The organism is Kocuria cellulosilytica, from assembly GCF_040981245.1.
GTDB lineage: Bacteria > Actinomycetota > Actinomycetes > Actinomycetales > Micrococcaceae > Kocuria > Kocuria cellulosilytica.
On sequence record NZ_JAVFWZ010000007.1, the window covers coordinates 1 to 56,970 of the forward strand.

50 protein-coding genes and 1 tRNA gene are annotated in these 56,970 nt (G+C 74.1%); 35 read left to right on the top strand and 16 right to left on the bottom strand.

Going from position 1 to position 56,970, the window contains the following annotated elements; translation table 11 throughout:
- The first annotated feature begins 153 nt into the window (after nt 1–153).
- Nucleotides 154–636: a GyrI-like domain-containing protein gene (locus RCG67_RS11330; protein WP_368826328.1), complete on the top strand. Its 483-nt coding sequence runs from the start codon at nt 154–156 to the stop codon at nt 634–636.
- A 90-nt stretch (nt 637–726) separates the two neighbouring features.
- Here RCG67_RS11330 and RCG67_RS11335 read toward each other — a convergent pair whose 3' ends face one another.
- Complete coding sequence (locus RCG67_RS11335; protein WP_368826329.1) at nt 727–1,965, bottom strand: dicarboxylate/amino acid:cation symporter; 1,239 nt, start codon at nt 1,963–1,965, stop codon at nt 727–729.
- 169 nt (nt 1,966–2,134) lie between these two features.
- Nucleotides 2,135–3,091, bottom strand: coding sequence for a hypothetical protein (locus tag RCG67_RS11340; protein WP_368826330.1), 957 nt, complete (start codon nt 3,089–3,091; stop codon nt 2,135–2,137).
- Between RCG67_RS11340 and RCG67_RS11345 the strand changes: the two genes are divergently transcribed.
- The 10 genes from RCG67_RS11345 (at nt 3,044) to RCG67_RS11390 (ending at nt 13,929) form a co-directional block, all read left to right on the top strand.
- On the top strand, nt 3,044–3,967 hold the full coding sequence (locus tag RCG67_RS11345) for a hypothetical protein (RefSeq protein ID WP_368826332.1): 924 nt from the start codon (nt 3,044–3,046) through the stop codon (nt 3,965–3,967). The genes RCG67_RS11340 and RCG67_RS11345 overlap by 48 nt on opposite strands.
- Nucleotides 3,960–4,964: an HAD-IIA family hydrolase gene (locus RCG67_RS11350; protein ID WP_368826334.1), complete on the top strand. Its 1,005-nt coding sequence runs from the start codon at nt 3,960–3,962 to the stop codon at nt 4,962–4,964. Before RCG67_RS11345 ends, RCG67_RS11350 begins: the two co-directional genes overlap by 8 nt.
- On the top strand, nt 4,961–5,230 hold the full coding sequence (locus tag RCG67_RS11355; protein ID WP_368826336.1) for a hypothetical protein: 270 nt from the start codon (nt 4,961–4,963) through the stop codon (nt 5,228–5,230). Before RCG67_RS11350 ends, RCG67_RS11355 begins: the two co-directional genes overlap by 4 nt.
- Nucleotides 5,227–5,973 (top strand): TlyA family RNA methyltransferase, encoded by a 747-nt coding sequence (locus tag RCG67_RS11360; RefSeq protein WP_368826338.1) that lies wholly within the window; start codon nt 5,227–5,229, stop codon nt 5,971–5,973. The genes RCG67_RS11355 and RCG67_RS11360 overlap by 4 nt, the downstream gene beginning before the upstream one ends.
- Before the next feature lie 129 nt (nt 5,974–6,102).
- Nucleotides 6,103–7,176, top strand: coding sequence for an NAD kinase (locus RCG67_RS11365; RefSeq protein ID WP_368826340.1), 1,074 nt, complete (start codon nt 6,103–6,105; stop codon nt 7,174–7,176).
- Nucleotides 7,177–8,907, top strand: a complete 1,731-nt coding sequence (recN, locus tag RCG67_RS11370; RefSeq protein ID WP_368826342.1) for a DNA repair protein RecN — start codon at nt 7,177–7,179, stop codon at nt 8,905–8,907.
- A 36-nt stretch (nt 8,908–8,943) separates the two neighbouring features.
- Nucleotides 8,944–10,668 (top strand): CTP synthase, encoded by a 1,725-nt coding sequence (pyrG, locus tag RCG67_RS11375; RefSeq protein WP_368826344.1) that lies wholly within the window; start codon nt 8,944–8,946, stop codon nt 10,666–10,668.
- 137 nt (nt 10,669–10,805) lie between these two features.
- Nucleotides 10,806–11,459, top strand: coding sequence for an NUDIX domain-containing protein (locus tag RCG67_RS11380; protein ID WP_368826346.1), 654 nt, complete (start codon nt 10,806–10,808; stop codon nt 11,457–11,459).
- The gene (locus tag RCG67_RS11385) at nt 11,456–12,505 is read left to right on the top strand and encodes a site-specific tyrosine recombinase XerD (protein WP_368826348.1); all 1,050 of its coding nucleotides are present in this window, start codon (nt 11,456–11,458) and stop codon (nt 12,503–12,505) included. Before RCG67_RS11380 ends, RCG67_RS11385 begins: the two co-directional genes overlap by 4 nt.
- A gap of 206 nt (nt 12,506–12,711) precedes the next feature.
- Nucleotides 12,712–13,929 (top strand): D-alanyl-D-alanine carboxypeptidase family protein, encoded by a 1,218-nt coding sequence (locus RCG67_RS11390; protein WP_368826350.1) that lies wholly within the window; start codon nt 12,712–12,714, stop codon nt 13,927–13,929.
- Nucleotides 13,930–14,025: 96 nt separating this feature from the next.
- Here RCG67_RS11390 and RCG67_RS11395 read toward each other — a convergent pair whose 3' ends face one another.
- From RCG67_RS11395 to RCG67_RS11410, 4 genes are read right to left on the bottom strand one after another with little or no spacing between them, the layout of a single operon-like run.
- A complete protein-coding gene (locus RCG67_RS11395; RefSeq protein ID WP_368826352.1) occupies nt 14,026–15,168 on the bottom strand; it encodes a bifunctional 2-methylcitrate synthase/citrate synthase in 1,143 nt (380 codons plus the stop codon).
- Nucleotides 15,169–15,196: 28 nt separating this feature from the next.
- On the bottom strand, nt 15,197–16,105 hold the full coding sequence (gene prpB, locus RCG67_RS11400; RefSeq protein WP_368826354.1) for a methylisocitrate lyase: 909 nt from the start codon (nt 16,103–16,105) through the stop codon (nt 15,197–15,199).
- A gap of 3 nt (nt 16,106–16,108) precedes the next feature.
- Nucleotides 16,109–17,629, bottom strand: coding sequence for an MmgE/PrpD family protein (locus tag RCG67_RS11405; protein ID WP_368826355.1), 1,521 nt, complete (start codon nt 17,627–17,629; stop codon nt 16,109–16,111).
- A gap of 53 nt (nt 17,630–17,682) precedes the next feature.
- Nucleotides 17,683–18,360 (bottom strand): GntR family transcriptional regulator, encoded by a 678-nt coding sequence (locus tag RCG67_RS11410; protein ID WP_368826357.1) that lies wholly within the window; start codon nt 18,358–18,360, stop codon nt 17,683–17,685.
- Nucleotides 18,361–18,580: 220 nt separating this feature from the next.
- Between RCG67_RS11410 and RCG67_RS11415 the strand changes: the two genes are divergently transcribed.
- Complete coding sequence (locus RCG67_RS11415; protein WP_368826359.1) at nt 18,581–20,536, top strand: AMP-binding protein; 1,956 nt, start codon at nt 18,581–18,583, stop codon at nt 20,534–20,536.
- Nucleotides 20,537–20,566: 30 nt separating this feature from the next.
- Here the strand turns inward: RCG67_RS11415 and RCG67_RS11420 are convergent, their stop codons facing one another.
- Nucleotides 20,567–21,280 carry a response regulator gene (locus RCG67_RS11420; protein ID WP_368826361.1) on the bottom strand — a complete coding sequence of 238 codons (714 nt, stop codon included), beginning with the start codon at nt 21,278–21,280 and terminating at the stop codon, nt 20,567–20,569.
- Complete coding sequence (locus RCG67_RS11425; RefSeq protein ID WP_368826362.1) at nt 21,277–22,908, bottom strand: sensor histidine kinase; 1,632 nt, start codon at nt 22,906–22,908, stop codon at nt 21,277–21,279. Before RCG67_RS11425 ends, RCG67_RS11420 begins: the two co-directional genes overlap by 4 nt.
- A 162-nt stretch (nt 22,909–23,070) precedes the next feature.
- Here RCG67_RS11425 and RCG67_RS11430 point away from each other — a divergent pair, with 162 nt between their 5' ends.
- The 9 genes from RCG67_RS11430 (at nt 23,071) to RCG67_RS11470 (ending at nt 31,951) form a co-directional block, all read left to right on the top strand.
- Nucleotides 23,071–24,504: a cation:dicarboxylate symporter family transporter gene (locus tag RCG67_RS11430; protein WP_368826363.1), complete on the top strand. Its 1,434-nt coding sequence runs from the start codon at nt 23,071–23,073 to the stop codon at nt 24,502–24,504.
- A gap of 226 nt (nt 24,505–24,730) precedes the next feature.
- Entirely contained in the window at nt 24,731–25,624 is an 894-nt protein-coding gene (locus RCG67_RS11435; protein WP_058873745.1) for a ParA family protein, read from the top strand.
- Entirely contained in the window at nt 25,624–26,538 is a 915-nt protein-coding gene (locus tag RCG67_RS11440; RefSeq protein ID WP_368826364.1) for a segregation and condensation protein A, read from the top strand. Before RCG67_RS11435 ends, RCG67_RS11440 begins: the two co-directional genes overlap by 1 nt.
- Nucleotides 26,535–27,149, top strand: a complete 615-nt coding sequence (gene scpB, locus RCG67_RS11445) for an SMC-Scp complex subunit ScpB (protein WP_368826365.1) — start codon at nt 26,535–26,537, stop codon at nt 27,147–27,149. The genes RCG67_RS11440 and scpB overlap by 4 nt, the downstream gene beginning before the upstream one ends.
- 9 nt (nt 27,150–27,158) lie before the next feature.
- Nucleotides 27,159–28,304 carry a pseudouridine synthase gene (locus tag RCG67_RS11450; protein ID WP_368826366.1) on the top strand — a complete coding sequence of 382 codons (1,146 nt, stop codon included), beginning with the start codon at nt 27,159–27,161 and terminating at the stop codon, nt 28,302–28,304.
- A gap of 9 nt (nt 28,305–28,313) precedes the next feature.
- Complete coding sequence (locus tag RCG67_RS11455; RefSeq protein WP_368826367.1) at nt 28,314–29,438, top strand: prephenate dehydrogenase; 1,125 nt, start codon at nt 28,314–28,316, stop codon at nt 29,436–29,438.
- Complete coding sequence (cmk, locus tag RCG67_RS11460; protein WP_368826368.1) at nt 29,435–30,166, top strand: (d)CMP kinase; 732 nt, start codon at nt 29,435–29,437, stop codon at nt 30,164–30,166. Before RCG67_RS11455 ends, cmk begins: the two co-directional genes overlap by 4 nt.
- A gap of 72 nt (nt 30,167–30,238) precedes the next feature.
- Nucleotides 30,239–31,798 (top strand): ribosome biogenesis GTPase Der, encoded by a 1,560-nt coding sequence (der, locus tag RCG67_RS11465; RefSeq protein ID WP_368826369.1) that lies wholly within the window; start codon nt 30,239–30,241, stop codon nt 31,796–31,798.
- Between the two features lie 79 nt (nt 31,799–31,877).
- Nucleotides 31,878–31,951: transfer RNA gene (locus tag RCG67_RS11470), tRNA-Pro, on the top strand.
- An 84-nt stretch (nt 31,952–32,035) separates the two neighbouring features.
- On the opposite strand, the gene RCG67_RS11475 is transcribed toward RCG67_RS11470, so the two are convergent.
- Nucleotides 32,036–32,956 (bottom strand): PfkB family carbohydrate kinase, encoded by a 921-nt coding sequence (locus RCG67_RS11475; RefSeq protein ID WP_368826371.1) that lies wholly within the window; start codon nt 32,954–32,956, stop codon nt 32,036–32,038.
- A gap of 212 nt (nt 32,957–33,168) precedes the next feature.
- On the opposite strand from RCG67_RS11475, the gene RCG67_RS11480 reads away from it, so the two are divergent.
- The 6 genes from RCG67_RS11480 (at nt 33,169) to RCG67_RS11505 (ending at nt 37,350) form a co-directional block, all read left to right on the top strand.
- Entirely contained in the window at nt 33,169–34,167 is a 999-nt protein-coding gene (locus RCG67_RS11480; protein WP_368826372.1) for an adenosine deaminase, read from the top strand.
- Between the two features lie 94 nt (nt 34,168–34,261).
- Nucleotides 34,262–34,648, top strand: coding sequence for a glycine cleavage system protein GcvH (gene gcvH / locus RCG67_RS11485; protein WP_058873738.1), 387 nt, complete (start codon nt 34,262–34,264; stop codon nt 34,646–34,648).
- A gap of 180 nt (nt 34,649–34,828) precedes the next feature.
- Nucleotides 34,829–35,284, top strand: a complete 456-nt coding sequence (locus tag RCG67_RS11490) for an FHA domain-containing protein (protein WP_368826373.1) — start codon at nt 34,829–34,831, stop codon at nt 35,282–35,284.
- Nucleotides 35,285–35,293: 9 nt separating this feature from the next.
- Nucleotides 35,294–36,040, top strand: coding sequence for a transcriptional regulator FtsR (gene ftsR, locus RCG67_RS11495; RefSeq protein WP_368826374.1), 747 nt, complete (start codon nt 35,294–35,296; stop codon nt 36,038–36,040).
- Nucleotide 36,041: 1 nt separating this feature from the next.
- Entirely contained in the window at nt 36,042–36,566 is a 525-nt protein-coding gene (locus RCG67_RS11500; RefSeq protein WP_368826375.1) for a bifunctional nuclease family protein, read from the top strand.
- A gap of 181 nt (nt 36,567–36,747) precedes the next feature.
- Nucleotides 36,748–37,350, top strand: a complete 603-nt coding sequence (locus RCG67_RS11505) for a MerR family transcriptional regulator (protein ID WP_368826376.1) — start codon at nt 36,748–36,750, stop codon at nt 37,348–37,350.
- Between the two features lie 10 nt (nt 37,351–37,360).
- On the opposite strand, the gene RCG67_RS11510 is transcribed toward RCG67_RS11505, so the two are convergent.
- Nucleotides 37,361–38,149, bottom strand: a complete 789-nt coding sequence (locus tag RCG67_RS11510) for a ParA family protein (RefSeq protein ID WP_368826377.1) — start codon at nt 38,147–38,149, stop codon at nt 37,361–37,363.
- Nucleotides 38,150–38,496: 347 nt separating this feature from the next.
- On the opposite strand from RCG67_RS11510, the gene RCG67_RS11515 reads away from it, so the two are divergent.
- Nucleotides 38,497–41,949 (top strand): pyruvate carboxylase, encoded by a 3,453-nt coding sequence (locus tag RCG67_RS11515; protein WP_368826378.1) that lies wholly within the window; start codon nt 38,497–38,499, stop codon nt 41,947–41,949.
- A gap of 86 nt (nt 41,950–42,035) precedes the next feature.
- Entirely contained in the window at nt 42,036–43,493 is a 1,458-nt protein-coding gene (locus tag RCG67_RS11520; protein ID WP_368826379.1) for a mycothione reductase, read from the top strand.
- 24 nt (nt 43,494–43,517) lie between these two features.
- Here RCG67_RS11520 and RCG67_RS11525 read toward each other — a convergent pair whose 3' ends face one another.
- The 3 genes from RCG67_RS11525 to RCG67_RS11535 all read right to left on the bottom strand — a co-directional run bounded on the left by RCG67_RS11525 (nt 43,518) and on the right by RCG67_RS11535 (nt 46,784).
- On the bottom strand, nt 43,518–45,416 hold the full coding sequence (locus tag RCG67_RS11525; RefSeq protein WP_368826380.1) for an AMP-dependent synthetase/ligase: 1,899 nt from the start codon (nt 45,414–45,416) through the stop codon (nt 43,518–43,520).
- Between the two features lie 70 nt (nt 45,417–45,486).
- Nucleotides 45,487–45,933 carry a hypothetical protein gene (locus tag RCG67_RS11530; protein WP_368826381.1) on the bottom strand — a complete coding sequence of 149 codons (447 nt, stop codon included), beginning with the start codon at nt 45,931–45,933 and terminating at the stop codon, nt 45,487–45,489.
- Nucleotides 45,930–46,784 carry an alpha/beta hydrolase gene (locus RCG67_RS11535; RefSeq protein ID WP_368826382.1) on the bottom strand — a complete coding sequence of 285 codons (855 nt, stop codon included), beginning with the start codon at nt 46,782–46,784 and terminating at the stop codon, nt 45,930–45,932. Before RCG67_RS11535 ends, RCG67_RS11530 begins: the two co-directional genes overlap by 4 nt.
- Before the next feature lie 149 nt (nt 46,785–46,933).
- On the opposite strand from RCG67_RS11535, the gene RCG67_RS11540 reads away from it, so the two are divergent.
- A complete protein-coding gene (locus RCG67_RS11540; protein ID WP_368826384.1) occupies nt 46,934–47,785 on the top strand; it encodes a lysophospholipid acyltransferase family protein in 852 nt (283 codons plus the stop codon).
- 40 nt (nt 47,786–47,825) lie between these two features.
- Nucleotides 47,826–49,220 carry a class II 3-deoxy-7-phosphoheptulonate synthase gene (locus tag RCG67_RS11545; protein WP_438612665.1) on the top strand — a complete coding sequence of 465 codons (1,395 nt, stop codon included), beginning with the start codon at nt 47,826–47,828 and terminating at the stop codon, nt 49,218–49,220.
- Between the two features lie 44 nt (nt 49,221–49,264).
- Here RCG67_RS11545 and RCG67_RS11550 read toward each other — a convergent pair whose 3' ends face one another.
- Together RCG67_RS11550 and RCG67_RS11555 are read right to left on the bottom strand one after the other, a co-directional pair.
- The gene (locus RCG67_RS11550) at nt 49,265–51,115 is read right to left on the bottom strand and encodes a protein kinase domain-containing protein (RefSeq protein ID WP_368826385.1); all 1,851 of its coding nucleotides are present in this window, start codon (nt 51,113–51,115) and stop codon (nt 49,265–49,267) included.
- Between the two features lie 45 nt (nt 51,116–51,160).
- Nucleotides 51,161–52,339 carry a LysM peptidoglycan-binding domain-containing protein gene (locus RCG67_RS11555; protein ID WP_368826387.1) on the bottom strand — a complete coding sequence of 393 codons (1,179 nt, stop codon included), beginning with the start codon at nt 52,337–52,339 and terminating at the stop codon, nt 51,161–51,163.
- Between the two features lie 119 nt (nt 52,340–52,458).
- Here RCG67_RS11555 and RCG67_RS11560 point away from each other — a divergent pair, with 119 nt between their 5' ends.
- Nucleotides 52,459–52,845, top strand: a complete 387-nt coding sequence (locus RCG67_RS11560; protein WP_082697018.1) for an Rv2175c family DNA-binding protein — start codon at nt 52,459–52,461, stop codon at nt 52,843–52,845.
- 51 nt (nt 52,846–52,896) lie between these two features.
- Here the strand turns inward: RCG67_RS11560 and RCG67_RS11565 are convergent, their stop codons facing one another.
- Complete coding sequence (locus RCG67_RS11565; protein WP_368826388.1) at nt 52,897–54,048, bottom strand: polyprenyl synthetase family protein; 1,152 nt, start codon at nt 54,046–54,048, stop codon at nt 52,897–52,899.
- A gap of 185 nt (nt 54,049–54,233) precedes the next feature.
- On the opposite strand from RCG67_RS11565, the gene dinB reads away from it, so the two are divergent.
- The 3 genes from dinB to mraZ all read left to right on the top strand — a co-directional run bounded on the left by dinB (nt 54,234) and on the right by mraZ (nt 56,877).
- Nucleotides 54,234–55,514 (top strand): DNA polymerase IV, encoded by a 1,281-nt coding sequence (dinB, locus tag RCG67_RS11570; RefSeq protein ID WP_368826389.1) that lies wholly within the window; start codon nt 54,234–54,236, stop codon nt 55,512–55,514.
- Nucleotides 55,515–55,569: 55 nt separating this feature from the next.
- On the top strand, nt 55,570–55,947 hold the full coding sequence (locus RCG67_RS11575) for an SCO2097 family morphological protein (RefSeq protein ID WP_368826391.1): 378 nt from the start codon (nt 55,570–55,572) through the stop codon (nt 55,945–55,947).
- A gap of 498 nt (nt 55,948–56,445) precedes the next feature.
- Nucleotides 56,446–56,877: a division/cell wall cluster transcriptional repressor MraZ gene (gene mraZ / locus RCG67_RS11580; RefSeq protein ID WP_368826392.1), complete on the top strand. Its 432-nt coding sequence runs from the start codon at nt 56,446–56,448 to the stop codon at nt 56,875–56,877.
- Nucleotides 56,878–56,970 lie beyond the last annotated feature (93 nt).

Below are 56,970 nucleotides of genomic sequence, written 5' to 3' on the forward strand. Positions count from 1 at the left end.
GGGAGAGTAGGACACCGCCGGACCACACCACCAGGGTCGAGCCCCCGCACACCGTGCGGGGGCTCCCCGCATTTAACGACCTCGATCGGCATCGAGACCCGGGATCGTCCTGTCATACGCGCACGAGTCCGGAAGCGGGCGCATAATGCGGGCATGGACACGACGGACCAGGACGCAGATTCCCCGCGGGTGACCGAACAGCAGGAGCAGTCCACGGCCGTGGTGACGGGGACGGTCGCCATGAGCGAACTGCGGGCATTCTTCGACCGGGCGTTCGACGACCTGCGGCGTGCCATCGCCGACGGGGCCTTCGTGCCGTCCGGGCCTCCGATGGCCGTGTACCACGGGGTCCCGGCGGCAACGGTCCATCTCGACGTGGGCTTCCCCGTGACGCGGCCGGTCACAGCCCGGGGGTCGGTCGTACCGGGCCGGTTGCGCGCGTCCCGTACGGCGTCGTCCGTGCACCGCGGCAACTACGACGACCTCGGACGGTCCTGGCAGCACCTGGCGGAGTGGGCGGAACGGGAAGGGCTCGGGCTGGGCGACATCATGTGGGAGGTCTACGTGACGGAGCCCCGGCCGGGGGACGACCCCGCGGCCATGCGCACCGAGCTCCACTGGGCACTGCGTGAGTGATCTCCGGAGGGCCGTACGGACCCGCCACGAGGAAGGCCCCGACCGTCCGGTCGGGGCCTTCCTCGTGGCGCAGGACGGGCAGCTGCCGGCTCAGCGGCGCAGCGAAGTGTCCGCGGGCTCCCGCTCCGGCGAGGCCACCCTGTCGGCCTCGCTCACGGCCCGCTCGCCGATGAGCTTGTTCATGACCACGGCGATGGCGCCGTCCCCGGTCACGTTCGTGGCGGTGCCGAAGGAGTCGATGGCGATGTAGGTGGCGATCATGAGGGCCACGGCGGTCTCGTCGAAGCCGAGCATGCCCTGGAGCAGACCGACGGCGGCCATGATCGCACCGCCGGGGACGCCGGGGGCCGCGACCATCGTGATGCCCAGCATGAGGATGAAGCCCACGTAGGTCAGGTCGTCGATCGGTGTTCCCGTGATGGTCATGATGGCCGCCGAGAAGAGCACGATCTTCAGGGTGGACCCTGCGAGGTGGATCGTCGCGCTCAGCGGGACCACGAATCCGGCCACGGGCGGGCGGACACCGTTGACCTCCGCGCACCGGAGGGTGACGGGGATGGTCGCGGCGGAGGAGGACGTGCCCAGCGCAGTGGCGTAGGCCGGGAGCATGTTCTTCAGCAGCACGGCGGGGTTGCGGCCCACGTAGACTCCCGCGGCCACGTACTGGGCCACGAGCAGCAGCACGGACAGGGCCAGGGCGACGAGCACGACCTTCGAGAAGGTGGAGACGACCACCAGGATCTGCCCGTTCATGGTGAGTCCCATGAACATCCCGAAGATGTAGAGGGGCAGGAGCGGGATGATGACCAGTTCCACGATGCGCATGATGATCCCCCGCAGGTCGTCCATGCTCCGGTGGAGGGTGTTTCCGGGGATGAGGGTGATGCCCACGCCCAGGCAGAAGGCGAGCAGGAGTGCTGTCATGACGCCGAACACGGGTTCCATCTCGAGGGTGACGAAGCCGGTGAGGGCGCTCTCCTCCGGACTGGCCAGCGCGTCGAGCTCGCGCTCCCCGCCCAGCAGCCACGGGTAGCCGGCGCGTGCCACGAGGAAGGCCAGGAGGCCGGCGAGGACGGTGGAGGCGTACGCGATGGCGGCGGTCACGCCCAACCACTTGCCGGCTCCTCGGCCGAGGTCGCCGATGGCCGGTGTGACGAGCCCGACGATCAGCAAGGGGATGAGGAAACCGAGGAACGCGCTGAAGAGTCCGTTGAACGTCAGGAAGAGGCGGGCGACCGGTTCGGGGAAGAACAGACCGCAGGCGATGCCGAGGACGATCCCGACCAGCACGCGCACCAGGAGGTGGGACGTGAGGGGTTTTTTGGTCATGGGTCCATCATCCGCCGAGGGCGCAGCCGGGAACGAATCGGGGCGGAGTGGCCCCGGGCCTGCTTATACAATGGGGACGATCAGCATGGCGGACCGTTTCCGGACACCGCCGACATCCACGAGAGCCGACCGGCACTGCGTCGGCACAGAGGAGCGGTACGTGTCCGAGTCATTCCAGCACGGGTCCCGGGACGAGCGTCGGAACGGAAGATCCGGCGACCGTCGGCCCGGCGGAGGAGCGGGACGCGAGGGTGACCGTTCCGGATCGCCGTCCCGGGGGCGGCCCGACGACGGACGACGCGGCCCGTCCCGCGACGCGCGCGACGGCGACCGGAGCGGCTACGGCGCGCGCGGTGCCACCGGCAGGCCCAGGGACGACCGGCAGGATGATCGCCGTGGGGGCTACGCCCCGCGTGCTGACCGTCGTGATGAGCGGCAGGGTGAGCGGGGTCCGCGTCGTGAGGGCGAGGGCTACCGCGGCCGTCGTGACGACCGTCAGGACGACCGCCGTGGGGGCTACGCTCCGCGTGGTGACCGGCGCGAGGGCGACCGGCGCGGAGGCTATGGTGGCCCGGGCCGTCGTGACGACCGTCGTGACGACCGTCAGGACGATCGCCGCGGTGGCTACGCTCCGCGTGGTGACCGGCGTGAGGGCGAGCGTCGTGATGAGCGGCAGGGTGAGCGGGGTCCGCGTCGTGAGGGCGAGGGCTACCGCGGCCGTCGTGACGACCGTCAGGACGGCCGCCGTGGAGGCTACGCCCCTCGTGGTGACCGGCGTGAGGGCGACCGCCGTGAGGGCGACCGGCGCGGAGGCTACGGTGGACCGGGTCGTCGTGACGACCGTCAGGACGACCGCCGTGGGGGCTACGCCCCGCGCGGTGACCACCGCGCCGGCTTCCCGGACCGCACCGAGGGCTACCGTGGCCGGCGTGATGACCGGGACGACGTCTCGACCCACCGTCACCGTGCGCCCGAGGTCGACGACGACGTCACGGGCCGCGAGCTCGACAAGCCCACCCGAGCCCAGCTGGGGGCGCTCGAACCGCGCAACGCCGAGGCCGTCGCCAAGCACCTGGTCATGGCCGGGCGCTACCTGCTCGACGCGCCCGAGCTCGCCCTCGAGCACGCGCAGGCCGCCGGACGGCGCGGAGGCCGCATCGCCGCGGTGCGGGAGGCCACGGGGATCGCGGCCTACGAGGCCGGCGACTTCGCGCTGGCGCTCAAGGAGCTGCGCACGTTCCGCCGGATGACCGGCGCCGAGATCCACCTTCCCCTGATGGTGGACTGCGAGCGGGCCCTCGGGCGCCTGGACAAGGCCGTCGAGCTGGCGACGTCGGAGGCCGTGCAGTCCCTCGAGCCCGGCGAGAAGGTGGAACTGGCGATCGTCCTGGCCGGCATGCGGCGGGACCAGGGGGACGCCCAGGGGGCGGTGGAAGCACTGACCATTCCGCAGCTCGACAAGAACCGGGGCTTCGCCTACAGCCCCCGGCTGTTCCGTGCCTACGCCGAGGCCCTGCGGGGCGTCGGGAGGGACCGGGAGGCCCTGACGTGGGACCGGCAGGCCGTGGTGGCCGAGGCCGCTCTCGGAACCGGGCAGTTCGCCGAGCCGGAGATCATCGACTTCGACGACGAGGACGAGACCGAGCAGGTGCCGGCCGCCGGTGTCGTCCTGGCCGATGCCGAGGAGCCGGTCGAGGAGCCCGCCCAGGACCAGGCCCCGACCCGTGCGGCCGCGGGCGCTCCCGGCGTCGGCACCGGGAACGGCGTCGGCGACGATCTCGACGACGGGGACGACCAGTCGGACGACGTGCTCGACGACGGTTCCGACCAGGAGCCGGACGACGAGGAGGACGAGACGGACCGTGAGGAGGACCTGGACCCCGACGACGACTTCGAGGGCGGCTCCGAGGCCGATCTCGACCCGGACGACGACGCGGAGCTCGCGGACCTCGACGACGCGGACGGCAACGGCGGCGCGGACGGCGGCCCGGAGCATGGCTGAGCGGCTGCTCGACCGGTTCGACGCCGTCCTGAGCGACCTGGACGGCGTCGTCTACGCCGGTCCCCACGCCATCCCCGGAGCTCCGCAGATCCTGCGGAGGATCGCGGCGGACGGCGTGCCCGTGGTGTTCGTGACCAACAACGCCTCGCGCTCCGTGGCGACGGTCGCCGAGCACCTGACCGATCTCGGGGTGCCCACGACGTCGGACGGCGTCGTGAGCGCGGCGCAGGCCGGCGCCGAGCTCCTGGCGCAGCGGGTCCCGGCCGGCACCGCCGTGCTCATCACGGGGTCGCAGGCCCTGGCCGACGTGGTGGCGGACGCCGGGCTGGTCCCGGTCCGGGCCCAGTCCGACGCGCCCCGTGCCGTGATCCAGGGCTTCGACCCCGGCCTGGGCTGGGCGGAGCTGGCCGAGGCCGCGTACACGCTGGCGGACCCCGACGTGCTGTGGGTCGCGACCAACACCGACCGCACCATTCCGCAGGCCCGCGGCCTGGCCCCCGGCAACGGCACCCTGGTGGCCGCGGTGGCGGCCACCACGGCGCGGCCGCCGGTCGTCGCCGGCAAGCCGGAGGCGCCCATCTTCCGCACCGCCGCGGAGCGGGCGGGCAGCACCCGGCCCGTGGTGCTGGGGGACCGGCTGGACACCGACATCCGGGGCGGCAACGCCGCCGGCTTCTCGACGATCGCGGTCCTCACCGGCGTGGACACCGTGCACACGATCCTCGCCGCCTGCACCGCGGAGCGCCCCGACCACGTCGTCGGCACCCTGGACGAGCTTTTCGAGCCGTACCCCGAGGTCGAGGTCGTGTCCTCGGAGCGGGAGCACACCGCGCGCTGCGGAGCGGCGGAGGCCGTGACCGACGGCGCGCGGCTGCGGATCCGGGGCGCCCAGGACGATCTCGACGCCTGGCGGGCCGGGTGCGCCGCCTGGTGGGCGGCACACCCCGACTCCGACGTCCCGGTGGTCCCCGAGCCCGAGTGGGAGCCCTCGGCATGACCGGACGGCCGGTGCCCTCGCACGGGGCCGGGGAGAACGGGACCGGGGAGGACGGCGCAGCTCTGCGTCCGACCGGTCACCACGGGGTGGACGCCGTGCTCGAGCGTGCCGTGGAGCTGGAGACGCTGCCGGTGGCGGAGCATCCCGGGCGCTACGAGGAGCTGCACGCGGCACTCGTCGCCGAGCTCGAGGCGGAGCCGGGCACTGTTCCCGCGGGTCTCGTGCCCCGTCCGGGGACCGGACAGGAGGAGGCGGGACCGCGGTGAGCTCCCGGCTGGACCAGGAGCTGACCGCGCGCGCGCTGGCCCGCTCTCGCACGGTCGCCGCCCGGTGGATCGGCGAGGGCCGGGTGCTCGTGAACGGCCGGCCGGCGACCAAGCCCTCCGTCCGGGTGGGCCCCGAGGACCGGCTGGAGGTCCGTCCCGCGCAGGCCCCGGACTACGTCAGCCGGGCCGGGCACAAGCTGGCCGGGGCGCTCGCCGCGTTCCCGGACATCGGCGTGGCGGGCAAGCGGTGTCTCGACGCCGGCGCCTCGACGGGCGGCTTCACCGACGTGCTGCTGCGCCGGGGCGCCCGGGAGGTGGTCGCCGTGGACGTCGGCCACGACCAGCTCGATCCCGCGCTGCGGGCCGACCCCCGGGTGCGCGTGCTCGAGGGCATGAACGTGCGCTGGATGCGGCCGGAGGACATCGGCGGCGCGGCGGAGCTCACGGTCTGCGACCTGTCCTTCATCTCGCTGACCCTGGTCCTGGCGCCGCTGGCGGCCGCCACCGTGCCCGGCGGGGACCTCGTGCTGATGGTCAAGCCGCAGTTCGAGGTCGGTGCCGACCGGCTCGCGCGCACCGGGGTGGTCACCAGCGAGGAGGAACGGGCCCGGGCCGTCGAGGCGGTGGCCGCCGCGGCCCGGACCCACCGGCTCTCGGTCCTGGGTCGTGAGCGCAGCCCGCTGCCGGGCCAGGACGGCAACCACGAGTTCTTCCTGTGGTGCCGCCGGGATCCGCCGTCCTGAGTGTCCCCGCCCTCGCGTAGTGTGGTGAGCGGTGCCCGGTCCGCGGGCACGGCGCGCGCCACGGACCGTCCGGTCCCGGCCACGACGACGCCCGCGTGCACCGAGCAGTCGAGAACGGGAGGACCCGGTGTGAGCAGAAAGATCCTGGTCATGGCCCACATGGGCCGGGAAGAGGCCAAGGACGCCGCCCGCGACTCCTGTCTGCAGCTCCACGAGGCCGGCCTGGTGCCGGTGATCTCCCGGGACGATCTCGAGGCGCTCCAGGAGGACGCCGTGCCCCTCGCGCCCGTGGAGGTCATCGAGGAGGACGTCTCCCTGCGGGAGATCGAGCTCGTCATGGTGCTCGGCGGGGACGGTTCGATCCTGCGCGCCGCCGAGCTGGTGCGCAGCGTGGACACCCCGCTGCTGGGCGTGAACCTGGGGCACGTGGGCTTCCTCGCCGAGAGCGAGCGCTCCGACCTCCGCGAGTCCGTGGAGGCCATCGTGGACGGGCGGTACACGGTGGAGCAGCGCATGACGATCGACGTGACCGTGTGGCAGGACGAGAAGAAGGTCCTGCACACCTGGGCGCTGAACGAGGCCTCGGTGGAGAAGGGCGACCGCGAGAAGATGGTCGAGGTGGTCATCGAGGTGGACCGCAGACCGCTGAGCACCTTCGGGTGCGACGGCGTGGTCCTCGCCACCCCGACCGGCTCCACCGCCTACGCGTTCTCCGCGGGCGGGCCCGTGGTGTGGCCCGAGGTCGAGGCCCTCCTCATGGTGCCGCTGAGCGCCCACGCCCTGTTCTCCCGGCCGCTGGTCATCTCCCCGAACTCGATGATGGCCGTCGAGGTCCTCACCCGCACCGACGCCCGCGGCGTGCTGTGGTGCGACGGCCGCCGGACCACCGAGCTGCCGCCCGGCTCCCGGATCGAGGTGGTGCGCTCCCCGAAGGCGGTCAACCTGGCACGGATGCACCGCACCCCCTTCTCGGAGCGGCTCGTGAAGAAGTTCGAGCTGCCCACGAGCGGCTGGCGCGGCCCGGTGCCCCCGCACGAGGCGGCCGCGGCGCGGACCACGGCCCTGCCCACGGTCCGCGGCGACCGGACCGCCGGCGGGCGGGCGCAGGAGCCGCAGAAGTCCACGGTGGGGCACGAGATGCCCCACGAACCGGACGCCCCGTCCTCCCGCCGCTCCCGGGCCGAGACCGGGGAGGCCGGCTGAATGATCGAGGAGATCCACATCCACGACCTCGGCGTCATCACCGACGCCGTGCTGCCCCTGGGCCCGGGGCTGAGCATCCTCTCCGGTGAGACCGGCGCGGGCAAGACCATGGTGGTCACGGCCCTCGGGATGCTGCTGGGCAACCGCTCCGACGCCGGCGCCGTGCGCTCCGGGGCGCCCAGGGCCGTGGCCGAGGCCGTCGTGCGGGTCCCGGCCGGCCACCCCGCCGCGGCCCTCGTCGAGGACGCCGGCGGGGCCGTCGACGTCGAGGCCGTCGGCGACGCCGAGGAGGCCCTCGTCACCGTCGCGCGGACCGTGACCGCGGAGGGGCGCAGCCGTGCCCACGTCGGTGGCCGCTCCGCACCGGTGGGCACGCTCTCCGCGGTGGGCCAGACCCTGGTGGCCGTGCACGGGCAGTCCGACCAGCTGCGGCTGAAGTCCCCGGCCGCCCAGCGGCACGCCCTGGACCAGTACGCGGGGGAGGAGCTGGCCGCGGAGCTGCGCCGCTACCGCGAGCGGCTCACCGAGTACCGCTCGGTGCAGCAGACCCTGCGCGAGGTCACCGAGCACGGCCGTGAGCGCGCCCTCGAGGCGCAGAGCCTGCAGGGCGCCCTCGAGGAGATCGACGCCGTGGACCCGCAGCCGGGGGAGGACGAGCGCCTGGACCAGGAGAGCCAGAAGCTGACGAACCTCGAGCAGCTGCGCGCCGCCGCGCTCACGGCCCACGCCGCCCTCAGCGGCGGGGAGTTCGCCGACGGCGACACCCCGGACGCGACCGCCCTCGTGGCGGCGGCCCACCGGGCCCTCGAGCAGGAGGCCGGCTCCGACCGGGAGCTCGAGGAGCTCTCCGGGCGGGTCGCCGAACTGGCCGTGCTCGTCAACGACATCGCCGCGGACCTCTCCGGCTACGCCTCCGGGCTCGACGACGAGGGCCCCGCACGCCTGGCGGAGGTGGAGGCCCGGCGGGCCAAGCTCAAGGCGCTGACCCGCAAGTACGGCGCCACCGTGGACGAGGTCCTCGACTGGGCGGAGCGCTCGCGGGCGCGTCTCGACGAGCTCACCGACGACCCGGCCCGGGAGCAGGAGCTCCGCGCCCGGCTCGAGCAGCTGCACGCGGAGCTGAGCGAGCTGGCGGCGCGGATGACCGAACGGCGCCGGGACGCGGCGGACCGGCTCTCCGCCGCCGTCAGCTCCGAGCTGACGGCGCTGGCCATGCCCAACGCCTCCCTCGTCATCGAGGTCGAGCCCACGGAGGAGTTCTCCGGCCACGGGCGGGACGAGATCGCCTTCCTGCTCAAGCCGCACGCCGCCGCCGCGCCGCGGCCCCTCGGCAAGGGGGCGTCCGGCGGTGAGCTGTCCCGGCTCATGCTCGCCATCGAGGTGGTCCTCGCCGCTGTGGACCCCGTGCCGACGTTCGTGTTCGACGAGGTGGACTCGGGAGTGGGCGGCAAGGCCGCCGTGGAGATCGGCCGCCGGCTGAAGATGCTGGCCCAGCACGTCCAGGTCCTCGTGGTGACGCACCTGCCGCAGGTCGCGGCCTTCGCCGATCAGCACATCCTCGTGACCAAGAGCCCGGACGCCACGGTCAGCGACGTGCGCGTGCTGGACGAGGAGGAGCGCGTGGTGGAGCTCGCCCGCATGCTCGCGGGCCACGAGGACTCCGCGGCGGCGCGGGAGCACGCCCGGGAACTGGTCCGCGGGGCGGTGCTCCGAGACGCCTCCGCACGGTGATCCCCAGCACGCAACCGACGTCCCGGGAGGACAAGAATGATAGGGTCGAATTCCGTGGTGAATGCAAACGAAGCCGCCCGCGAGGCCGGCGCACAGCAGACCGAAAACCAGCGACCGGGCAAGGTGACCCGCCAGATCTTCGTGACGGGCGGCGTGGCCTCCTCCCTCGGCAAGGGCCTGACCGCCTCGTCCCTCGGGATGCTGCTGCGGGCACGCGGGCTCTCCGTGACGATGCAGAAGCTGGATCCGTACCTCAACGTCGATCCGGGCACCATGAACCCCTTCCAGCACGGCGAGGTCTTCGTGACCGACGACGGGGCGGAGACCGACCTCGACATCGGCCACTACGAGCGCTTCCTCGACGAGAACCTCGACGCCTCGGCGAACGTGACCACCGGCCAGGTGTACTCCACGGTCATCGCCAAGGAGCGCCGGGGGGAGTACCTCGGGGACACCGTCCAGGTCATTCCCCACATCACCGACGAGCTGAAGAACCGCATGCGCCGCCGCGCGGAGGGTGACGACCAGCCGGACATCATCATCACCGAGATCGGCGGCACGGTCGGCGACATCGAGTCCCAGCCGTTCCTCGAGGCGGCTCGGCAGGTCCGCCAGGACGTCGGCCGCCGCAACGTCTTCTACCTGCACGTGTCGCTGATCCCCTACATCGGCCCCTCGGGCGAGCTGAAGACCAAGCCGACCCAGCACTCCGTGGCCGCCCTGCGCGGGCTCGGCATCCAGCCGGACGCGCTCGTGCTGCGCTCCGACCGGCAGGTCCCCGACACGATGCTGCGCAAGATCGGCAACGCCTGCGACGTCGACCACGACGCCGTGATCTCCTGCCCGGACGCGCCGAGCATCTACGACATCCCCCGGACCCTGCACTCCCAGGGGCTGGACACGTACATCCTGGACTACCTGGGCCTGGACTACCGCGACGCCGACCTGGCGCAGTGGGAGCGCCTGCTGAAGGCCGTGCACGAGCCCGCCCACTTCGTCACGGTGGCCATGGTCGGCAAGTACATCGACCTGCCGGACGCCTACCTGTCGGTCTCCGAGGCCCTGCGCGCCGGCGGCTTCGCCAACGACGCCCGCGTGAAGATCAAGTGGGTGGCCTCGGACCTGTGCGAGACGCCGGAGGGCGCCCAGCGCGAGCTCGGCGACGTCGACGCGATCTGCGTCCCCGGCGGCTTCGGCATCCGCGGCATCGAGGGCAAGCTCGGCACCCTGCGCTTCGCCCGGGAGCACCGCATCCCGACCCTCGGCCTGTGCCTGGGACTGCAGTGCATGGTCATCGAGTACGCCCGCACGGAGCTGGGACTGGGCGGCGCCTCCTCGACGGAGTTCGAGCCCGAGACCGAGTACCCGGTCGTGGCGACCATGGACGAGCAGAAGCAGTTCGTCCAGGGCGCCGGCGACCTCGGCGGCACCATGCGGCTGGGCCTCTACGACGCGCAGCTGCGGCCCGGGTCCGTGGTGGCCGGCGCCTACGGCTCCACCGAGGTCAAGGAGCGCCACCGTCACCGCTACGAGGTCAACAACGAGTACCGTGAGCGTCTCGAGGAGGCGGGCCTCGTGGTCTCCGGGACCTCCCCGGGCGGCACCCTCGTGGAGTTCGTGGAGCTGCCCGCGGACGTGCACCCGTACTACGTGGGCACCCAGGCGCACCCCGAGCTCATGTCCCGCCCGACCCGCCCGCACCCGCTGTTCGACGGGCTCGTGAAGGCCGCCCTCGAGCGCCGCGAGGCCGAGGGCCGCTGAGCCCGCGCCCGTCACCGCACGGGCAGCACGGTGCAGGCGCCGCGTCCTCCCGGGGACCGGCGCCTGCACCGTCCCCCCCCCGCCGCCAGCCCCGCCCGCCGCCGAGCGGCGGGCGGACCTCCCCGGAAAGGATCCCCATGGACATCCGCCACCTCACCGCCGAGGAGCTCTCCGACCGGTTCAGCGACCGCCGCACCGTGGCCTCCGAGACGGTCTACGAGGGGTTCATCTGGGACGTCCGGCGGGACGAGTTCGAGCTCGCCCGGGGGGAGGACCCCCTCCGGCGCGACTACATCACCCACCCCGGCGCCGTGTCCGTGCTCGTGCTGAACGACCAGGACGAGGTGTTCCTCATCAACCAGTACCGTCGGCCGGTCGGGATGACCATGTGGGAGATCCCCGCGGGCCTGCTGGACGTCGAGGGGGAGGACCCCGCCGCGGCGGCCCAGCGGGAGCTCGCCGAGGAGGCCGACCTGCGCGCCGAGCGCTGGGACGTCCTCGTGGACTTCCACAACAGTCCCGGCTCCTCCTCGGAGGCCAACCGGGTGTTCCTGGCGCGCGGCCTGAGCGACGTCCCCGACCACGAGCTCCACGAGCGCGACGGCGAGGAGGCGGAGATCCACGGGGCGTGGGTGCCGCTCGACGGCGCGGTGCGGGCGGTGCTGGAGGGCCGCCTGAACTCGCCCGCGGCGGTGATCGGGATCCTCGCCGCCCACGCGGCCCGGTCGGAGGACTACCGGTCGCTGCGCCCGGCCGACTCCCCGTGGCCCGGCCACCCCGACCTCCGGTGACCGGAAGCCCTGCCGGTGGCGCCACGGCCGGCGGTGTCCCGGCCGGCGGCGCCACGGCCGAGGGGGCCGGGAAGACGCCCGGGGACGCCCTCGAGCGGGCACTGGAGCGCTATCTGCAGCACCTGGCCGTCGAACGGGGCCTCGCCGCCAACACGCTGGCCGCCTACCGGCGGGACCTGGGCCGCTACGCCGAGCACCTGCGGGAGCGCACGGACCCGCCCGTGACCACCCCGGAGGGCATCGGCACGGGACACGTGCGCGACTTCCTCCGGGACCTCTCGGCCGGGTCGCAGGACCGGGCTCCCCTGAGCACCCGCAGCGCCGCGCGCTGCCTCGTCGCGGTCCGGGGCGCCCACCGCTTCTGGGCCCTCGAGGGCCTCACGCGCACGGATCCCGCCGCGCCCGTCCCGCCGCCCACGCCCGGGATGCGCCTGCCCAAGGCCGTCCCGGTGGAGCAGGTCACCGCGCTGCTCGAGTCGACCGGCACCGAGACCCCCCAGCAGCTGCGCGACCGGGCGCTGCTCGAGCTCCTCTACTCGACCGGGGCGCGCATCTCCGAGGCGACCGGACTCGACGTCGACGACCTCTCCCGGGCCGTGCGCCGGGGCGGGGAGCCGGAGGAGACCGGCGCGGGCATGCCCTTCGTGCGGCTGTTCGGCAAGGGCGGCAAGGAGCGGATGGTGCCCCTCGGCTCCTGGGCCGTGCGCGCCGTGGACGACTGGCTCGTGCGGGGCCGGCCGGCGCTCGCCGCCAAGGGGCGCGGCACTCCCGCGCTGTTCCTCAACGCCCGGGGCGGGCGGATCAGCCGCCAGACGGCGTGGTCCACGGTGAAGAGCGCGGCGGAGCGGGTGGGGCTGGGCGATCGGATCACCCCCCACACGCTGCGGCACTCCTTCGCGACCCACCTCCTGGAGGGCGGAGCCGACCTGCGCGTCGTCCAGGAGCTGCTCGGCCACGCGTCGGTCAGCACCACGCAGGTCTACACCCTGGTGACCGTCGACTCCCTGCGGGAGGTCTACGCCGCCGCCCATCCCCGCGCCCGATAGCCGTCGTCCGTTTCCTCACCCGGCAGCTGTCCTCCGTTCCCGCGCCCGGGGGCCGCTGCCGGTCCCCGCGCCCGGGGGCCGCCGCCCGTCCCGGCGGCCCGTCGCCGATCGGTCACACACCGGTCGGTGCTGTCGGAAAGACCGGCCGGAGGCCTAGCCTGGACGCACGCTCGGGCGCCCCGCTCGGGCGGACGGACGGGGACGTCATGCGCAACGACACGCGGCAGAACACGCGGCAGGAGACACAGCAGGGCCCGGAGCAGGACACGCTGCGGACCACGGGGAGAGCCGGACGGACGCGCCGGATGCTGCTCGTGCTGCTCTGCGCACTGGGACTGGTGCTCCCGGGACTCGGCACCCCGGCGTTCGGGGCCACCGCGATCCAGGCCGAGCACCAGCGGCTCGGGGGAGCGGAGGGCCGTCTCGGCAGCGCTCTGGGCCCCGAGCGCTGCGGGCTCGTCCGGGACGGCTGCTACCAGAAGTTCGAGCGCGGGACCATCCACTGGTCGCCGCGGACCGGCGCGCGTCCCACGTGGGGCGCGATCCGTGCCGCGTGGGCCGCGCAGGACTACGAGCGGGGCCGGCTGGGCTACCCGGTGGGCCGTGAGGTCTGCGGGCTGCGCGACGCCGGCTGCTACCAGGCCTTCGAGGGCGGGGTCGTGCTGTGGTCGCGGCCGAGCGGAGCCCACCCCACCGTGGGCGGCATCCGGGCGGCGTGGCTGCGCCACGGCGCGGAGCACGGTGCCCTGGGCTACCCCGTCTCGGCGGAGTCCTGCTCCGGCAGCGGCTGCCGGCAGTCCTTCCAGCGCGGGTCCATCACCTGGGCGCGCGGCGCCGGGACCCGGGTGGCCCGGGAGATCGACCGCGCCGCGTCGGTGTACGTCGTCGTCAACAAGCGCCGCCCCCTGGACCCCGCCGATCACGTGCCGCGCCCCCTCGAGTCCGTGGGCGGGCAGCTCCTGCGGTCGGACGCCGCCGCGGCGTTCCGGCGGATGCAGCGGGAGGCCGCCGCGGACGGCGCTCCCATGACGGCGGTCAGCGGCTACCGCTCCTACGCCACGCAGGACGGTCTCTACCGCCACTACGTGGCGCTCTACGGGCAGGCGCAGGCGGATCTCATCTCGGCCCGTCCCGGGCACAGCGAGCACCAGACCGGCCTGGTCATGGACATCGGGGACCCGAGCGGGCAGTGCGCCCTGCAGAGCTGCTTCGAGGACACCCCCGCCGGGGCGTGGGCCCGCGAGCACGCCCACGAGCACGGCTTCATCGTGCGCTACCCCCGCGGCCGCACGGCGACCACCGGCTACGCCTACGAGCCGTGGCACCTGCGCTACGTCGGGGTGCACGTGGCCACCGGCATGGTGGACCAGGACATCCCCACGCTCGAGCACTACATGGGGCTGCCCGCGGCGCCCACCTACTGAGCCGGTCCGGTCCCGGCCGCCGCGCACCATTGCGGACGGGGGCACGCAGGAGAGGGGGGCGGGTCCGCGGACCCGCCCCCCTCTCTCGGCGCCGTGCTACAGGTGGCGCTCGTCGGGGCCGTTGTACTCGGACAGCGGGCGGATCAGGGAGTTGGCGGCCACCTGCTCCATGATGTGGGCGGTCCAGCCCGTGATCCGGGCGGCCACGAACAGCGGCGTGAACGTGGGGATGTCGAAGCCCATGAGCCAGTAGGTGGGACCGGCCGGGTAGTCGAGGTTGGGCTTGATCCCCTTGGCCTGGTCCATGGACTTCTCGAGCCCGTTGTACAGGCCCAGCAGCTCGTCCCGGCCGTAGTGCTCGATCATCGTGTCCAGGGCCGCCTTCATGGTCGGCACCCGCGAGTCCCCGTGCTTGTACACGCGGTGGCCGAAGCCCATGACCTTCTTCTTCGCCGCCAGCGCCTCGTCCATCCAGGCCTTGGCGCGGGCCTCGGCGTCGGCGGCCGACTCCTCCTTGCGGATGCCCAGCTCCACGAACGTCTCCATGACGGCCTCGTTGGCCCCGCCGTGCAGCGGACCCTTGAGCGCGCCGATCGCGGCGGTGACCGCCGAGTGCAGGTCCGACAGGGTCGAGGTCACCACCCGCGCTGTGAAGGTGGAGGCGTTGAAGGAGTGCTCGGCGTAGAGGATCATCGAGGTGTTGAACGCCTCGACCACCTTCGGATCGGCCTCCTCGCCGAAGGCCATCCACAGGAAGTTCGCGGAGTAGTCCAGATCCGCCCGCGGCTCCACCACGTCCTGGCCGCGGCGGCGGCGCTGGTCGTAGCACACCACCGCCGGCATGGCCGCGAACAGCTTCTGCGCCTTGGCCAGGTTCGCCTCCGGGGAGGAGTCCTCGGCCTGCGGGTCCTGCGCGCCCAGGACGGAGGCCGCGGTGCGGCACACGTCCATGGGGTGGCAGGTGGTGGGCAGGGCGTCGATGATCGCCTTCAGCTCGGGCGTCAGGGCCCGGTGCTCCCGCTCCCGGGCAGTGAACTCCGCCAGCTCGGCGTCGGTGGGCAGCTCGCCGTTCCACAGCAGCAGGGCGACCTGCTCGAAGGAGCAGGACGCGGCCAGCTCCTGCACGGGATAGCCGCGGTAGAGCAGGGAGTTGGTGTCCGGATTCACCTTGGACACGGCCGTGTAGTCGGCGACGACGCCGGCCAGTCCCTTGCGGACCTCGTTCTGGGTCTCGGTCATGGTGGTCTCCTTCACGTGGTCGGTGCGGTCAGTGGTGCAGTCCGGGGACCTCGAAGTCGAAGACCCCGGAGTCGAACTGGTTGTACCCGTTGTAGTCCACCAGCTCGTAGAGCCGAGCGCGAGTGAGCATGTCCGGCACGGCGGCCTCCTGGGTGCCGTCGGCGCGGATGCTCTGCAGCACGCGCTCCATCGCCCCCAGGGCGGCGCGCATCAGGGTCACCGGGTAGATGATCATGTTCACCCCGGCGTCCTGGAGCTGGTCGGCGGTGAACAGCTGCGACTTCCCGAACTCGGTCATGTTCGCCAGGATCGGCACGTCCACGGCCGCCCGCATCGCCTCGAACTCCGAGAGGTCCGCCATCGCCTCGGGGAAGATCGCGTCGGCCCCGGCGTCCACCAGGGCCCTGGCCCGGTCGGTGGCGGCGCCCAGGCCCTCCACCCCGCGGATGTCGGTGCGGGCCATGATCAGGAAGTTCTCGTCCCGGCGGGCCTCGGCGGCGGCCCGGATCCGCTTCACGGCCGTGTCGAGGTCCACGACGTTCTTGCCGTCGAGGTGGCCGCATCGCTTCGGGTTGAACTGGTCCTCGATGTGGCACCCGGCCAGGCCCGCGTTCTCCAGCTCCTGGACGGTGCGGGCCACGTTCATGGGCTCCCCGAAGCCGGTGTCGGCGTCGACCAGGCAGGGCAGGTCCGTGGTCCGGGCGATCTGCCCGGCCCGGGCGGCGACCTCGGGCAGGGCCGTGAGCCCGATGTCGGGGAAGCCGAGCTCGTTGGCGAGCACGGCCCCGGAGATGTAGACGCCGTCGAAGCCCTGCTCCTGGATGAGCTTGGTGGACAGCGGGGTGTAGGCGCCGGGGAACTGCACGATCGACGGCCCGGCGAGCATCTCGCGCAGGGCGGTCCGCTTGGCCTCGGGGGTGGTGGTGGAGAACAGCATGGTCTAGAAGATTCCCTTCGTTCCGGTGCGCAGCTCGACGGCGGCGGTGACGTTGAGGGCGTCCAGCTGCCCGGCGCCCAGGTCCGGGAGGTTCTCGGCCGCGTCGATGAACCGGTCCAGCTCCTCGTCGGCGACGACGCCGGCGGCCAGCGTCCGCAGCTTGGCGACGTACTGCTCGCGGGCGAACGGCCGGGCCCCGAGCGGGTGGGCGTCGGCCACGGCGATCTCCTCGACCACGGTGGAGCCGTCGGTGAGGGTGATCTCGGCCCGGCCCCCGAAGGCCTTCTCGGCCGGGTCCAGGGAGTGGTAGCGGCGGGTCCACTCCGCGTCCTCGGCCGTGGTGACCTTGTGCCACAGGGCCACGGTGTCCGGCCGCCCGGCGCGCTCGGGGGCGTAGGAGCCCACGTGGTCCCAGGCCCCGTCCTGCAGGGCGACGGTGAAGATGTAGGGGATGGAGTGGTCGAGGGTCTCCCGGGTGGCGGAGGGGTCGTACTTCTGCGGGTCGTTGGCCCCGGAGCCGATCACGTAGTGGGTGTGGTGGGAGGTGTGCAGCACGATCCGCTCGATCCGCTCCGGGTCGGCCAGCTCGGGCCGCTCCCGGTGCAGCTTGCGCGCCAGGTCGATCCAGGCCTGCGCCTGGTACTCCGCGGAGTGCTCCTTGGTGTAGGTGTCCAGGATCGCGGCCTTGGCCTCGCCCGGGGCCGGCAGCGGCACCTCGTAGGCCGCACCCGGCCCGTCCAGCAGCCAGGCGATGACTCCGTCCTCGCCCTCGTAGATCGGGGTGGGGGAGGTCTGCCCGCGCATCGCCCGGTCCACGGCCTCCACGGCCATCTTCCCGGCGAAGGCGGGGGCGTGGGCCTTCCAGGTGGAGATCTCGCCCTTGCGGGACTGGCGGGTCGCGGTGGTGGTGTGCAGGCCCTGGCCGATCGCGTGGAAGATCGTCTGGACGTCCAGGCCCAGCAGGGTGCCGATCCCGGCGGCCGCGGACGGGCCGAGGTGGGCGACGTGGTCGATCTTGTGGGCGTGCAGGCAGATGGCCTTCACGAGGTCCACCTGCAGCTCGTAGCCGGTGGCGATGCCGCGCACCAGGTCGTGGCCGGTGGCGCCCACGTGCTGGGCCACGGCCAGGATCGGGGGGATGTTGTCGCCGGGGTGGGAGTACTCCGCGGCCAGGAAGGTGTCGTGGTAGTCGAGCTCGCGCACGGCCACGCCGTTGGCCCAGGCGGCCCACTCGGGGGAGACCTTGTGCTGGTCGGCGGCCACCCCGTAGAGGGCGGACCCGGTCCCGTGCGGACCCGGGGCGTGGGACAGCGCCTGGTCCCGGGCCGAGACGATCGGGTCCCGGTTGAGCGAGGCGATCGCCACCGAGGCGTTGTCCAGGACCCGGTTGATCACCATCTCGGTCACCTCCGGGGTGACCTCGACCGGGTCCGCCGCGACCTCGGCCATCTTCCAGGCCAGCTGCTCCTGCCGGGGCAGGTTGTCCTTGGACGGGTGGACGCGCACGGGGTGCAGAACGGTCATGGGTTTTCCTCTCATCGGGGACCGACCAGGGATCGGATCGGGGGTGCCCGCGCTCAGCCGGCGGCCTCGAGCGGGGGAGCGGGCTGGACCCACTCGCGGACAGGGGTGGTCAGGACGGCCTGCAGGGAGTTGGCCAGGTGCACGCGCGTGGCGGCCTCGGCGAGCTCCTCGGAGCCCTCCGCGACGGCGCGGGCGATCTGGGCGTGCTCGGCGGCCGCCCGGGCGAGGCGGTCGGGGTTGGTGCGGGACAGCTTGCGCACCCGGGCCAGGTGCAGGCGCAGGGAGCGCTGGGCCGCGGTCAGGTACGGATTGGCCGTGGCCTCGTCGATGGCCCGGTCCATGCGCTCCACGAGGTCGTAGTACCCGGCCCGGTCCGTTCCCGGCCCGTGCAGCTGGGCCACGACCGCCTCGAGCTCCGCGGCCAGTTGCTGGAAGGCGACCGGGTCGCGGCGCCGGGCGGCGAGCCGGGCGGCCCGGCAGTCGAGGGCCTCCCGCAGCTCGAACAGGGCGCGGACGTCCTCGAGGGAGACCTGGGAGACCACCACGCCGCGGCCCCGGTGCGTCTCCGCGAGCCCGTCGGCGGTGAGCCGGCTCAGGGCCTCGCGGATCGGCGTGCGGGAGATGCCGAAGCGCTCCGACTGCTCGACCTCGCCGAGCACCTGGCCCGGGAGCAGCCGCCACTCGACGATGTCCTCGCGCAGCGCCTCGTAGGCGCGGTCGCTCGCTCGCACGGGGCTCCCTCCTCGCTCTCGGGGGCCGCGCCGGGGAATGCGGCGCGGAGCCTGCGTGACAGGCATCACAATGCCCCTCCATTGTATACACAGTTGGCGCAGGATGGCGAGCGCGGCGGGTCGTGATTGAGGGGATTCCCCGTCAATGTATACAAGGGTCTTGTTCCCTGTGACCTGCACCACTAGGGTGTCCGGCAGGACCGCAACCCCGGGAGGACCCATGAGCACCGACCACCGAACACCGCCGCACGGCGAGGGCTACGCGGAGGTCTACCAGCGCAGCGTGCAGGACCCGGAGGGCTTCTGGCTCGACGCCGCCCGCGCGGTGGACTGGGTGCGCGAGCCCACCCGGGCCCTCGACGACACCACCGCCCCCCTCTACCGCTGGTTCCCGGACGGCGAGCTCAACACCTCCTACAACGCTCTCGACCGGCACGTGGAGGCCGGGCACGGCGAGCGCACCGCGCTGGTCTACGACTCCGCGGTGCTCGGCGTCCAGGAGCGCTTCAGCTACGCCCGCCTGCGGGACGAGGTCGCCCTGTTCGCCGGGGCGCTCGCGGCCCGGGGGGTGGGCAAGGGCGACCGCGTGCTCATCTACCTCCCGATGATCCCGCAGGCCGCGGTGGCGATGCTCGCCTGTGCCCGGCTGGGCGCGGTGCACTCCGTGGTCTTCGGCGGGTTCGCCCCGAAGGAGCTCGCCTCCCGGATCGACGACTCCCGGCCGGTGGTGGTGGTGACCACGACCGGCGGGGTGGAGCCGAAGCGGCGGATCGAGTACATCCCGGCGATCGAGGAGGCCCTGCGGATGGCCGAGCACGCGCCCGGGACGGTGCTGGTGCACGAGCGCCCCGGGTTCGAGACCACGGTCGAGGACGCCCGGGGCCGGGCCGGGTCCGACGGGCAGCCCGCCGTGGAGTGGCTCGACTGGGCGAGCGCCGTCGAGGGCGTCGAGCCCGCGGCGCCCGTCCCGGTCGCGGCCACCGATCCGCTCTACGTGCTGTACACGTCCGGGACCACCGGGACGCCCAAGGGCGTGGTCCGCGACAACGGCGGGCACGCCGTGGCGCTGACGTGGTCCATGCGCAACATCTACGACGTCGGCCCCGGCGAGGTGATGTGGACCGCGTCCGACGTCGGCTGGGTCGTGGGCCACTCCTACATCGTCTACGGCCCGCTCCTGGCCGGGGCCACCACCGTGCTGTACGAGGGCAAGCCCGTGGGCACCCCGGACGCCGGCGCGTTCTGGCAGCGCGTCGAGGACCACGGCGTCAAGGTGCTGTTCACCGCGCCCACGGCTCTGCGCGCCATCCGCCGGGCGGATCCCGAGGGCGAGCTGGTGCGCCGGCACGACATCGGCGCCCTGCAGACCCTGTTCGTGGCGGGGGAGCGGCTGGACCCCGAGACGTACCACTGGGCCTCCCGGGTGCTGGGCGTCCCGGTCGTCGACCACTGGTGGCAGACGGAAACGGGGTGGGCCATCTGCGCCAATCCCTTCGGGATCGAGAGGCTGCCCCTCAAGGCCGGCTCGCCGTCCGTGCCGGTGCCGGGCTACCGGGTGGAGATCCTGGACCCCCTGGGCCGGCCGGTCGAGGTCGGCGAGGAGGGCAACATCGCCCTGCGCCTGCCGCTGCCGCCGGGCACGCTGACCACGCTGTGGGGGGACGACCAGCGGTTCGTGAACTCCTACCTCACCGCGTTCCCCGGCTACTACGCCACGGGCGACTCCGGGCACGTGGACGAGGACGGCTACGTCTACGTCATGGGGCGCACCGACGACGTCATCAACGTCTCCGGGCACCGCCTCTCCACCGGGGCGATGGAGCAGGTCCTGGCTTCGCACCCGGCGGTGGCCGAGTGCGCCGTGATCGGTGTGGGGGACCCGCTCAAGGGCCAGCGGCCCGCGGGCTACGTGGTGCTCAAGACCGGCGCCGACCTGCCGGTGGAGCAGCTCCAGGAGGAGCTCGTGGCGCTGGTGCGCCGGCAGATCGGGGCGGTGGCCGACTTCAAGGACGTCTCGGTCGTGGAGGGACTCCCCAAGACCCGGTCGGGGAAGATCCTGCGCAAGACCATGCGCCAGATGGCCGACGGCGAGGACTACGCCGTGCCCTCGACGATCGAGGACCCCTCCGTGCTGGAGGTCCTCGAGAAGGTGCTGCGCCCGTCCCGGGAAGGGTGACGCCCCGGCGCGGTCGCCGGACGGCCGTGCTCAGCGGCCGGGGGAGACGTCCTGCCCGGCCCACCCGTACTCGAGCTCGGGCCTGCCCGGTGTGCCGTAGCGCGGGCGGCGCTGCACGAGACCGCGTGCGGCCAGGTGCTCGAGGTAGCGCCGGGCGGTGACCCGGGACAGCGTGCTGCGCTCCGCGACCTCCCCCGCGGAGAGCCAGCCCCCGCCGCGCACCAGTGCGGTGACCGACTCCAGGGTCTGGGCGGACAGCCCCTTGGGCGCGTCCGGCCGGGCCGAGGCGCCGAGGGCCGCGAACGCGCGGTCCACCTCGGCCTGCCCCATGGTCCCCGCCGCGCCCAGGGCGGAGCGGTAGCGGCGGTAGGCGGCGAGCTTCTCCTCGAACACGGCGTAGGTGAAGGGCTTGATGAGGTAGCCGACGACGCCGAGCGTGCCCGCCGCACGGACGGTCGCCACGTCCCGGTGGGCCGTGATGACCAGCAGGTCCACGGTCTCGCCGCGGGCGCGCAGGGTGCGGGCCACGTCGAGGCCGGACATGTCCGGGAGGTTCACGTCCAGGAGCACGAGGTCCACGGGCCGCCCCGCTCGCCGGGCGGCCTGCACGGCCTGCACGGCCGTCCGCCCGGACACGGCGGTGGCGGCCGTCTCGAAGCCCGGCGAGCGCTCGACGTACTGGGCGTGGGCGGCGGCGGTGAGCGGCTCGTCGTCGACGACCAGGACGCGGACCGGCGCGCTCACGGGGCCCGCTCCGCCGGGGCGTCGCGGGTCACCGGGACGGTCACCGTGAACACGGCCCCGCCGTCGTTGCGGTGCTCGATCCGCGCGCCCCACCGGTCGGCGACCTCCCGCACCAGGTGCAGGCCCACGCCGCGCCCCTCGGGGCCGGCCGGCTTGGTGCTGACGCCGAGCTCGAACACCTCCTGAGCGAGGCCCTCGGGGACGCCCATCCCGGTGTCGGCGACGGTGATCGCGACCGCGTCCCGGGCCGGATCCGCGGCGTCGGGCGCCCGGGCGATCTCGACCTCGACGACGGGACGGACCCGGTCGGCGTTGGCCGCCGCGGCCTCGACGGCGTTGTCGACGAGATTGCCGACGAGGGTCACGAGGTCGGCGGGGGAGACGGGGATCCGGGGCGCGTCCGGGTCGACGACAACCTCCAGCTCCACGCCGCGCTCGTGGGCCGCGGCGGTCTTGCCGACCAGCAGGGCCGCGAGGAACGGATCGTCGAGGTGGGCGAGGAGGTCCTCGGACAGGACCCGGGTGCGCACCATGTCGGCCGAGGCGAAGCCGAGGGCCTCCTCGTCGCGGCCGAGCTCCAGCAGGGAGACGACCGTGTGCATGCGGTTGGCGTGCTCGTGGGTCTGGGCCCGCAGCGCCCCGGCCAGCGCAGCGGTGGCGCGCAGCTGTCCCGAGAGCCGCGAGATCTCGGTGTGGTCCCGCAGGATCACGATCGTGCCGCGCCCCGCGAGCGCTCCGCGGGCCGGGAGGGCCGAGACGATGAGGGTGCGCTCCCCGACCACGAACCACTGCTCCTGCACGGGCGCGCCGGCGCGCAGCAGGACGGCCAGCGCGTCCGGCAGGTCCAGGGCCGCGACGGGCAGGGGCTCGTGCCGGGCCGGTCCCGGGGCCGCCGGCGTCCGGACCCCGAGCAGCTCCCGGGCCCGGGCGTTGAGCACCTGCACCGCGCCGGCCGTGTCCACGAGCAGGAGGCCCTCCGTGGCCTCGTTGAGCACGGCGTCGTGCAGCGAGTGCACCTGGGCGAGCTCCTCCGGCCCCCAGCCGTGGGTGACCCGGCCCAGGTACCGGGAGCCGAGCGCCGCGACCGTCGCCGATCCGGCCAGCAGCAGCAGCCCGACCAGGAGCACCGCCGGCAGCTGGGCGAGCGCCTGCTGCGAGAGGGCCTCGAGGAGGACACCCGTGGCCACGAGCGCCACGACCGTGCCGTCCCCGTCCCGGACCGGGGCGATCGTGCGCACGGAGGGGCCGAGGTTGCCGCGCTCCGTGCTGGTCCAGGTCTGCCCGGCGAGTGCGTGCGAGCGGTCCCCGCGGTAGGCCTCGCCGACCGAGGAGGGCAGAGGGTGCGTCCAGCGCGTGCCGTCCGGGGCCATGATCGTGACGAAGTCGAGGTCCGTGTCCGCGAGCAGCCGGTCCGTGAGCGGCTGCAGCACGGCGTGCGGGTCCGGCCCGCCCGCCGCCTCGAGCACGTACGGGTCGTCCGCGAGCGCCGTGGCGAGGACGCGGGTCACGGCTTCGGCGCGCTCCACCACGGCCCCGCGCTCGTGGGCGAAGAGGACCAGGGAGACGGCGAGGGTCACGAGTGCGACGACGGCCAGCTGCAGCAGGAGGTAGCGCCTGGCCAGGGACATGTCCGCTCCTCGATCTCCCGGTCGTCCCTCCCTCGGCTGTGGTGGGCGTCACGACCATTATGACCACAACACGACAGGGCGACGGGCGCCGGTGAGACTCGTCACACCGGCCCGACCACGGGCCCCGAGCACCCGCACCGCCCACCGAACCGGAGGAGCAGCATGGCCACCGTCGCCACGGACCCCGTCGACCCGCAACCGCCCGCCCAGAAGCAGAAGAAGGACAGGACGCACTACCTGTACGTCTTCGTGATCGTCGCCGTCGTCGCCGGCGCCGTCCTGGGCCTCGTGGCCCCGGAGTTCGCCCAGTCGCTCAAGCCGGTCGGCACCGCGTTCATCGCCCTGATCAAGATGATGATCGCCCCCATCATCTTCTGCACGATCGTCCTGGGCGTCGGCTCCATCGCCAAGGCGGCGACCGTCGGCAAGGTCGGCGGCCTGGCCCTGGCCTATTTCATGGCGATGTCCACGATGGCACTGGGCATCGGCCTGCTGGTCGGCAACCTCATCCACCCCGGCGAGGGCTTGAACATCCAGGGCTCGGAGTACGAGATCACGGACGCCGGCCACGGGGACGGCGAGGGCGGGACCATCGGCTTCCTGCTCGGCATCATCCCCACCACGCTGCTGTCCTCCCTGACCGAGGGCAACATCCTGCAGACCCTGTTCGTGGCCCTGGTCGTGGGCTTCGCGCTGCAGCAGATGGGCCCGGCCGGCAAGCCGGTGCTCAAGGCCGTCGGCCACGTCCAGGCCCTGGTCTTCCGGATCCTGATCATGGTCATGTGGGCCGCCCCCGTCGGGGCGTTCGGCGCGATCGCCGGCGTGGTCGGGGAGACCGGCGTGCAGGCCATCGTCTCGATGGCCACGCTGATGATCGCCTTCTACCTCACCTGCGTCCTGTTCGTCGTGGTGGTCCTGGGCGGCCTGCTCAAGGCGGTCACGGGGATCAACATCTTCCGGCTCATGAAGTACCTGGGCCGCGAGTACCTGCTGATCTTCTCGACCTCCTCCTCCGAGGCGGCCCTGCCCCGGCTGATCGCCAAGATGGAGCACGTGGGCGTCTCGAAGCCGGTGGTCGGCGTCACGGTGCCGACCGGCTACTCCTTCAACCTGGACGGCACGGCCATCTACCTGACCATGGCCGCCCTGTTCGTGGCCTCCGCGATGGGCAACCCGCTGGCCCTGGGCGAGCAGGTCTCCCTGCTGGTGTTCATGATCATCGCCTCCAAGGGCGCCGCCGGCGTGACCGGTGCGGGCCTCGCCACCCTCGCCGGCGGGCTGCAGTCCCACCGGCCCGACCTGGTCGACGGCGTGGGCATCATCGTGGGCATCGACCGGTTCATGTCCGAGGCCCGCGCCCTGACCAACTTCACCGGCAACGCGGTCGCCACCCTGCTGATCGGCAAGTGGACCCGGGAGATCGACCTCGTCCAGGTCGAGCGCGTGCTCTCGGGCCGGGACGCGTTCGACGAGGCCACCATGGCCGCCCACTCGCACGGCGCCGCCGAGGACGGACCCGCTCCCCGGGGCGGCGCCGGAGCCCGCGTGGAGGACTCCGTCGCCGAGAAGGTCGAGGTCGGGGCCGGCGTGCGCTGACCCGCCCCGGCGTCGCCCCGCGCCCGCCGTGCCCGTCCGGGCACGGCGGGCGCGGGGCGTTGCCGGCTCCACCGGTCCCGGGAATTCGGGGCCGCCCGGCGGCGGCGGTACCCTGGTAGCTGATCGAGTCCAGGAAAGCCCCAGGTCGGCCCGTCCGGCCCGGGCCGCCCCGTGCCCGGGGCCGGTCCGCCCGGGGGCGACCACGAACGAAAGAGCGGTGCCACGAGTGAGCCAGCAGAGCGACGAGAGGATCCCCGGCACGGGCGAGGCCGGGACGGGAACCGTCGGCCTGACCGGCCGTCCCGTCCGCGACTTCCCCGAGCCGCCCGAGCTCTCCACCCACGGGCCCGCCCGGATCATCGCGATGGTCAACCAGAAGGGCGGGGTCGGCAAGACCACCTCGACCATCAACCTGGGCGCCGCGCTCGCCGAGCTGGGCCGCAAGGTCCTGCTGGTCGACTTCGACCCGCAGGGAGCTCTCTCCGCCGGTCTCGGCGCCAACCCCCACGAGCTGGAGCTGACGGTCTACAACGTCATGATGGACCGCTCCGTGGACGTCTGGGACGTGGTCCAGGAGACCGACGTCGAGGGCGTCGACCTGCTCCCCGCCAACATCGACCTCTCCGCGGCCGAGGTGCAGCTGGTCACCGAGGTGGCCCGCGAGCAGGTCCTGGCCAGTGCCCTGCGCAAGCTCGAGGAGCACTACGACGTCATCATCATCGACTGCCAGCCCTCGCTGGGGCTGCTGACGGTCAACGCGCTGACGGCGGCGCACGGGGTGGTCATCCCGCTCATCGCCGAGTTCTTCGCCCTGCGCGCCGTGGCACTGCTCGTGGACTCCATCGAGAAGGTCCAGGACCGGCTCAACCCCCGGCTGCAGATCGACGGCGTGCTCGCCACCATGTTCGACTCCCGGACCCTGCACTCCCGCGAGGTCATGGCCCGGATCGTGGACGCGTTCGGGGACAAGGTCTTCGACACGGTCATCAAGCGCACGGTGAAGTTCCCGGACGCCACGGTGGCGGCCGAGCCCATCCTGTCCTTCGCCACGGCCCACCAGGGCGCCGAGTCCTACCGCCAGCTGGCGCGGGAGCTCATCTCGCGCGGCGGCGCGCCCTGATGCATCCCGAGGAGCTGCCGGACCCCACGGGGACCGGCGGCTTCGCGGTCCGGCTGGAGGACTTCGCGGGGCCCTTCGAGGTCCTGCTCTCGCTGATCGCCAAGCACGAGCTGGACATCACCCGGATCGCGCTGGCCACCGTCACCGACGAGTTCCTCCAGTACGTGCGCGCCCTGCACCGGAACGGCTCGGCGCGCGCCCTCGACGAGGCCAGCGAGTTCCTGGTGGTCGCCGCCACCCTCCTGGACCTCAAGGCCGCCCGGCTGCTGCCGCGCGGCGAGGTCGAGGACGAGGAGGACGTGGCCCTGCTCGAGGCGCGGGACCTGCTCTTCGCGCGCCTGCTGCAGTACAAGGCGTTCAAGGAGGTGGCGGTCCTGCTCGACGAGCGGATGCGGGCCGAGTCCACCCGCCTGCCCCGGTCCGTGCCCCTGGACCCGGAGGTGGCGGCCGCGCTGCCCGAGCTCGACTGGCGGACCACGCCCGAGCAGTTCGCCGAGATCGCCCGCTCGGTCTTCACGTCCCGGCCCGGGGCGCCCGCGGAGGTCGCGGTGGACCACCTGCACGAGGCCGTCGTGACGGTCCGCGACCAGGCCGAGATCCTCGCGGGGCTCCTCGAGGACGGCGCCCCGCGCTCCTTCCGGGTGCTCGTCGCGGACGCGGGGTCCACCCTCGCGGTGGTCGTGCGGTTCCTGGCGCTGCTCGAGATGTACCGGGACGCGGTGCTCGAGCTCGCCCAGGAGCAGCCGCTGGGCGAGCTGACGGTCCGCTGGACCGGGGCAGGCACCGGGTGGACCGCCGACCGGCTGTCCGAGGACGCCGCGGGGGCCCCGGACGGCGGCGAGTCCCCGCACGGACTCCCGTCCCCGGACACCACCCCGGTCGAGGTCCCGGCCGTCTCGGGAGCCTCCGCGTGAGCGCCGCGGCCGAGGACGGACCGGACCTCGAGGCGCTGCCCGGCGGCGTGCGGGCCGCCGTCGAGGCGATCCTGATGGTCGCCGACGAGCCGGTGAGCGAGTACGCGATCGCCGCCGCCCTGGTGCTCCCGGTCGCGTCCGTGCAGCGGGTCCTCGACCGGCTCCGTGCGGAGTACGACGGCGTCGGCGCGGATCCGGGGTATGATGGTACGTTGGCGCCGCGCGGGTTCGAGCTGCGCAGCACCGGTGCCGGCTGGCGGATCCACTCGCGCGGCGAGTTCGCCCCCGTCGTCTCCGCGTTCGTCGCGGAGGGACAGACCGCCCGGCTGTCGCAGGCGGCCCTCGAGACCCTGGCCGTCGTGGCCTACCGCCAGCCCGTGAGCCGGGGGCGCATCTCCGCGATCCGCGGGGTCAACGTCGACGGCGTCGTCCGCACGCTCGTGCAGCGGGGCCTGATCCGTGAGCTCGAGCGGGACGGCGAGTCCGGCGCCGTGCTCTACGGCACCACCACGTTCTTCCTGGAGAAGATGGGCATCGGCTCGCTCGACGAGCTCCCCGACATCGCCCCTCATCTGCCGGGCATCGACCAGATCGACCACTACGAGGACTGAGACACCACCATGGCCACTTCACGTTCATCATCCGGGCGACCCGGGCCCGGCGGGCGCCGCGCGCCCGGGTCCCAGGGCGGCCGGAAGCCCCGCACCGGCCAGGGCGGCACGTCCTACCAGGGCGGCAAGGGCGCCCCCGGCCGCAGCCCCGCGAAGGGCGGCACCGCGAAGGGCGGCACCGCCAAGGGCGCCGCGCCCCAGGGCGGAGCCCGGGGCCGCGGGTCCCAGGGCGGCCCGGCCAAGGGAGGTGCCGCCGGGGGCGGCGCCAAGGGCGCGTCCCCGGCGGGCGCCGGCCAGGACCGCGGGCCCCGTCCCTTCGCGTCCTCCGAGAAGAGCGCCCGGCGGATGCCCGCCACTCCGTACCGCCCGCCGCACCGCAAGCGCCGGCCCAAGAACCCGCCCGTGGACCGGCTCGACCAGCACGACCCGAACGGGGTGCGGCTGCAGAAGCTCATGGCTCAGGCCGGCGTGGCCTCGCGGCGGGTGTGCGAGGAGATGATCGAGGCCGGCCGGGTGCAGGTCAACGGGGAGACCGTCACGGAGCTCGGCATCCGGGTGGACCCGGACAGCGTCGAGATCCACGTCGACGGCGTCCGCGTCCAGCTCGACGAGAACCTCGTCTACTACGCGTTCAACAAGCCCGAGGGCGTGCTCTCCACCATGGACGACCCCGAGGGGCGGCCGTGCGTGTCCGACTACCTGAACCAGCAGCGCAACGAGCGCGTCTTCCACGTGGGCCGCCTCGACGTCGAGACCGAGGGCCTGCTGCTGCTGACCAACGACGGCGAGCTGACCAACCGGCTCACCCACCCCTCCTACGAGGTCCCCAAGACCTACCTCGTGCAGGTGCGCGGGCCCATGGAGAAGGGCATCGGCGCGGCCATGAAGGCCGGCATCGAGCTCGAGGACGGCATCGCCTCCGTGGACTCGTTCCGCCTCGTGGACTCCACCCCCGGGCACCTGCTCGTGGAGGTCGTCCTGCACTCCGGGCGCAACCGCATCGTGCGGCGGCTCTTCGACGCCGTGGGCCACCCCGTCGAGAAGCTCGTGCGCACCGAGGTCGGCCCCATCCGGATCGGGGACCAGCGCCAGGGCACCATCCGCCGGCTCTCGAAGACCGAGGTCGGGCACCTCCTCGCCTCGGTCGGCATGTAAGGAGCACCCGTGACGCAGACCCCCTCCGCGCCCGCGGCCCCCGCGGCGACCTCCGGGCCCGTGCTCGTGGTCGGCGCCGGCCTGCTCGGCGCCAGCATCGGGCTGGGCCTGCGCCACCTCGGCGTGGACGTCTGGCTGCAGGACTCCTCGCCCACCGCCGAGGCCGTGGCCCAGGACATCGGCGCGGGCCGCTCCTGCCGCGCCGCCGGGGAGGCCGGGGTGCCGGAGCCGGCCCTCGTCGTCGTCGCCACCCCGCCCGACGTCACCGCGCAGACCGTGGTCGAGGCGCTGGGGCGCCACCCGGACGCCGTGGTCCTCGACATCGCCTCCGTCAAGGAGGCCGTGCTCGAGGACGTGCGCGCCCTGGGCGGGGACCTCACCCGGTACGTGGGCACCCACCCCATGGCCGGCCGGGAGAAGTCCGGGCCCGTGGCCGCCCGCGGCGAGCTGTTCACGTCCATGCCGTGGGTGGTGTGCGACTCGGGCCGCTCCGCGCCCGCGGCGCTCGCCGCGGCGAAGAACCTCGCCGTGGACCTCGGCGCGACCGTGACGTTCATGGACGCCCGGGAGCACGACGCGACCGTCGCGCTGATCTCCCACCTGCCGCAGGTGATGTCCTCCCTGCTGGCCTCCCGGCTGCAGGACACGCCGCTGCACCACCTGTCCCTCGCCGGACAGGGCCTGCGGGACACCACGCGCATCGCCGCCTCCGACCCCGGCCTGTGGGTGCAGATCCTCTCCGCCAACGCCGGGCCGGTCGTCGCGTCCCTGCACGGCGTGCGCGAGGACCTCGAGCGGCTCATCGCCACCCTCGAGGAGCCGCGGGCTCCCGGCGCGCGGCTGGACATCGCCCAGCTCGTGGCCGAGGGCAACGCCGGCCAGGCCCGCATCCCGGGCAAGCACGGCGGGGCCCCCCGGGCGTTCGCCACCCTGACCGTCCTCGTGGGTGACGTGCCCGGGCAGATCGCCCGCCTGCTCACGGAGATCGGGGAGATCGGGGTCAACCTCGAGGACCTGCGCCTCGAGCACTCCCCGGGCCAGCCCGTGGGCCTCGTCGAGGTCTCGGTGCTGCCCAACCGCCGCAAGGAACTCGTCGAGGCGCTCCAGGAGCGCGGATGGAAGGTCGTGCAGTGAACACCGGAACGAACACCGCCCGCAGCGCAGCCCCCGGGACCGGGGCCCCGGCCGGACGGCCGCTGGTCGTGGCCGTCGACGGCCCCTCCGGCTCCGGCAAGTCCAGCGTGTCCAAGGAGGTGGCCCGCCGCTTCGGCCTCGCCTACCTGGACACGGGCGCCATGTACCGCGCCCTGACGTGGTGGTGCCTCGACCGGGACGTGGACCTCGCCGACGGCGACGCCGTGGCCGAGGCCGCCCGCGACTTCCCGCTCGCCCAGGGCACCGACCCCGACCGGGAGCTCGTGTTCGTCGGCGGGACCGACGTGGGGGTCGAGATCCGGGGCGCCCGGGTGACCGAGGCCGTCAGCGCGGTGGCCACCAACCCGGCGGCACGGGCCGTGCTGGTGGCCCGCCAGCAGGAGATCATCGCGGACAGCGGCCGGCGGATCGTGGCGGAGGGCCGGGACATCACCACCGTGGTGGCCCCGGACGCCGACGCCCGGATCCTGCTCACCGCCGACGAGCGGGCCCGGATGGCCCGCCGCGGCCTGCAGATCGGCGGCGTCGAGGACGCCGACCGGCTGCGGGCCCAGGTCGTGGGCCGGGACGCGAAGGACTCCACGGTCGTGAACTTCACCGAGGCCGCCGACGGCGTCGTGACCATCGACTCCTCCGAGCTCACCGTGGAGCAGACGGTCCAGGCCGTCGTCGACGTGGTCGTCCGGGCCGCGGGCCGCTCCGCCTAGACCGGCCCGCCCGGGCCCCCGAGACATTTTCCGCACCCCGACCGGCCGCACCCGGCCCAGCGAAGGACAGCCATGACCGGCAACCCCGAGAACCCCGCGCACGACACCGCGCACGACCCCTACGAGGCCGAGCTCCTCGGCGGCAGCACGGACGACGTCGCCCAGCGGCTCGCGGCCATCGACGACGACGAGGCCGACCAGCGCGCGCAGGCGCTGCGGGCCGGGCTCGAGGACTACGAGCTCGACGAGGAGGACGCCGCGCTGCTCGCCGAGTGGGCGGAGGACGGCGACCGCGCCCCGGTGCGCCGGCCCGCCCCGGTGCTCGCCATCGTGGGGCGGCCCAACGTGGGCAAGTCCACCCTGGTCAACCGCATCCTCGGCCGGCGCGAGGCCGTCGTGGAGGACACCCCGGGCGTGACCCGGGACCGCGTCTCCTACCGGGCCACCTGGAACGGGCGCAACTTCACCCTCGTGGACACCGGCGGGTGGGAGTACGACGCCAAGGGCATCAACGCCCGGGTCGCCGAGCAGGCCGAGATGGCCGTGGAGTTCGCCGACGCCGTGCTGCTCGTGCTCGACGCCACCGTGGGCGTCACCGCCGCCGACGAGGCCATCGTGAAGATGCTGCGCAAGGTCCGGAAGCCGGTGATCCTGGTCGCCAACAAGGTGGACTCCCCGCAGCTCGAGGTCGAGGCCACCTACCTGTGGTCCCTCGGCATGGGGGAGCCGCACCCGGTGTCGGCCCTGCACGGGCGCGGCGCCGCCGACGTCCTCGACGCGGTCATGGAGGTGCTGCCCGATTTCTCCGCCGTCGCCGAGACCGAACTCACGGGCGGCCCCCGCCGCGTGGCGCTCATCGGGCGCCCCAACGTGGGCAAGTCGTCGCTGCTGAACAAGCTGGCCGGGTCCGAGCGCGTCGTCGTGGACCCCCTGGCCGGGACCACCCGCGACCCCGTGGACGAGCTGATCGAGCTCGGCGGCAAGCCGTGGCGGTTCATCGACACCGCCGGCATCCGCCGCCGCGTGCACATGGCACAGGGCGCGGACTTCTACGCGTCCCTGCGCACCCAGGCGGCGCTCGAGCGCGCCGAGGTGGCCGTGGTGCTGCTGGCCGCGGACGAGGTCCTCTCCGAGCAGGACGTCCGCATCCTGCAGCTGGCCGTGGACTCCGGGCGCGCCCTCGTGCTCGCCTTCAACAAGTGGGACCTCATGGACGAGGACCGCCGCTACTACCTGGAGCGGGAGATCGACCGCGACCTCGCCCACGTGGCCTGGGCGCCGCGGGTGAACGTCTCGGCGAAGACCGGCTGGCACAAGGACAAGCTCGTGCCCGCCCTCGAGACGGCGCTCGAGTCCTGGGACACCCGCGTCCCCACCGGGCGGCTCAACGCGTTCCTCGGCGAGATCGTGGCCGCCCACCCGCACCCCGTGCGCGGCGGCAAGCAGCCCCGCATCCTCTTCGGCACCCAGGCCTCCTCCCGCCCGCCGCGCTTCGTGCTGTTCACCACGGGCTTCCTGGACCCGGGCTACCGGCGGTTCATCACCCGCCGCCTCCGCGAGACCTTCGGCTTCGTGGGCACGCCCATCGAGGTGTCCATGCGCGTGCGGGAGAAGCGGAGCCGGAAGCGCTGAGGCGCCGGCCGAGATGAATTCCGCCGGAGGTTGCTGTAATGTGATGCGAGTGCTCGGGGCGGGAACGCACTGAGCAGTTCGGGCTGTGGCGCAGCTTGGTAGCGCACTTGACTGGGGGTCAAGGGGTCGCAGGTTCAAATCCTGTCAGCCCGACGATTCGAGGCCGGTGGACCGCGGGAACGCGGACCACCGGCCTTCTCTCGTTTCCGGGGGCGGCGCGGGCAGGCCCCGCGCGGCCTACTGCCGGGCCCGGGCGGCCGACTCGCGCAGCCGGTCGGGGTCGAGGTCCGGCCGGCCGCCGGCCGTGCCCACGACCTGGGCCGCCGCGGCGGCGGCCCACCAGGCCGCGGACCCGGGGCTCTCGCCGCGCAGCAGCGCGACGGTGAGCGCGGCGACGAACGCGTCGCCGGCACCGGTGGGGTCCACGGGGTCCTCGCCCAGGTGCGGCAGGACCACGTGCCCGCCCGGCCAGGCGACCACGTCGCCCTCCCCGGTCGCCAGGGCCACGACGCGCGGGCCCTCCGCGAGCAGCGACCGCGCGGCCCGCACCGTCCCCGGCACGTCCTGCGGCGCCCAGCCCACCAGGGCCTCGGCCTCGGCCGTGTCGGCCCGCACCACGGCGGCGGTGGCCAGCACCCGCCGGCGCACGTCCTCGTCCGCCGGGCCGCCGTCGGCCACGGTCAGCGCCCCGCCCGCCGCGGCGGCCTCCAGGGCCTCCGCCACGGCGGGCCCCGGCTGCTGCAGCTGGACCAGGACGGCGTCCGCCGAGCGCAGCAGGTCCCGGCTCGCGCGCACGTCCTCGGCCGTCAGCAGCGTCCGGGCGTCCACGTCCTCCAGCAGCCGGCGGACCCCGCGGGGCCCCACGAGGTCGACGAGCAGCGCGGTCGGGGCGCCGGGGCGGCGCACCACGGCGCCGACGCCGATCCCGTCGCCGGCGGCCTGGGCGAGCACCTCCTCGCCGGCGCGGTCCTGTCCGACGACGCCGACGAGCTGGACCTCCGCCCCGAGCTGGCGGCACCCGACGGCCTGGTTGGCGCCCTTGCCGCCGAGCAGCTCCTGCCGCTCGAGCACGTCCGTCGACCCGCCCGCCGCCGGGACCTCCTCCACGGTCAGCACGAGATCCCGCGCCACCTGCCCCACCACCACGACACCGGACATCCGGTCCTCCTTCCGCCGAGCGCTTCTCCTCGCGAGCCTAGGCCACGCCGGCCACGGTCCCCAGGGGTCGCCCCGCCGGGGACGCCGTCGGGCGGCGGCGGACCCGCACGGCCGGCCCGCCGTGGCGGCGCCCCACGGCGGGCCGCGGCGCATACACTGCACGGAACGTCGAGTGCCCCGGTCCCGGGGCCGGTCCCGAAGGAGCGCCGGAGTTGAACGACCTGTACGCCCTGCCGAAGGCGGAGCTGCACCTGCACATCGAGGGCACCCTCGAGCCCGAGCTCGCCCTCGAGCTGGCCGCCAAGAACGGGGTGGAGCTGCCCTACGGCTCGGTCGAGGAGCTCCGGCGGCAGTACGAGTTCGAGGACCTGTCCTCGTTCCTCCGCCTCTACTACGCCACGATGGCGGTGCTGCGCGACGCCTCCGACTTCGAGGCCCTGACCCGGGCGTACCTCGAACGGTCCGCCGCGCAGGGGCTGCGGCACGTCGACGTCTTCTTCGACCCCCAGGCGCACCTCGCCCGGGGAGTGCCGCTCGGCACGGTGGTCGACGGCATCCGCGCCGCCCTCGACGCCGCCCGCGCCGAGCACGGGCTCACCGGCACGCTGCTGCTGTGCTTCCTGCGGGACCGGCCCGCGGCCGAGGCGGAGGAGCTCTTCGACTCGCTCGGGGACCAGCTGGCGCGGATCGACGGGATCGGCCTCGACTCGGCCGAGGTCGGCCACCCGCCGGCCCGCTTCGAGGCGGTCTACGCGCGAGCGCGGGCGGCCGGGCTGCACGTCGTCGCCCACGCGGGGGAGGAGGCGGGCCCCGAGTACGTCCGGGAGGCCCTGGACGTGCTGCGCGTGGAGCGGGTGGACCACGGGATCCAGTGCCTGCGCGACCCCCGGCTCGTGGACCGGCTCGTCGCCGAGCGGGTGCCGCTCACCGTGTGCCCGCTGTCCAACGTCCGGCTGCGGGTGGTCGACACGCTCGCCGACCACCCCGTCCTGGAGATGCTCGAGCGGGGCCTGCTGGTCACGGTCAACTCCGACGACCCGGCGTACTTCGGCGGCTACGTCGGGGACGTCTTCCAGGGGCTGCGCGACGCCCTCGGCCTCACCGACGGGCAGGCGGCCGTGCTGGCCCGCAACTCGGTGGACGCGTCCTTCGCCGGGCCGGAGCGCAAGCGCTCGATCCACGCCGAGATCACCGCGTGGGAGCGCCGCTGAGCGTCCGACACCCTGTGCTCCCGCACGCCCGGGCCCGCGGTGGGGTCTGTGCCATAATCGAGCCGACCGCACCCGCCGGACCAGGAGTGACCCCATGAGCAACATTCCCGCCGACCTGTCCTACACGGCCGAGCACGAGTGGATCGCCGCCCCCGACGCCGACGGCGCGGTGCGCATCGGGATCACCGACCACGCGCAGAACGAGCTGGGCGACGTCGTGTTCGTCCAGCTGCCCGAGGTCGGGGAGAGCGTCGAGGCCGGCGCCTCCGTGGGCGAGATCGAGTCCACCAAGTCGGTGAGCGACATCTTCGCCCCCGTCTCCGGCGAGGTCACCGCGGTCAACGAGACGCTCGAGGACGAGCCCGGGACCGTGAACTCCGCCCCCTACGGGGAGGGCTGGCTGTTCGAGGTGCGCCCCGCCGCCGAGGACTACCGGTCCGGGCTCCTCGACGCCGAGGGCTACGCCGCCCAGCTGGACTGAACCGCGCAGGCACCCCGGCCGGGACGTGTCCCGGCGGCCCTTGCGTGTCTCCACCACCCGGTACACTGAAGAGCAACCGGGTGGCTCCGGCCGGTCGCCCGGAAACCGCCGGGACAGGAGGTCGCGGGGTCGGGGTCCCACAGGATCCGTCCACCATCACGTCACCAGTCGAGGGAAGAGATGTCCAGAACCCAGAACGGCTCGAACGCACCCCAGGGGGAGCCGGAGACCACGTCGATCCAGATCGTGGCCGAGGTCCTCTCGCACGCGGCTTCCCACAAGCTCTCGCCCGAGGAGAGCTCCGCGGTCTCCGCGCTGCCGCCGCGCAGCGCCCTGCTCGTCGCCCACGACAGCGGCGGCACCGGCTCCCGCTTCCTCCTGGACCGGGACGAGGTCCCCGCCGGCCGCCACCCGTCCTCCGAGATCTTCCTCGACGACGTCACCGTCTCCCGCCGGCACGCCCGGTTCGTCCGGCGCGGCGACACCTTCGAGATCATCGACTCCGGGTCCCTGAACGGCACCTACGTCAACGGCGACCGCGTGGACAGCGTGCAGCTCGACAACGGCGACGAGGTCCAGATCGGGAAGTTCCGGTTCACGTTCTACCGTTCGCTGCGCTCGCAGTCGGACCAGTAGAAGGGAGCCATGACCGACCCCGCGGAGACCGATCCCCACCGGGACGACGTCCAGCACGAGCCCCGGGTGGGCATCAGCGCCGTGCTCAAGGAGCTCGGCGCTGACCACCCCGGCATCACCGCCTCGAAGCTGCGCTTCCTGGAGGACAAGGGCCTGGTCCACCCGGCCCGCACCGCCTCGGGCTACCGCAAGTTCTCGCGCGCCGACGTGGACCGGCTGCGCCGCATCCTGGAGCTCCAGCGCGACCGCTACCTCCCGCTGAAGGTGATCCGGGAGCGGCTGGACGCCGACGAGGACGCCCGGGACGAGGACGCCCGGCGCGCCGCGGAGTCCGCCGATCCCATCACCGCACCCCTGCCGGTCGTCAGCGCGCCGCGCACCTACAGCCTGCGGGAGCTCGCCGCGCGCACCGGCGCCGGCATCCCGCTGGTCCGCGAGCTCGTGAGCTACGGCCTGATCCGGGAGCAGAACGGGGCCTTCGACGACCACGCCCTCGCCATCACCCGCGCGGCCCACGCCCTGACGGCCCACGGCCTGGAACCGCGCCACCTGCGCCCGTTCAAGGCCGCGGCGGACCGCGAGCTGGGCCTCGTCGAACGGGCCGTGGCGCCCCTGAGCTCCCGCCGGGACGCGGCCTCGCGGGCCCGCGCCGTCGAGCGCGCCGAGGAGATCTCCGGGCTGTGCCTCACCATCCACACCTCGCTCGTGCGCTCGGAGATCGCCGCGCTCCAGGAGCGGGCTGCGGTGGAGGGCTGACATGGCCGTGCACCAGGTCCTGATGGAGATCGCCGGCGTCCGCATGGACGTGCCGTCGGCGCAGCCCGTCGTCGTCCTGCGCGAGGTCGAGGGCGGGCGGCACCTGCCGATCTGGATCGGCACGAACGAGGCGACGTCCATCGTCTTCGCCGTGCAGGGCATCGAGCCGCCCCGGCCCCTGACGCACGACCTCGTGCTGTCGGTGGCCACCGCCTTCGGGCGCACCCTCACCCGGGTGCGGATCCACACGGTGGAGGAGGGCGTCTTCCACGCCGCGCTCGAGTTCTCGGACGGAACGGTCGTGGACTCCCGCGCCTCGGACGCGATCGCCCTGGCCGCCCGCACCGACTGCCCCATCCTGTGCACCGAGACGGTCCTCGACGAGGCCGGCCTCGTCATGAGCGGGGACGGCGAGCTGCGGGAGCCCGGTCACCGCCCGGGCGAGGGCGAGCAGCAGCTGCCCCCGGAGACGCAGGTCGAGCAGTTCCGCGACTTCCTCGACAACGTCGACCCCGAGGACTTCTGACCCGGGCCCGCACGCCCGTCCGCCCGACACGGGACCCGGCCCGCTGATGTCTTTGACCCGGCCCCCGGGGAGGTCTACCGTCGAAGCTGTACTCGAGGTGTTCCCGGGGGGATCCGGACGTCTCTGCGAGACCATCCACTCCCGGCACCGCGAGGACCGGGTCCACGAGCGAGGAGGCGGCGTGAGCGACCGCGAGCAGCCCGGCGGCACGGCGGGGACCGGCAGCCCTCCGGCGCACGGCACCCAGGGGGTCCTCTTCGACGACTCCGTGGTCCGCGACGAGTCCGTGGGCTACCGCGGGCCCACCGCGTGCAAGGCCGCCGGCATCACCTACCGCCAGCTCGACTACTGGGCGCGGACGGGGCTCGTGGAGCCCACCGTGCGCGGCGCCTCCGGGTCCGGCACGCAGCGCCTCTACAGCTTCCGGGACATCCTGGTCCTCAAGATCGTCAAGCGGCTCCTGGACACCGGCGTCTCCCTGCAGCAGATCCGCACCGCGGTGGGCGCGCTACGCGCCCAGGGCGTCGAGGACCTCGCGCGGCTGACGATGATGAGCGACGGCGCGAGCGTCTACGCGTGCACGTCACCGCACGAGGTCATCGACCTGGTGCAGGGCGGGCAGGGCGTCTTCGGGATCGCCGTGGGCCGGGTGTGGCGCGAGGTCGAGGGCACCCTGGCGGCGCTGCCGGGGGAGCACACCGGGCAGGACCGGGCCCCCGCGCAGGAGCCCCTGCCCGACGACGAGCTCTCCGCCCGCCGGGCCCGCCGGCAGAACGCCGGCTGATCCCGGCGGCTCAGGACGGGCCGTCGAGCAGGCCCTGCAGGATCGCCGTGTACCGCCCGGAGATGTCCCGGGCCTCCGCCCCCGGCCAGCGGTGGATCGGCCAGGCCGCTCCCTGCGCCTGCTGCCAGACCGGCAGGTCCGGGATCACCGGGCTGACCAGCAGCGGGCCGAACAGCTCCTGCAGCTCCGTCAGGCGGTGACGGTGCTCCACCGACGAGTGCTGGACCTTGTTGACCACCACGCCGGCCGCCGGCACCGCCCACGTGCGGCTCTGCTCGAACTGGGCGATCGCCGTCATCGTGCGCTTGGTCCCCGCCACCGAGAACAGCGAGGGCTCCGCCACGGAGAGCACCTTGTCGCTGGCGGCCCACGCGGTGCGGGTCAGCGCGCTCAGGGTGGGCGGGCAGTCGACGAGCACCAGGTCGTAGCCCGTGGCGCCGGAGAGCGCCCGCTCCAGCCGGCCGAGGTCCTTGTCCCGGTAGTCGGAGCGGTCGAGGTGGGAGGACCGGGCCGAACCCGGGGCGACGTCGAGGGCCTTGCTGTCCAGACCGTCCCGCACCGCCCAGGACGAGGCCACGACCACCCGCTCGAGGGACCCGCGGCGGGGCCTGCGCAGCACCTCGCCGATGTCGTGACCGCGCTCCGGGTGCACCCCCAGCCCGGTCGTGGCGTCGGCGTGCGGGTCCAGGTCCACCACCAGCGTGGGCACTCCCGCCTGCAGGGCCGCGGAGGCGATCCCCAGGGTCACGGAGGACTTGCCGACACCGCCCTTGAGGCTGCTGACGCTGACGATCTGCACGGAGGGGACACCCTTCGCTCGCGGGGACACGGGGGAGGCGGCTCCTCGGCTCCGGGAACGGGGGCCGGGCGAGGGGACGGCTGCGCCCATCGTAGCCGGGTGCGCGCCGTCCGCCCGGGTCCGGCGCGGAGCCGTCCGCGGGCCGGGCCGCCGTCCCCGCCGCGCGGTGTAGTCTGACCGGGATGCCGTTCTGTGACCGGGGTCACGGTTTGCCCGGTGACGGCGTGGTTCACTGGTCAGGACCGCGCACGGGTGGTCATGCTGGCCCCGTGCGCTACCTCGCACGACCTCTCAAGAATCAGTGCCCGGGTGTCCACCGGACGGACCCGGGTGCGGAACGGGTGTTGATGTTCTCCAAGATCCTGGTGGCCAACCGCGGCGAGATCGCGATCCGCGCCTTCCGCGCCGCGTACGAGCTCGGGGCCAAGACGGTGGCGGTGTTCCCCTACGAGGACCGCAACTCGATCCACCGGCAGAAGGCCGACGAGGCCTACCGGATCGGGGAGGAGGGCCACCCGGTGCGGGCGTACCTGGACGTGGCGGAGATCGTCCGGGTGGCCAAGGAGTCGGGGGCGGACGCGATCTACCCGGGCTACGGGTTCCTGTCCGAGAACCCGGAGCTGGCCCGAGCGGCGGCGGCGGAGGGGATCACCTTCGTCGGGCCCCGGGCCGAGATCCTCGAGCTGGCCGGCAACAAGGTCGCCGCGCTGAAGGCGGCCAAGCGCGCGGGCATCCCCACCCTGGCCTCCACGGAGCCCTCGGCGGACCCCGACGAGCTGCTGGCGCAGGCGGCGGAAATCGGCTTCCCCATCTTCGTGAAGGCGGTCGCCGGCGGCGGCGGCCGCGGCATGCGCCGGGTGGAGACCCCGGAGGCGCTGCCCGAGGCGCTGGCCGCGGCGATGCGCGAGGCCGACACCGCGTTCGGGGACCCCACCGTGTTCCTGGAGCAGGCGGTGCTGCGCCCGCGGCACATCGAGGTGCAGATCCTCGCCGACCACGACGGCGGGATGGTGCACCTGTTCGAGCGCGACTGCTCGCTGCAGCGCCGGCACCAGAAGGTCGTGGAGATCGCCCCGGCCCCGAACCTCGACGAGGGCATCCGCCAGGCCCTGCACCGGGACGCGGTGAAGTTCGCGAAGGAGCTCGGCTACGTCAACGCGGGCACGGTGGAGTTCCTGGTGGACACCGCCGGAGAGCGGGCCGGCCAGCACGTGTTCATCGAGATGAACCCGCGCATCCAGGTGGAGCACACGGTCACGGAGGAGATCACCGACGTCGACCTCGTCCAGTCCCAGCTGCGGATCGCGGCCGGGGAGACCCTGACGGACCTGGGGATCGCCCAGGACCAGCTGACCGTGCGCGGCGCCGCCCTGCAGTGCCGGATCACCACGGAGGACCCGGCCAACGGGTTCCGCCCCGACGTGGGGAAGATCTCCGCCTACCGCTCCGCCGGCGGTGCCGGGGTGCGCCTGGACGGGGGCACGGTCTACGCCGGGGCGGAGATCTCCCCGCACTTCGACTCGATGCTGGTCAAGCTCACCTGCCGGGGCCGGGACTACCCCACCGCGGTGCACCGGTCCCAGCGCGCGCTGGCGGAGTTCCGGATCCGCGGCGTGGCCACCAACATCCAGTTCCTGCAGGCCGTGCTGGCCGACCCCGAGTTCCTCGCCGGCAACGTGGCCACCGACTTCATCGAGCGCCGCCCCGAGCTGCTGGAGGCCCGCACCTCCGGGGACCGGGCCACCAAGGCCCTGACCTGGCTGGCCGAGGTGACCGTGAACCGGCCCAACGGGGACCGGGTGGAGGGCATCGACCCGCGCACCAAGCTGCCGCACTACCCCGGGGACAAGCAGGACGAGCCGTTCCGCTCGCCCTTCGACGGGCCCTCCGAGCACACCCCGCCCGACGGCTGGCGGCAGAAGCTGCTCGAGCTGGGCCCCGAGGGCTTCGCGGCCGCGCTGCGGGAGCAGCAGGCCGTGGCGGTGACCTCCACGACGTTCCGCGACGCCCACCAGTCGCTGCTGGCCACGCGGGTGCGGACCCGTGACCTGCTCGCGGCGGCCCCGGCGTACGCCCACACGCTGCCGCAGCTGCTGTCGGTGGAGGCCTGGGGCGGGGCGACCTACGACGTCGCCCTGCGGTTCCTGGGGGAGGACCCGTGGGAGCGGCTGCGGCTGCTGCGCGAGGCCATGCCGAACATCCCGATCCAGATGCTGCTGCGCGGGCGCAACACCGTGGGCTACACCCCGTACCCCACCGAGGTCACGGACGCGTTCGTGGCCGAGGCCGCGGCGACCGGCGTGGACATCTTCCGGATCTTCGACGCCCTCAACGACGTGTCGCAGATGGCCCCGGCCATCGAGGCCGTCCGGGCGACGGGGACCGCGGTGGCCGAGGTCGCCCTGTGCTACACCGGGGACCTGCTGGACCCGGCCGAGGACCTGTACACGCTGGACTACTACCTGGACCTCGCGCAGCAGTGCGTCGACGCCGGGGCGCACGTGCTGGCGATCAAGGACATGGCCGGGCTGCTGCGCCCGGCCGCGGCGGCGAGGCTGGTGGGCGCCCTGCGGGAGCGCTTCGACCTGCCGGTGCACCTGCACACCCACGACACCGCCGGCGGGCAGCTGGCCACGCTGATGGCCGCGATCGAGGCCGGGGTGGACGCGGTCGACGTCGCCGACGCCTCGATGGCCGGGACCACCTCCCAGGTGCCCGCCTCGGCGCTGGTGGCCGCGCTGGCGCACACCGACCGGGACACCGGGATCCCGCTCGAGGCGATCTCCGCGATGGAGCCCTACTGGGAGATCATCCGCCGGATGTACTCCCCGTTCGAGTCCGGGCTCACCGCCCCCACCGGGCGGGTGTACCGGCACGAGATCCCGGGCGGGCAGCTCTCGAACCTGCGCCAGCAGGCGATCGCCCTGGGCCTGGGCGAGCGGTTCGAGGACATCGAGGACATGTACACCGCCGCCAACGCCATGCTGGGCCGGCTGGTGAAGGTCACCCCGTCCTCGAAGGTCGTCGGCGACCTCGCCCTGCAGCTGGTGGGGATGGGCGTGGACCCGGCGGAGTTCGCCGCCGACCCGCAGCGCTTCGACATCCCGGAGTCCGTGATCGGCTTCCTCGCCGGTGAGCTGGGGACCCCGCCGGGCGGCTGGCCCGAGCCCTTCCGCTCCAAGGCGCTCGAGGGGCGCAACGTGCGGGTCGGGGTCACCGAGCTGGCGCCCGAGGACGCCGAGGCCCTCAACGGGGACTCCGCGACCCGGCGGGCCACGCTCAACCGCCTGCTGTTCCCGGGCCCGACCCGCGAGTACGAGGCCGGCCGGGCGAAGTACGGCAACCTCGCCCTGCTGCACACCCGCGACTTCCTCTACGGGCTGACCACGGAGCACGAGCACGTGATCTCCCTCGGCAAGGGCGTGCGCCTGCTGGTGACCCTGCAGGCGATCTCGGAGGCCGACGAGAAGGGCATGCGCACCGTGATGCTCACCCTCAACGGCCAGCCCCGGATGATCGAGGTCCGCGACACCTCGGTCGCCTCGGCCGTGCCCGAGACGGAGAAGGCAGACCCCTCCGACCCCGGTCACGTGGCCGCCCCGTTCGCCGGGGCCGTCACCGTGACCGTGGCCGAGGGCGACACCGTGGAGCCCGGCGGCCAGGTCGCGACCATCGAGGCCATGAAGATGGAGGCCTCCATCACCGCGCCCACCGGCGGCACCGTCTCCCGGGTGGCGCTGAAGGGCGTCACCCAGGTCTCCGGCGGGGACCTCCTGATCGCCCTCGAGCCCGCCGGCTGAGCCGGCCCGCCGGCGCCACGGCCCCGCGACGGGGCCGTGGCGCCGGGCGCCCGGAGCGGCCGCGCGCCGCGCATAGGATGGGCGCCATGCGGACTTTCGACCTCATCATCATCGGCTCCGGCTCGGGCAACTCCATCCTCACCGAGGAGTACGAGGGCCTGGACGTCGCGATCATCGACGGCGGGACCTTCGGCGGCACGTGCCTGAACGTGGGGTGCATCCCCACGAAGATGTACGCGTACCCGGCCAGTGTGGCCCGCCGCGCCCACGAGGCCGGGCGGCTCGGCCTCGACGCCGCGGTGAACGGCGTGCGGTGGCGGGAGATGCGGGACCGGATCTTCGGACGGATCGACGCGATCTCCCACGGCGGGCTCGAGTACCGCCGGACGCTGCCGAACGTGACGGTCTACTCGGAGCACGTGCGCTTCACGGGTCCGCGGACCCTGCGGACCGCGTCGGGGGAGGACCTCACGGCCGCGCAGATCGTGGTGGCCGCCGGCTCGCGCCCGGTGCGGCCCGAGATCCCGGGCATCGACCTGCCGCAGGTGCACACCTCGGACACGGTCATGCGCATCGACGAGCTGCCCCACCGGGTGGTGGTGGTCGGCGGCGGCTACATCGGTGCCGAGTTCGCCCACGTGTTCTCGAGCCTGGGCTCCCGGGTGACCCAGGTCAACCGCTCCCACCGCATCCTGCGCTACCACGACCCGGAGATCGCCGAGCGGTTCGCGCGCGAGGCCTCCCGGCAGTGGAAGCTCGAGACGGGCTGGACGCTGAGCGGGGTCGAGGAGTGGGACGGCGACGAGTGCGCCGCGATGGTCACCTTCCACGACCCGGAGGACCCGGAGCTCGTCCTGCGGCTGCCCGCGGACGTGGTGCTGGTGGCCACGGGGCGGCAGCCGAACACCGACGTGCTCGACGCCCGGGCCGGCGGCCTGGACGTGCGGGAGGACGGCCTGCTGGCCGTCGACGAGTACCAGCGCGCCCTCTCCGGCGGCCGCCCCGTCGAGGGGGTGTGGGCGCTCGGCGACATCAGCTCGCCCTACCAGCTCAAGCACGTCGCCAACGCCGAGGCCCGCACGGTGCAGCACAACCTCCTGCACCCCGGCGACCTGCGGGCCACCGACCACCGGTTCGTGCCCTCCGCCGTGTTCACCAGCCCGCAGATCGCGTCCGTCGGCATGACCCAGGAGGAGGCCGAGCAGTGGGCGGTCGAGCAGGGCGGTGAGATCACCGTCAAGGTGCAGGACTACGGGGCCACGGCGTACGGGTGGGCCATGGAGGACCGCACGGGCCTGTGCAAGCTCATCGCGGAGAAGGGCACCGGGCGCCTGCTGGGCGCGCACCTGATCGGCGAGGAGGCCTCCCTGCTCATCCAGCCGCTGGTCCAGGCCATGTCCTTCGGGCTCGACGCCCACACGATGGCCCGCGGCCAGTACTGGATCCACCCCGCCCTGAGCGAGGTCGTCGAGAACGCCCTGCTGGGCCTCGACGTCCCCGAGCACTCACCGCTGGCCCCGGAGGCCCTCGTCGGCGGCCGGTGATCCTCCCGGCCGCCGAGCGACCCGCTACCCGCGGCCCGGCAGGTGCGCCTGGGAGAGCTTCTCCTTGATCCGCTCCGCCGGGGTGGCGGGGGCGGGGGCCGGCTCGGGGGCCGGGCGCGAGTAGATCTCCTCGATCCGGTCCGCGAAGTCCTGGGCGATCCTGGCCCGCTTGATCTTCATGGACGGGGTCAGGTGCCCGGAGGCCTCCGTCCAGTCGACGTCGAGGATCTCGAAGGCCCGGATGCTCTCCGCCCGGGAGACCGCCTGGTTCGCGTGGTCGACGATGTTCTGGACGTGCTCGACGACCTGCGGGTGGCGCGCGGCCTCCGCCACGGGCATCGCGGGGTCCAGGCCCATCAGCTCCAGGCGCGCGGGGAGCACGTCCTGGTCGAGGGTCACGAGCGCGGCCACGAACGGCCGGTCGTCCCCGACCACCATGACCTGGGAGACCAGGGCCGAGGCGCGGATGGGGTCCTCGAGGACGTTGGGGACCACGTTCTTGCCCCCGGCGGTGACGATGATCTCCTTCTTCCGCCCGGTGAGGGTCAGTGCGCCGTCCTCGTCGAGGGAGCCGAGGTCGCCCGTGCGGAACCACCCGTCCTCGAACGCCGCCTCCGTGAGGTCCTCGCGCCCGTGGTAGCCGCGCATGACGTGGGCGCCCCGGACCAGGACCTCCCCGTCCTCGTCGATCCGCACCTCGTTGCCCGGCAGCGGGAGTCCCACGGTGCCGATCTTGCCGATCTCCGGGGTGTTGACGGCGATCGGGGCGGTGGTCTCCGTGAGCCCGTAGCCCTCGACGACGTACACGCCGATCCCGTTGAAGAAGTGGCCCAGCCGGGTGCCGAGGGCGGCGCCGCCCGAGACGGCGTGCGTGACCTCCCCGCCCATCGCCGCCCGCAGCTTCGAGTACACGAGCCGGTCGTAGAGGGCGTGGCGTGCCCGCAGCACCCGCGGCACCCGGCCGGCCTGCCCGGCCCTCGAGTAGGCCACGGCCGTGGCCACGGCGCGCTCGAAGATCAGGGACTTCGCCTTCCCGGCCTTCTCGGCCTTGAGGCGGGCGCTCTGGTAGATCTTCTCGAACACGCGCGGGACGGCCAGGATGAACGTGGGCCGGAAGGCCTCGAGATCGGCCATCAGGTTCTTCACGTCCGGGGTGTGCGCCAGGACGGTCCCGGAGTAGAGGGCGATCACCTCGACGAAGCGGGCGAACACGTGGGCCAGCGGCAGGAACATCAGTGTGCGCGCGCCCGGGTGGATGATGTCCGCCACGACCAGGGTCGTGTTCTCGCACAGCCGCACGAAGTTCCCGTGCGTGAGCTCGCACCCCTTGGGCGGACCGGTGGTCCCGGAGGTGTAGATGATCGTGGCGACGTCCTCGAGGGTGCGCGAGGTGCGGCGGGCCTCGAGCTCGTCGTCCGGGACGTCCGCGCCGGCCCGGGCGAGCTCGTCGAGACCGGTGCCCGTGCCGTCGAGGCGCCAGACGTTCTCCGCGGCCCGGAAGGGCGTCTCCCGCGCGGCCGCGTGCACGGAGTCCTCGAGGGCCTGCGTCTCCACGAAGACGGCCTTGGCGTCGGAGTCGCCCATGATCCAGGCGATCTGCTGGGCCGAGGAGGAGTCGTAGACGGGGACGGGCACCGCGCCGGCGTACCAGATCGCGAGGTCCGCGAGGGTCCACTCGTAGCGGGTCCGGCTGAGGATGCCCACCCGGTCGCCCGGCTCGATCCCGGCGGCCACGAGCCCCTTGGCCACCCCCTGCACGGAGGCCAGGAACTCCCGGGCGTGCACCTCACGGGACGCACCCTCCGCCCCCAGGACGGTGTACAGGTGCGGGTCCTCGGCCCGGTCCGCCTGCATCAGCAGGAAGTCCGTGATGCGGCTGTGGACCGGCGGGTCCACGAGGGCGTCGGTCGCGACGTGGCGCATGGGGTTCTCCTCGGTTCGGGGTCGGTGTGCCGTCCCGGCCAGTCTAGTGAATTGGCTCACGCAAACGACGTCAGACGCGGGCGCCGTCGTCCAGGTCGTCGCGGTCGTCGGGCAGCGACCTCAGCAGGTGGCCGATCGCCGCGGTCACCGCGACCAGGCCCGCCACGATGGCCCACCACGGGAGGGAGCCGGGCAGCAGGGAGAGCGCGACCAGCAGGACGGGCACGCCGACCAGCACGGTCCAGGACAGCAGGGCCCCGCCGCTGAGTCCCTGCGTGACCGGTCCCGGGTCGGGGGAGTAGGGCGCGTCGTCGTCCTCGGCCTCCTCGGCGCCCTCCGGGTCCTCCGCCCCCGCGGGGGGCCCGCCGAAGACCGCGTCCTCGGGGGACCAGTCCCGCGGCCCGGCGAGGTGCCGGTCGCCGGCCCGGCGCACGTCGTCCAGGTCCGACACGATCCGGCTCCACTCGTCCTCGGGTCCCTGGCCGGCGCCACCGGGGGCGCCCGGGCCGGCGCTCATCGCCGCACCCCCCGGGCGGCGAGTCGCAGCGGTCTCGCGGTCACCGGGCTGCGGCCGGCCAGCAGGTCGTCGAGGAAGCGCACGGACCGCGCCGCGACCACGTCCGCCTCCCGGTCCAGGGTGGCCACGTGGAAGCTCTCCGCCAGCCGGACCAGCTCCACGTCCCCACCGGCCCGGCGCAGCACGTGGTGGTGCGAGGCGTCGGAGACCACGTGGTCGTGCAGCGAGCGCAGGACCAGGACGGGGGCGGTGACCGCGGGCAGCATCCTCCGGGTCCGGGCCATGAACCGGCCCAGCTCGGCGACGCCCGCCACGGGCGTGCGCGGGTACGCGTGCTCGGTGACCCCGGGGAGGCTGATGTCGTCCCCCACGCCCGGCACGGAGGGCACCGCGCGGTGCAGGGCCGGGGCGAACCGCGCCGTGCGGCTGACGAGGGACAGGGCCGGGTTCAGGGCCACGACCCCGTCGACGGGCAGCGTCGCGGCGAGGTGCAGGGCGAGCGCCCCGCCCATGGACAGCCCGCACACCAGCACGACGTCGTGCCGGGCCCGCAGCTCCCGCACCTGCTCGGCGGCGTGGTCGCGCCACTGCTCCCAGCGGACGGCGGCGAGGTCCTCCCAGCGCGTGCCGTGGCCGGGCAGCAGGGGCCCCACGACCTCGGCCCCCGCCTCGTGCAGGGCCCGGCCCCAGGGGCGGACGCTGAACGGGACGCCGGTGAAGCCGTGCAGCACGAGCGCGCCCGCGGGGCCGTCGGCCGGGAGGCGGAAGGGGGCGCCCGGAGCCTCCTCGGCGGCGGGCGTCCCGTCCGGGGAGGGGATGGGCAGGTGCTGGTCCTCGACGGGTGGCGTCATGCCTCCATGATGTCAGGACCGGGCGCCGTCGGCGGGTGCACCGGCGGCGGCGCCCGCGCGGACGTGAGAGAATACCGGAGGCCGGACCCGGTCCGAGCGGCACGGACCCTCGCGACATCCCGATCAGCACGAAGGAGTCCTCTACCCACATGGTCTACATGTTTCTGAAGCGCTACGTCGTCGGCCCCCTGATCAACGTCGCCTTCCGGCCCGAGGTCCGCGGCCTGGAGCACGTGCCCGCCGAGGGCCCGGCCATCCTGGCGAGCAACCACCTCTCGGTCTCCGACTCGGTGTTCATGCCCGTGGCCGTGCCCCGGCAGGTGTTCTTCCTGGCGAAGTCGGAGTACTTCGACAGCCCCGGGGTCAAGGGCAGGGCGGTGGCGGCGTTCTTCCGCGCCATCAACCAGATCCCCATGGACCGGGCCGGCGGCCGGGCCAGCGCGAAGTCCCTGAGCAACGGCGGGCGCAAGCTGCTCGAGGGCGAGCTGCTCGGGATCTATCCGGAGGGCACCCGCTCCCCGGACGGCCGCATGTACAAGGGCAAGATCGGCGTGGCCCGGCTCGCGCTCGAGACGGGCGCCCCGGTCGTGCCGATCGCCATGGTGGGCACCGACAAGGTGCAGCCGATCGGGACCAGGCTGCCGCTGCCCCGCCGCAGCGCCCGGGTCACCACCATCTTCGGCGAGCCGCTCGACTTCTCCCGCTACCGGGGCCGGCAGAGCGAGCACGCCCTGCTGCGCGAGGTCACCGACGAGATCATGCACGCGATCCAGGCCCTCTCCGGCCAGGTCTACGTGGACGTCTACGCCTCGGAGCACAAGAAGCGGCTCGCCGGGCAGAAGCGCCAGGAGACCAGGCAGGCCGCCGCGGAGATCGTCGGCAGCGCCAAGGACAGGGCGCGCACCGCCGCCCGGAGCGCGCGCCGGACCGCGGACTCCATCACCCACCGCGACCGTCCCGAGCCCGCGGACGGGGACGCCCCGCCGCCCACCACCCCCTGATCCCCCGCCCGGCCCCGCCCCGGACGAGACATAGGAAGACATGATGCTCGACTTCACCGTTCCCGACAGCCTCCGCAACCTGGCCTCCCCGGTGCCCTCAGCGGCCGACTACCCGGGGCTGGACGACTGGCGCGATCTGGCCGCCGACCAGCAGCCGACGTGGCGCGACCACCCCGACTTCGCCGCCTCGATCGCCGAGCTCAACGCGGTCCCGCCCCTCGTCTTCGCGGGGGAGGTGGACAAGCTGCGCGACCGTCTGGCCGAGGTCGCCAACGGCCGGGCGTTCTTCCTGCAGGGCGGGGACTGCGCCGAGACCTTCGAGGGCGCCACCGCCGACCGGATCAGCGCCCGGGTCAAGACGCTCCTGCAGATGGCCGTGGTGCTCACCTACGGCGCGTCCATGCCCGTCGTGAAGATGGGCCGGATGGCCGGGCAGTTCTCGAAGCCCCGCTCGTCCAACGACGAGACCCGCGACGGCACGACCCTGCCGACGTTCCGCGGCGAGATGGTCAACGGCTTCGACTTCACCGAGGAGTCCCGGGCCCACGACCCGCGGCGGATGGTGCGCGGCTACCACACCTCCGCCTCCACCCTGAACCTGATCCGCGCCTTCACCACGGGCGGGTTCGCCGACCTGCGCCTCGTGCACGCCTGGAACATGGGCTTCACCACGAACCCGGCCCACGCCCGGTACGAGTCGCTGGCCCGCGAGATCGACCGCGCCGTGAAGTTCATGGACGCGTGCGGCGCCGACTTCGACGCCCTGCGGACCACGGAGTTCTACGCCGGCCACGAGGCCCTCCTGCTGGACTACGAGCGGGCCCTGAGCCGCATCGACTCCCGCACCCACCTCCCGTACGGGACGTCCGGGCACTTCCTGTGGATCGGGGAGCGCACCCGGGAGCTCGACGGCGCCCACGTGGACCTGCTCTCCCGGCTGCGCAACCCGATCGGCGTCAAGCTCGGCCCGAAGACCACCGGCGACGACGCGCTCGCGCTCATCGACAAGCTCGACCCGCAGCGCGAGCCCGGGCGGCTGACCTTCATCACCCGGATGGGCGCGAAGAACATCCGGGAGAAGCTGCCCCCGCTCGTCGAGGCCGTGGAGCGCTCCGGCGCCAAGGTCGTGTGGGTCACCGACCCCATGCACGGCAACACCGTGTCCCTGCCGTCCGGCTACAAGACCCGCAACTTCGACGACGTGGTGGACGAGGTCCGCGGCTTCTTCGAGGTGCACGAGGCCATCGGCTCGTTCCCCGGCGGCATCCACGTGGAGATGACGGGCGACGACGTCGCGGAGTGCCTCGGCGGCGCCGATCCCGTCGACGAGTCCTCCTTCCAGGACCGCTACGAGTCGCTGTGCGACCCGCGCCTGAACCACATGCAGTCCCTGGAGATCGCGTTCCTCGTGGCGGGCTACCTCTCCCGCCGCTGAGCACAGGACCGGGCCGACGGGGCCGGGGCCGGACCGGCCGTCCGCTACAGGACGGTCAGGACGACCTCGGCCCCGTCCGTCGTCTGGGCCACCACGTAGCCGAAGGGGGCGCCGAGGCGCTCCTCGACCCGCGCCGTCCAGCCCGCCTCCGCGAGGACCTGCACCGCCTCGTCCACGGGCCGTCCCAGGACCCCGGGGGCGGTGTCGGTGCGCGGCCCCCCGGAGACCGCCAGGTCCACCGCCGTGCCCACGGTCACCGCCGTGCCCGCGTCGGGGTGCTGGCCCACGACGGTCCCGGGCGCGGCGTCGTCGGGCACCGCGGTCCGGGTGCCGGCCTCCAGCCCGGCGTCCTCGAGCCGCGCCCGGGCCTCCTCCTCCGTCATCCCGGCGACGTCGGGCGCGGTCGTGCGCTCGGGGCCGGTCGAGACCAGCAGGACGACCTGCTCCGCGGCCCGCACGGTGGACCCGGCCGGCGGGTCGGTGCCGAGCACGGTGCCGGAGGGGGCCACCGGGTCCTCGGTCTCGTGCACGGCGACGTTGTCCAGACCCGCACCGGCCAGGTACTGCTCGGCGAGCTCGGGACCCGCTCCCCGCACGTCCGGCACGCTCACGGTCCCGCCGGGCCCGGAGCCCAGGAGCCAGCCCAGGAACGCCGCGGCGGCCACCGCGAGCGCGACCAGGGCCAGCGTCCCCGCGGCGTGCAGGGGGCGGGAGGGGCGCAGCTCGACCTCGGGGTGCCAGGGGTCGGTGGAGCCGCGCGCGGGCGCGGCCGGCCCGCCGGGGCCCGGCGGCCTCCCGGGGCTCGCCGCGGGAGCGCCCGGCGTCCCCGCCGGCCGGACCCGGGCGGCCGCCGGGCCGAGGGCCTCCGTGGCCGCGGTCGCCGGTCCCAGGGCCTCGGTGGGCGCGCCCGCGGGGTCCAGCACGGTGGTGGTCCCGTCGCCGGGGCCCAGCACCGTCGTGCTCCCGCCGTCCGGGGCGGACGCGGCCCGCTGCCCCGGACCCGGTGCGGCCGGGGAGCCGCTGCCCGGTGCCGGGCGCCGGGCGAGCTCGTCCGGCCGCAGTCCCGCCCGGACCGCCCGCAGCTCCTCGAGGAACCTGCCGGCGTCCGCCGGGCGCTGCTCCGGGTCCCGGGCCGTGGCGCGGGCGACGAGCCGCGCCGGGCCGGCCGGGAGACCGGGGTCCAGGGCGCGCAGGTCCGGGACGGCGCCCTCCGCGTGGGCGCGGGCCACGGCCAGCGGGGCGCCGTCGAAGGGCCGACGGCCGGCCAGGAGCTCGAAGAGCACGATCCCGGCCGAGTACACGTCCGCCCGGGTGTCCACCCGCTGCCCGGTCACGAGCTCCGGCGAGGCGTAGCCCACCGTGCCCAGCACCGTCCCGGTCGCCGTGTGCTGGTCCACGGCGCGCGTGAGACCGAAGTCCGCGACCGTCACCCGGCCGGTGCCGTCGATCAGCACGTTCTCCGGCTTCACGTCCCGGTGCACCAGCCCGGCCCGGTGGGCCGCCGCGAGCCCGTCGAGGACCGGCTCCAGCAGCGCCAGTGCCTCGCCCGGGGGGAGGGCTCCGCGCCGGCGCAGGAGGTCGCGCAGCGTCGAGCCCGCCACGTGCTCCATCACCAGGTAGGGCACCCCGTCCGGGGCGTGCCCCTGGTCGAGCACGGAGACGACGTGGGGGTGGGAGAGCCGTGCCGCGGCCCGGGCCTCCCGCACGAACCGGTCCGCGGCGGCCGGGTCCTCCGCGAGGTGGGCGTGCATGAGCTTGACCGCCACGACGCGCTGCAGGCGGGTGTCCACCGCCCGGTACACGGTGGCGGTGCCGCCCCGGGCGATGCGCGGACCCAGCTCGTAGCGGCCCTCGAGGAGGGTCCCGGTCAGGTGGTCGGGGAGCGCGTGCTGCACGGGCTCAGCCTAGGGCGGGGCGCTGTGCGCCGGCTGGGTCGGAGGTCACGGACCGAACCGCTCGCGGTGGGACTTGACGTTCTTGACGTACTGCTTCGTGTCGTCGTACATCCCGTACTTCTTCACCCCGTGCAGGCCCTGGTAGTACGCGGCGATGGCCACGTCGGTGCTGGGCGCGGCGCGGCCCAGCTGCCGGATGATGGCCACGCCGGCGGTGACGTTGTCCTGCGGGTCGAGCAGGTCGAGCTCCCGGCCCACGAGGCCCGAGGCCCAGTCCCCGGCGGCCGGGATGACCTGCATGGCGCCCACGGCGTCCGCGGGGGAGACGGCCCGGTGGTCGAAGCCCGACTCCTGGTAGGCGTGCGCCAGGGCGAGGGCCGGGTCCACGCCCATCCGGACGGCGGTGTCGTGGACGAGTCGGCGCATCTCCTCCCGGGAGGGCGCCGGGCGGGAGGCGAGCTGCTCGTGGTGGCGGTTGGCGGAGTCCACCACACTGCCCTCGTAGGTGCGGCCCAGGAACGTGTCGCCGACGGCGCGCTCCCGCTCCGGACGCGGTGCCCCGGCCGGCTCCGGGGTCGCGGCGGTCCGCACGGCGGCGGGGGCCGGCGCGGCGACCGACAGCCGCTGCCCCGGGCGCAGCAGGGAGTTCACCGTCAGGTCGTTGTCCTCGAGGAGCTCCTGGACCGTCACCCCGCGCTCCTGGGAGATGCTCCACAGGGAGTCCCCGGAGCGGACCACGTGGTGCGTGCGGGGCGGGTCCTCCGCCGGCGGGGCGGCCTTCTCCGGGGATCCGGCGGCGGCGGGCGCGCCGTCGGAGAGGCGCAGCTCCTGCCCGGGCATCAGCAGCGCCGCGCCCGAGAGGTCGTTCCACCGCATGAGCTCGTCCACCGCGACGCCGTGGCGCTGGGCGACCGCCCACAGGGAGTCCCCGGGGGACACGGTGTGCACGGGGGTCTTCGTCGTCGGCTGCTCCGCGAGCAGGGGCGCCGCCGCCACCTGGGCCGTCTGGGCGGGGGCGGCGTGGGCCACGGTCCCCCCGCCCAGGGCGGCCAGGGCGGCGACGGCGGTCACCGCCGAGCCCGTGCGGGCGCGGCGGGCCCAGCCGGGGGAGCGGTCGTCCTGCGCGCCGGAGGACTCGCCGGAGGGCTCTGCGGGGGACCCGGTGGTGCTGCAGCGGGGTGCGTCGTTCGGGTCGGTCGTGTCGCTGTCGGGGGGAAACGGCATGAAGGGGCTCTCTGACGCTGATCGGGGAAGGTGCGGAGGTCTCAGCCGGCTCCGCGGGTCGAGCATACCGTGGCGGGCCCGCGTGGCACGGGCACCGGCGGACGTGGCACTCTGGGGGCGTGAAGAACACATCCGGAATCAGCACCGAGGAGTTCGACCGCCTGGACGGCCTCGTCCAGGAGTGGTTGCCCCTGCCCGACGTCGCCGAGCAGCTCGGCCTCGTGGTCACCCGCGTCCACGGTCTCGTCGACGACGGGACGCTCCTCGCCGTCCGCAACCCGCACGACGGCATCCGCCGGGTGCCGGCCGCGTTCCTGCTGGACGGCGCCGTGGTCGACTCGCTGAAGGGCACGGTGGCGGTCCTGCGGGACTCCGGCTTCACCGACGTCGAGGCGATCGCGTGGCTGTTCACCGAGGACGAGTCCCTGCCGGGCCGCCCGGTGGACGCGCTGCGGGACGGGCGCAAGACGGAGATCCGCCGCCGGGCGCAGGCCCTCGCCTGGTGACCCGCCCCTGACCGGTGCGCGGTGCCCGCCGGCGGGCACGGCGCACCGGGCTCAGGACGAGCGCCGGACCGCGGCCGTCGCGAGAGCGCGCAGCGCGGCCATGGGCACGGCGTGGGCCCCGAGCCGGTCCAGCGCCGCGAACGCCTCGCGGCTGAGCCCGTCGATGAGCGCCTCCGTGGAGCCCAGGGCGCCGCACGCCGTGATCAGCGCGCGCAGCTCCGCGACGTCCTCCTCCGTGAGGTCAGGCCGGCCCAGGGCCGCCTCGAGCCGCGCGACCTGCGCCTCGCTGCCGCGCGTGCGCACGTAGCCCACGAGCACCGTCCGCTTGCCCTCGCGCAGGTCGTCGCCGGCGGGCTTGCCCGTGGCCGCCGGGTCGCCGAACACGCCCAGGACGTCGTCGCGGAGCTGGAACGCCTCGCCGAGGGGCAGGGCGAAGGCGGAGCAGCGCTCCAGCACCTCCTCCGGCGCCCCGGCCAGGGCCGCGCCGAGCACCACGGGGTGCTCCACCGAGTACTTCGCCGACTTGTACCGGATGACGTCCAGGGCCCGCTGCACCGCGCCGGCGCGGTCCTGGCCCCCGCCGGCGACCTCGCCCTGCACGTCCAGGTACTGTCCGGCCATCACCTCCGTGCGCATGAGGTCGAAGACGGTCCGGGCGCGGCGGCCGCCGGGCGCCGTGGCGGTGGCCGCGGCGAACAGCTGCTCGCTCCAGGACAGGCACAGGTCCCCCGAGAGGATCGCGGCGGCCACGCCGAAGGCGGCGCCGTCCAGGGCCCAGCCCCGGTCCGCGTGCGCGGACTCGAACCGCCGGTGCACGCTGGGAGCTCCCCGGCGGGTGTCGGAGCGGTCGATGACGTCGTCGTGGATGAGCGCGGCGGACTGGAACAGCTCCAGCGCGGCACCGGCCCGCACCACGGCGGGGTCCTCCGGGTCGCCGCCCGCCGCCCGCCAGCCCCAGTAGCACAGCCGCGCGCGCAGCCGCTTGCCGCCGGCGGAGAGCGCGGCCACGGCCTCCAGCAGCGGGAGGGCCTCCGCCGAGATCCCGCCCAGGACCGCCCGCTGCCGCCCGAAGAACTCGTCCAGCTCCTCGTGCAGCCGGGCCACGAACCGCTCGTCCTCGGCGCGGAAGGCGTCCCCGGGCCCGGCCTGCGGCGCGGTGCCGGAGGACACGTCGGGGTGGTGCGGGAGCGGCGGGCGCGTCATGGGTGGCTGGACCTCGGTCTCGGAACGGCGGCGGACGGCCGCTGACGGGCCTCCGGGATGTCCGGCCCAGCCTATCGAAGGCCCGGCGGACGGGCCGGGGACCTCGGGCCCGGGAAGGTGCCCGCACGGCGGCCGCGATGTCCGCGCCGAGGGCTATGCTGTGCCGGACCCGGGAGGAGGACACGGTGGACGAGACGCGGAAGGACCGGCTGGACCGCTGGCGCTCGTGCGCCGTGCTGCACGTCGACATGGACATGTTCTACGTCGGCGTGGAGCTGCTCGCCGCCCCCGGGCTGCGGGGCCGGCCGGTCATCGTGGCGGGGGCGGGCCACCGCTCCGTCGTGCTCTCCGCCTCCTACGAGGCCAGGGAGTTCGGCGTCCGCTCCGGCATGCCGCTGGCGAGGGCCCGGGCCATGTGCCCCCGGGCCGTCCTGCTCGAGCCCCACCGCGACGCCTACGCCGCGTACTCCCGGCGGGTCATGGCCATGTTCCGGGAGATCACCGACCGGGTGGAGCAGATCAGCGTGGACGAGGCCTTCCTGGACGTCGCCGGAGCCGTCCGGAGGCTCGGCCCGCCGGTGGGCATCGCCCGCGCCCTGCGCGCCCGGGTGCGGGCAGAGCTGGGGCTCACCGCCTCCGTGGGGATCGGGGCCAACAAGACCGTCGCGAAGATCGCCTCCACCCGCTCCAAGCCGGACGGTCTCCTGCTCGTCCAGCCCGAGGACACCGTCGCGTTCCTGGCGGAGCTGCCGGTCTCGGCTCTCTGGGGCGTCGGCGGGCGCACGGCCGAGACGCTCACCGGCGCGGGGCTGCGCAGCGTCGGGGACCTCGCGGCCGCCCCGGTCCCGGTGCTGGCGCGCCTGGTGGGCCGGGCCGCCGGCCACCACCTGCACGAGCTCGCCAACGGGCGCGACCCCCGTCCGGTCGAGCCGGTCCGGGAGGAGAAGAGCGTGGGCGCGGAGGAGACCTTCCCCCGTGACGTCGCGGACGACCGGGTGCTGCACGAGGCCCTGCTGCGGCTGAGCCACCGGACCGCCTCGCGGCTGCGCCGCCAGGGGCTGCGCGCCCGCCGGGTGGGGCTCAAGGTGCGCTGGGCGGACTTCACGACCATCACCCGCTCGCGGACGCTGCAGCACCCCTTCACCTCCGCCCACGACCTGTTCGAGCACGGCACGGGCCTGCTCGGCGAGCTCGGGAGCCGGCCGCAGCCGGTCCGGCTCATCGGCGTCCGGGCCGAGGGGCTGGAGCCCGCCACGGACGCCCTGCAGCTGAGCCTGGACGGCCGCGAGGAGGAGTGGGGGGCCGCCGAGCAGGCCATGGACCGGGTGCACGCCCGCTTCGGCGCCGAACGCCTGGGACCGGCCCGCCTCCTGCCGCCCGCACCACGGAATCAGCAAGCCAATTCGGAGGCTGTTGACAGCCGTGTGCGCGGTGCCAAATCCGCACCCGACGGTCTATCCTGGTAACAGGCGGCGCCGGAACAGCCGGGGAATCCGCACCCGAAGGATGAGGAGGCCTACCGTGCCACTGTCCGAGCACGAGCAACAGCTCCTGGCCCAGCTGGAGAAGCAGCTCCACGCGGACGACCCGAGGTTCGTGACGAGCATGGGCTCCCGTGCCGTCAAGGGTGCCTCCACCCGCAACATCGTCCTCGGGATCGTGATCGCCGTCGTCGGCCTGCTCGTCCTCCTGGGCGGGGTGGTCATCGACTCCATCCTGGTCGGGGTCCTGGGCTTCGTCGTGATGGGCGCCGGTGTCTACGTCGCCACGATGCGCTCCGGCAAGCCGAGCTCCGGCGGCGAGGCCGGCAAGGGCGGTCCGCCCCGCCGTTCGTCCCCCTTCCTGCAGAACCTCGAGCAGCGCTGGGACCAGCGCAACTCCGGGGGCCCGTCCTCCTGACCGGCCCGGACCGGCCCCACCGGCTCGCGGAGCCGCCCGTGGCACGCCGTCCGTAGGGCCCCGCCCCGGAGGACCGCTCCGCCGGATCCCTCCACCTCCCACCGCGCCGCGCCCAGGAGCGCGGCGTGCGACAGCTCCCCGGTGCGCCACCGGGGAGCTTTTTGGTGCCCGGGGAACGGCCCGCCCACCGTCCTCCACTGTCCTCCCCACCGCTCGCCACGGCGCCCCCCACCGCGCTCCAGCACGGTCCGCCCGCGGCCCGCCACGACGCTCCCCGCCGGCGCCGGACCGCCCCCGCCGCGCCGCCCCGCGCGGCCCACCACGGCCCTCCACCGGCGCACGCCCGCGGCCACCTGGGGCGACGCCGGCCGCGGGCCCCGGGCGCCGCGCCACGCCGCGGCGCCCGGCCCCCGCGTTCGTTGACCGGGGAGTGAAGTGGAGTAAAGTGGGGCGAAGAGATGGATCTGGGAGAACTCTCGGGCTGGAGAGGCGGTGAGCATGTTTCTCGGAACGTACTCACCCCGTCTCGACGAGAAGGGCCGCCTGATCCTGCCGGCGAAGTACCGGGAGGAGCTGGCGGAGGGACTCGTCCTGACCCGTGGTCAGGAGCGGTGCCTCTACGTGTTCAGCGTCCGTGAGTTCGAACGGGTCCACGAGCAGCTGAGGGCGGCGCCGCTGTCCTCGAAGCAGGCCCGGGACTACATCCGGGTCTTTCTCTCGGGTGCCTCGGACGAGGTCCCGGACAAGCAGGGCCGAGTCACCATACCGCCGCCGCTGCGGGACTACGCCGGGCTGGGCCGGGAGCTCGCCGTCATCGGCGCGGGCACCCGGGCGGAGATCTGGGACGCCCAGGCCTGGAACGAGTACCTGAACGAGAAGGAGGCCGTCTTCTCCGAGACCGAGGAGGAAGTGGTGCCCGGGCTCTTCTGAGCGCAGGGCCGCCGAGACCACCCGCGGAGCACGCGGAGCCGCTTCCCGGATGAGATCTCCAGCCGCACAGCCGTCACCGTCCTGACTCACCTT

Excerpts from the sequence above, each read along its gene's own strand:
- RCG67_RS11330 (WP_368826328.1), top strand. The coding sequence starts at position 154 with ATGGACACGACGGACCAGGACGCAGATTCCCCGCGGGTGACCGAACAG.
- RCG67_RS11335 (WP_368826329.1), bottom strand. The coding sequence starts at position 1,965 with ATGACCAAAAAACCCCTCACGTCCCACCTCCTGGTGCGCGTGCTGGTC.
- RCG67_RS11345 (WP_368826332.1), top strand. The coding sequence starts at position 3,044 with ATGGCCGGGCGCTACCTGCTCGACGCGCCCGAGCTCGCCCTCGAGCAC.
- RCG67_RS11350 (WP_368826334.1), top strand. The coding sequence starts at position 3,960 with ATGGCTGAGCGGCTGCTCGACCGGTTCGACGCCGTCCTGAGCGACCTG.
- RCG67_RS11355 (WP_368826336.1), top strand. The coding sequence starts at position 4,961 with ATGACCGGACGGCCGGTGCCCTCGCACGGGGCCGGGGAGAACGGGACC.
- recN (WP_368826342.1), top strand. The coding sequence starts at position 7,177 with ATGATCGAGGAGATCCACATCCACGACCTCGGCGTCATCACCGACGCC.
- pyrG (WP_368826344.1), top strand. The coding sequence starts at position 8,944 with ATGATAGGGTCGAATTCCGTGGTGAATGCAAACGAAGCCGCCCGCGAG.
- RCG67_RS11380 (WP_368826346.1), top strand. The coding sequence starts at position 10,806 with ATGGACATCCGCCACCTCACCGCCGAGGAGCTCTCCGACCGGTTCAGC.
- RCG67_RS11390 (WP_368826350.1), top strand. The coding sequence starts at position 12,712 with ATGCGCAACGACACGCGGCAGAACACGCGGCAGGAGACACAGCAGGGC.
- RCG67_RS11395 (WP_368826352.1), bottom strand. The coding sequence starts at position 15,168 with ATGACCGAGACCCAGAACGAGGTCCGCAAGGGACTGGCCGGCGTCGTC.
- prpB (WP_368826354.1), bottom strand. The coding sequence starts at position 16,105 with ATGCTGTTCTCCACCACCACCCCCGAGGCCAAGCGGACCGCCCTGCGC.
- RCG67_RS11405 (WP_368826355.1), bottom strand. The coding sequence starts at position 17,629 with ATGACCGTTCTGCACCCCGTGCGCGTCCACCCGTCCAAGGACAACCTG.
- RCG67_RS11415 (WP_368826359.1), top strand. The coding sequence starts at position 18,581 with ATGAGCACCGACCACCGAACACCGCCGCACGGCGAGGGCTACGCGGAG.
- RCG67_RS11425 (WP_368826362.1), bottom strand. The coding sequence starts at position 22,908 with ATGTCCCTGGCCAGGCGCTACCTCCTGCTGCAGCTGGCCGTCGTCGCA.
- RCG67_RS11430 (WP_368826363.1), top strand. The coding sequence starts at position 23,071 with ATGGCCACCGTCGCCACGGACCCCGTCGACCCGCAACCGCCCGCCCAG.
- RCG67_RS11440 (WP_368826364.1), top strand. The coding sequence starts at position 25,624 with ATGCATCCCGAGGAGCTGCCGGACCCCACGGGGACCGGCGGCTTCGCG.
- RCG67_RS11450 (WP_368826366.1), top strand. The coding sequence starts at position 27,159 with ATGGCCACTTCACGTTCATCATCCGGGCGACCCGGGCCCGGCGGGCGC.
- der (WP_368826369.1), top strand. The coding sequence starts at position 30,239 with ATGACCGGCAACCCCGAGAACCCCGCGCACGACACCGCGCACGACCCC.
- RCG67_RS11475 (WP_368826371.1), bottom strand. The coding sequence starts at position 32,956 with ATGTCCGGTGTCGTGGTGGTGGGGCAGGTGGCGCGGGATCTCGTGCTG.
- gcvH (WP_058873738.1), top strand. The coding sequence starts at position 34,262 with ATGAGCAACATTCCCGCCGACCTGTCCTACACGGCCGAGCACGAGTGG.
- RCG67_RS11490 (WP_368826373.1), top strand. The coding sequence starts at position 34,829 with ATGTCCAGAACCCAGAACGGCTCGAACGCACCCCAGGGGGAGCCGGAG.
- ftsR (WP_368826374.1), top strand. The coding sequence starts at position 35,294 with ATGACCGACCCCGCGGAGACCGATCCCCACCGGGACGACGTCCAGCAC.
- RCG67_RS11500 (WP_368826375.1), top strand. The coding sequence starts at position 36,042 with ATGGCCGTGCACCAGGTCCTGATGGAGATCGCCGGCGTCCGCATGGAC.
- RCG67_RS11515 (WP_368826378.1), top strand. The coding sequence starts at position 38,497 with ATGTTCTCCAAGATCCTGGTGGCCAACCGCGGCGAGATCGCGATCCGC.
- RCG67_RS11520 (WP_368826379.1), top strand. The coding sequence starts at position 42,036 with ATGCGGACTTTCGACCTCATCATCATCGGCTCCGGCTCGGGCAACTCC.
- RCG67_RS11525 (WP_368826380.1), bottom strand. The coding sequence starts at position 45,416 with ATGCGCCACGTCGCGACCGACGCCCTCGTGGACCCGCCGGTCCACAGC.
- RCG67_RS11530 (WP_368826381.1), bottom strand. The coding sequence starts at position 45,933 with ATGAGCGCCGGCCCGGGCGCCCCCGGTGGCGCCGGCCAGGGACCCGAG.
- RCG67_RS11535 (WP_368826382.1), bottom strand. The coding sequence starts at position 46,784 with ATGACGCCACCCGTCGAGGACCAGCACCTGCCCATCCCCTCCCCGGAC.
- RCG67_RS11540 (WP_368826384.1), top strand. The coding sequence starts at position 46,934 with ATGGTCTACATGTTTCTGAAGCGCTACGTCGTCGGCCCCCTGATCAAC.
- RCG67_RS11545 (WP_438612665.1), top strand. The coding sequence starts at position 47,826 with ATGATGCTCGACTTCACCGTTCCCGACAGCCTCCGCAACCTGGCCTCC.
- RCG67_RS11555 (WP_368826387.1), bottom strand. The coding sequence starts at position 52,339 with ATGCCGTTTCCCCCCGACAGCGACACGACCGACCCGAACGACGCACCC.
- RCG67_RS11565 (WP_368826388.1), bottom strand. The coding sequence starts at position 54,048 with ATGACGCGCCCGCCGCTCCCGCACCACCCCGACGTGTCCTCCGGCACC.
- mraZ (WP_368826392.1), top strand. The coding sequence starts at position 56,446 with ATGTTTCTCGGAACGTACTCACCCCGTCTCGACGAGAAGGGCCGCCTG.